Annotated in this window: 49 protein-coding genes; 37 read left to right on the forward strand and 12 right to left on the reverse strand. The window is 40.2% G+C overall.

From position 1 onward, the window contains the following. Positions 1–186: 186 nt before the first annotated feature. From C1E99_RS08825 to C1E99_RS08850, 7 genes are read right to left on the reverse strand one after another with little or no spacing between them, the layout of a single operon-like run. Positions 187–486 (reverse strand): DUF5960 family protein, encoded by a 300-nt coding sequence (locus C1E99_RS08825; RefSeq protein ID WP_105207315.1) that lies wholly within the window; start codon positions 484–486, stop codon positions 187–189. Beyond that, the gene (locus C1E99_RS08830) at positions 473–841 is read right to left on the reverse strand and encodes a hypothetical protein (protein ID WP_105207316.1); all 369 of its coding nucleotides are present in this window, start codon (positions 839–841) and stop codon (positions 473–475) included. The genes C1E99_RS08825 and C1E99_RS08830 overlap by 14 nt, the downstream gene beginning before the upstream one ends. 12 nt (positions 842–853) lie before the next feature. Then, positions 854–1,189: an imsC-like protein gene (locus tag C1E99_RS08835; protein ID WP_105207317.1), complete on the reverse strand. Its 336-nt coding sequence runs from the start codon at positions 1,187–1,189 to the stop codon at positions 854–856. Beyond that, entirely contained in the window at positions 1,186–2,601 is a 1,416-nt protein-coding gene (locus C1E99_RS08840) for a Y-family DNA polymerase (RefSeq protein WP_105207318.1), read from the reverse strand. Before C1E99_RS08840 ends, C1E99_RS08835 begins: the two co-directional genes overlap by 4 nt. 4 nt (positions 2,602–2,605) lie before the next feature. Then, positions 2,606–2,734, reverse strand: coding sequence for a hypothetical protein (locus tag C1E99_RS15415; protein ID WP_269088947.1), 129 nt, complete (start codon positions 2,732–2,734; stop codon positions 2,606–2,608). Continuing rightward, on the reverse strand, positions 2,724–2,951 hold the full coding sequence (locus C1E99_RS08845) for a hypothetical protein (protein ID WP_105207319.1): 228 nt from the start codon (positions 2,949–2,951) through the stop codon (positions 2,724–2,726). Before C1E99_RS08845 ends, C1E99_RS15415 begins: the two co-directional genes overlap by 11 nt. 2 nt (positions 2,952–2,953) lie before the next feature. Beyond that, positions 2,954–3,643, reverse strand: coding sequence for an XRE family transcriptional regulator (locus C1E99_RS08850; protein WP_105207320.1), 690 nt, complete (start codon positions 3,641–3,643; stop codon positions 2,954–2,956). Between the two features lie 288 nt (positions 3,644–3,931). On the opposite strand from C1E99_RS08850, the gene C1E99_RS08855 reads away from it, so the two are divergent. Both C1E99_RS08855 and C1E99_RS08860 read left to right on the forward strand, forming a co-directional pair. Beyond that, a complete protein-coding gene (locus C1E99_RS08855) occupies positions 3,932–5,755 on the forward strand; it encodes an ImmA/IrrE family metallo-endopeptidase (protein ID WP_105207321.1) in 1,824 nt (607 codons plus the stop codon). A gap of 333 nt (positions 5,756–6,088) precedes the next feature. After that, complete coding sequence (locus tag C1E99_RS08860) at positions 6,089–6,658, forward strand: hypothetical protein (RefSeq protein ID WP_105207322.1); 570 nt, start codon at positions 6,089–6,091, stop codon at positions 6,656–6,658. 38 nt (positions 6,659–6,696) lie between these two features. Here the strand turns inward: C1E99_RS08860 and C1E99_RS08865 are convergent, their stop codons facing one another. The 5 genes from C1E99_RS08865 to C1E99_RS15420 form a co-directional block, all read right to left on the reverse strand. Continuing rightward, positions 6,697–8,652, reverse strand: coding sequence for a DNA polymerase (locus C1E99_RS08865; RefSeq protein ID WP_105207323.1), 1,956 nt, complete (start codon positions 8,650–8,652; stop codon positions 6,697–6,699). A 234-nt stretch (positions 8,653–8,886) separates the two neighbouring features. Continuing rightward, complete coding sequence (locus tag C1E99_RS08870) at positions 8,887–9,435, reverse strand: DUF2815 family protein (protein ID WP_024052936.1); 549 nt, start codon at positions 9,433–9,435, stop codon at positions 8,887–8,889. Between the two features lie 4 nt (positions 9,436–9,439). Then, a complete protein-coding gene (locus tag C1E99_RS08875; RefSeq protein ID WP_105207324.1) occupies positions 9,440–10,561 on the reverse strand; it encodes a DUF2800 domain-containing protein in 1,122 nt (373 codons plus the stop codon). Further along, entirely contained in the window at positions 10,554–10,877 is a 324-nt protein-coding gene (locus tag C1E99_RS08880) for a hypothetical protein (protein ID WP_024411456.1), read from the reverse strand. Before C1E99_RS08880 ends, C1E99_RS08875 begins: the two co-directional genes overlap by 8 nt. After that, the gene (locus C1E99_RS15420; protein ID WP_256547040.1) at positions 10,852–10,986 is read right to left on the reverse strand and encodes a hypothetical protein; all 135 of its coding nucleotides are present in this window, start codon (positions 10,984–10,986) and stop codon (positions 10,852–10,854) included. Before C1E99_RS15420 ends, C1E99_RS08880 begins: the two co-directional genes overlap by 26 nt. Positions 10,987–11,274: 288 nt before the next feature. Here C1E99_RS15420 and C1E99_RS08885 point away from each other — a divergent pair, with 288 nt between their 5' ends. From C1E99_RS08885 to C1E99_RS09050, 35 genes are all read left to right on the forward strand, one after another. Beyond that, on the forward strand, positions 11,275–13,560 hold the full coding sequence (locus C1E99_RS08885) for a phage/plasmid primase, P4 family (protein WP_105207325.1): 2,286 nt from the start codon (positions 11,275–11,277) through the stop codon (positions 13,558–13,560). A 285-nt stretch (positions 13,561–13,845) separates the two neighbouring features. Next, positions 13,846–14,127 (forward strand): VRR-NUC domain-containing protein, encoded by a 282-nt coding sequence (locus C1E99_RS08890; RefSeq protein ID WP_058621803.1) that lies wholly within the window; start codon positions 13,846–13,848, stop codon positions 14,125–14,127. Then, positions 14,108–15,484 (forward strand): SNF2-related protein, encoded by a 1,377-nt coding sequence (locus C1E99_RS08895; RefSeq protein WP_105207326.1) that lies wholly within the window; start codon positions 14,108–14,110, stop codon positions 15,482–15,484. Before C1E99_RS08890 ends, C1E99_RS08895 begins: the two co-directional genes overlap by 20 nt. Beyond that, entirely contained in the window at positions 15,477–15,953 is a 477-nt protein-coding gene (locus C1E99_RS08900; RefSeq protein WP_105207327.1) for a hypothetical protein, read from the forward strand. Before C1E99_RS08895 ends, C1E99_RS08900 begins: the two co-directional genes overlap by 8 nt. A 194-nt stretch (positions 15,954–16,147) precedes the next feature. Further along, positions 16,148–16,330 (forward strand): DUF6900 domain-containing protein, encoded by a 183-nt coding sequence (locus tag C1E99_RS08905; RefSeq protein ID WP_068993600.1) that lies wholly within the window; start codon positions 16,148–16,150, stop codon positions 16,328–16,330. 44 nt (positions 16,331–16,374) lie between these two features. Further along, a complete protein-coding gene (gene metK, locus C1E99_RS08910) occupies positions 16,375–17,412 on the forward strand; it encodes a methionine adenosyltransferase (RefSeq protein ID WP_105207328.1) in 1,038 nt (345 codons plus the stop codon). 1 nt (position 17,413) lies between these two features. After that, positions 17,414–17,779, forward strand: coding sequence for an HNH endonuclease (locus C1E99_RS08915; protein ID WP_105207329.1), 366 nt, complete (start codon positions 17,414–17,416; stop codon positions 17,777–17,779). Between the two features lie 298 nt (positions 17,780–18,077). Continuing rightward, the gene (locus tag C1E99_RS08920; RefSeq protein ID WP_105135968.1) at positions 18,078–18,539 is read left to right on the forward strand and encodes a hypothetical protein; all 462 of its coding nucleotides are present in this window, start codon (positions 18,078–18,080) and stop codon (positions 18,537–18,539) included. Then, positions 18,511–19,764 carry a site-specific DNA-methyltransferase gene (locus tag C1E99_RS08925; RefSeq protein WP_105207330.1) on the forward strand — a complete coding sequence of 418 codons (1,254 nt, stop codon included), beginning with the start codon at positions 18,511–18,513 and terminating at the stop codon, positions 19,762–19,764. The genes C1E99_RS08920 and C1E99_RS08925 overlap by 29 nt, the downstream gene beginning before the upstream one ends. 96 nt (positions 19,765–19,860) lie before the next feature. Continuing rightward, a complete protein-coding gene (locus C1E99_RS08930; protein WP_105207331.1) occupies positions 19,861–20,109 on the forward strand; it encodes a hypothetical protein in 249 nt (82 codons plus the stop codon). A gap of 1 nt (position 20,110) precedes the next feature. Continuing rightward, positions 20,111–20,323 (forward strand): DUF4314 domain-containing protein, encoded by a 213-nt coding sequence (locus C1E99_RS08935; RefSeq protein WP_105207332.1) that lies wholly within the window; start codon positions 20,111–20,113, stop codon positions 20,321–20,323. Between the two features lie 13 nt (positions 20,324–20,336). Continuing rightward, on the forward strand, positions 20,337–20,555 hold the full coding sequence (locus tag C1E99_RS08940; protein ID WP_228381536.1) for a hypothetical protein: 219 nt from the start codon (positions 20,337–20,339) through the stop codon (positions 20,553–20,555). A gap of 50 nt (positions 20,556–20,605) precedes the next feature. Further along, positions 20,606–21,079: a phage terminase small subunit P27 family gene (locus C1E99_RS08945; RefSeq protein ID WP_105207333.1), complete on the forward strand. Its 474-nt coding sequence runs from the start codon at positions 20,606–20,608 to the stop codon at positions 21,077–21,079. Next, entirely contained in the window at positions 21,076–22,668 is a 1,593-nt protein-coding gene (locus C1E99_RS08950; RefSeq protein ID WP_105207334.1) for a terminase large subunit, read from the forward strand. Before C1E99_RS08945 ends, C1E99_RS08950 begins: the two co-directional genes overlap by 4 nt. 65 nt (positions 22,669–22,733) lie before the next feature. Then, a complete protein-coding gene (locus C1E99_RS08955; RefSeq protein WP_024392798.1) occupies positions 22,734–23,027 on the forward strand; it encodes a hypothetical protein in 294 nt (97 codons plus the stop codon). Beyond that, positions 23,020–23,358: a type II toxin-antitoxin system RelE/ParE family toxin gene (locus tag C1E99_RS08960; RefSeq protein ID WP_024411442.1), complete on the forward strand. Its 339-nt coding sequence runs from the start codon at positions 23,020–23,022 to the stop codon at positions 23,356–23,358. Before C1E99_RS08955 ends, C1E99_RS08960 begins: the two co-directional genes overlap by 8 nt. 323 nt (positions 23,359–23,681) lie before the next feature. After that, positions 23,682–24,965, forward strand: coding sequence for a phage portal protein (locus C1E99_RS08965; protein ID WP_105207335.1), 1,284 nt, complete (start codon positions 23,682–23,684; stop codon positions 24,963–24,965). Further along, on the forward strand, positions 24,958–25,653 hold the full coding sequence (locus tag C1E99_RS08970; protein ID WP_105207336.1) for a head maturation protease, ClpP-related: 696 nt from the start codon (positions 24,958–24,960) through the stop codon (positions 25,651–25,653). The genes C1E99_RS08965 and C1E99_RS08970 overlap by 8 nt, the downstream gene beginning before the upstream one ends. An 18-nt stretch (positions 25,654–25,671) precedes the next feature. After that, positions 25,672–26,877 carry a phage major capsid protein gene (locus C1E99_RS08975; protein WP_105207337.1) on the forward strand — a complete coding sequence of 402 codons (1,206 nt, stop codon included), beginning with the start codon at positions 25,672–25,674 and terminating at the stop codon, positions 26,875–26,877. Positions 26,878–26,879: 2 nt separating this feature from the next. Further along, the gene (locus C1E99_RS08980; RefSeq protein WP_105116723.1) at positions 26,880–27,137 is read left to right on the forward strand and encodes a head-tail connector protein; all 258 of its coding nucleotides are present in this window, start codon (positions 26,880–26,882) and stop codon (positions 27,135–27,137) included. Next, positions 27,137–27,475 (forward strand): head-tail adaptor protein, encoded by a 339-nt coding sequence (locus C1E99_RS08985; RefSeq protein ID WP_105207338.1) that lies wholly within the window; start codon positions 27,137–27,139, stop codon positions 27,473–27,475. Before C1E99_RS08980 ends, C1E99_RS08985 begins: the two co-directional genes overlap by 1 nt. Then, a complete protein-coding gene (locus C1E99_RS08990; RefSeq protein WP_105207339.1) occupies positions 27,468–27,836 on the forward strand; it encodes a hypothetical protein in 369 nt (122 codons plus the stop codon). The genes C1E99_RS08985 and C1E99_RS08990 overlap by 8 nt, the downstream gene beginning before the upstream one ends. Positions 27,837–27,842: 6 nt before the next feature. Continuing rightward, entirely contained in the window at positions 27,843–28,169 is a 327-nt protein-coding gene (locus C1E99_RS08995) for a hypothetical protein (RefSeq protein WP_105207340.1), read from the forward strand. Between the two features lies 1 nt (position 28,170). Next, a complete protein-coding gene (locus C1E99_RS09000) occupies positions 28,171–28,740 on the forward strand; it encodes a major tail protein (protein WP_105207341.1) in 570 nt (189 codons plus the stop codon). Between the two features lie 11 nt (positions 28,741–28,751). Next, complete coding sequence (locus tag C1E99_RS09005; protein ID WP_003054982.1) at positions 28,752–29,171, forward strand: hypothetical protein; 420 nt, start codon at positions 28,752–28,754, stop codon at positions 29,169–29,171. 182 nt (positions 29,172–29,353) lie between these two features. Further along, on the forward strand, positions 29,354–32,212 hold the full coding sequence (locus tag C1E99_RS09010) for a phage tail tape measure protein (protein WP_105207342.1): 2,859 nt from the start codon (positions 29,354–29,356) through the stop codon (positions 32,210–32,212). Then, entirely contained in the window at positions 32,209–32,931 is a 723-nt protein-coding gene (locus C1E99_RS09015; protein ID WP_014638107.1) for a phage tail protein, read from the forward strand. Before C1E99_RS09010 ends, C1E99_RS09015 begins: the two co-directional genes overlap by 4 nt. Position 32,932: 1 nt before the next feature. Further along, positions 32,933–37,480 (forward strand): phage tail spike protein, encoded by a 4,548-nt coding sequence (locus tag C1E99_RS09020; RefSeq protein ID WP_105207343.1) that lies wholly within the window; start codon positions 32,933–32,935, stop codon positions 37,478–37,480. Positions 37,481–37,492: 12 nt separating this feature from the next. Further along, on the forward strand, positions 37,493–37,699 hold the full coding sequence (locus C1E99_RS09025; RefSeq protein ID WP_002943561.1) for a hypothetical protein: 207 nt from the start codon (positions 37,493–37,495) through the stop codon (positions 37,697–37,699). A gap of 5 nt (positions 37,700–37,704) precedes the next feature. Beyond that, positions 37,705–38,073, forward strand: coding sequence for a hypothetical protein (locus tag C1E99_RS09030; protein WP_024407620.1), 369 nt, complete (start codon positions 37,705–37,707; stop codon positions 38,071–38,073). Further along, positions 38,051–38,446 (forward strand): phage holin family protein, encoded by a 396-nt coding sequence (locus tag C1E99_RS09035; RefSeq protein WP_002943563.1) that lies wholly within the window; start codon positions 38,051–38,053, stop codon positions 38,444–38,446. The genes C1E99_RS09030 and C1E99_RS09035 overlap by 23 nt, the downstream gene beginning before the upstream one ends. Positions 38,447–38,452: 6 nt before the next feature. Further along, a complete protein-coding gene (locus C1E99_RS09040; RefSeq protein WP_105207344.1) occupies positions 38,453–39,922 on the forward strand; it encodes an N-acetylmuramoyl-L-alanine amidase in 1,470 nt (489 codons plus the stop codon). Positions 39,923–40,028: 106 nt separating this feature from the next. Beyond that, a complete protein-coding gene (locus tag C1E99_RS14975; protein ID WP_014638102.1) occupies positions 40,029–40,190 on the forward strand; it encodes an SHOCT domain-containing protein in 162 nt (53 codons plus the stop codon). Between the two features lie 57 nt (positions 40,191–40,247). Beyond that, entirely contained in the window at positions 40,248–41,483 is a 1,236-nt protein-coding gene (locus C1E99_RS09045) for a recombinase family protein (RefSeq protein ID WP_014638101.1), read from the forward strand. After that, entirely contained in the window at positions 41,483–43,045 is a 1,563-nt protein-coding gene (locus C1E99_RS09050; RefSeq protein ID WP_105207345.1) for a recombinase family protein, read from the forward strand. Before C1E99_RS09045 ends, C1E99_RS09050 begins: the two co-directional genes overlap by 1 nt. Positions 43,046–43,489: the final 444 nt, after the last annotated feature.

Here is a 43,489-nt window from a genome sequence, read left to right on the forward strand (position 1 = left end):
AACAGTCAATGGGACGATGGGCTGTGACATAATAAATCCTCCAGTTATGTTTTTTATAACAGTATACAGGAGGAGGGAGTGATTAGATAGATACCTTGTTATTGGGCGGTTACGAAAAGTTTTATAAGTATCCTAATAAAAATCATAATTTTGTAAGTAAAATAGGAACAGTAAATCGAACTGCTCCTATTTTTCTGTTAAATACTTTGTAGTTTTCTTGTAAGAATAGCGGTAGATTAGCGGATTTTCATCTACGGTACTTACTTCAAATATGAAGAAGTGATCGCGATTATCTCTGGACTTTTCCTTATTGAGGACAAAGTAATTCTTATATGAAGTCGCCATTGTTTTGAGGATATCATCGGTCAGGAAGGTCAATGGAATATTCATGTTGGAGTAGCGGTAGAAGTCACGTTCAAATTCTTGGTAGCTCTCGCTGTAGTAGTCCATTTGCAGGTGATTACGCTGAAATTCAAGCTGATTCATAAAGCACCTCCTCAACAAGTTCAATACTAATAATGTCTTTCAATTTCAAATTGATGTGACCTGTTGTAGTTTTTATCAAAATATAATCCTTATTCAGACTTGGTATTGTTCCAGTATAAGAAACACGCTTGTTTTTTTCAACGACATGAATGCGCGTGTTCAGTTGCCCAGCATAAACTTGACTGAGGAGTAATAATTTCTTCTCCAGTGACAAATCTGACATATACGTTACTTTGTTTGCATCGTCAGTGAGTGCTGATGTATGCTCAGAAAGGAAAAATCCCATCCATTTTTGCATCTTAGTATCTTGGTACTCTCTTGCTGATTGAAATGGTAAGTATGAACGATCAATCATTTCAAATCCTTTCTATGCAGACGCAAGGATATTTTTATCAAATTGAATCGTAAAACCTTGAATTCCCCCACCTGTGTAATGTTCTTTAAAGTGATTGATTACCTCAGTATAGATCATCATAGATGAGCTTGTTGGCTTAATACTAAATGTAAATTCCAAAGGTAATCGGTTTTCTGATTTAGCATGTACTAGTCGTATCGATATTTCAGTTGTTTTAAGTTTTCTCTGGCGAAGTTTTGAAGATACTGTTTCAACGACTCCGTGTAATATCCTTTCAATCACCTCAATATCATTACATCCTTTACTATGGATTTCTGAAAATTGTACAGTATTTGTTTCTTGTTTCATTTTAATCCCTCCAATCCACCAGCGGAATGACCGCCGATAAGTTTGCTACGTTCAATATTTCTGGAACCTTCGGTTAGGACGGTTCCTTTTTGTATGGCCAAAAAGCCAAACTGTTCTCTGACAACATCAATTGCTGTCTGAAGTCTATTTTCTTTTTCAATTTGTTCTACATCGTCAAATAGTGATAGTAGAGTATAATTTTCATCTATGAAGCCACTATAAGATACACCGATTTGTCTCACTGCACCAGAGTTGTATTTCTTTCGGAATAATTCTAGTACATGACCAACCATTGTTTTTGGAAGATTTGCTGGGTCAATTTTTTTCTGAGCATTTATAGATTTTTTCATCTCAGTCCTAGAATAGCCAATATGAATAGAAACAACAGTTGCTTTCTTATGGGCTGAACGCAGTCGATTAGCAACTTGATCAGCCATTTCAGCCAATACGATTTCAATTTCTCTTTGGGTTCTATAATCTCTAGGAAGTACTTGTGAGTTACCCAATCCTCGTGATTTTGGTTTATAGGGTTCATGGACATTGCTCTCATCAACTCCATTGGCGTGAAACCAAAGTTGAACACCGACTTTACCGAATTCTTTTTTGAGAATATCAGGATTGAAATTGGCCAGTTCTTTGATTGAATGAATACCAAGTTTTTGTAAATGAATCTCAGTCTTACTGCCTATACCCCAAAAGTCGGTTAATTTTGGAATAGACCATACCTTGGTTTCTACATCTTGGTATGACCAGTTAGCCCTCATTGTAGCAGTTTTCTTAGCTTCATTATCTAGAGCTAATTTAGCTAGAAGAGGGTTGGAGTTGCTCATTCCCACAGTTGAGATAATACCTGTTTTACGGTAAATATCTCTCTGAATCATAGCGGAAACATTATCTAACTTATCTTTCCTTGACATTGACTTATCAGAAATAAAGTAAGAAAGTGAGCTAGTAAGGTCGATAAAACCTTCATCAATTGAATAGGGGAGAATGTCATCTGGAGCAGCATAGTCTTGAAAGATATGTTGAATCTCTAAATTCTTCTCAATATATCTGTCCATGCGAGGAGGAACAATGAGTGTACGCTTTGCCCAGTGTTCGATGAAAGATTTATACTTTGGTGTTACGTCTATCCCCTGTTTCCACGCATTCTGGTAGCTGAATTTACGAGTGTTTACGTCAAAAGGCAAGTCGTAAGAACGCCCTACGTTTGCTTTTCCGAAAACTTTCTTAAACATAGGAGAAGAAGCCAGTATTAATCCTGCTGAGTTACCCGCTCGGCTCATGACGCATAATGATGTGTAGAGCGGATGCAAACCTCTATCTACACACTCAACCGAAGCGTAAAAGGACTTCATATCGAGGAAGGCTATGTCACTTTGAGGTTCTATAGAGTAGTCGATATAGCCCATAGGGTTACCTCCTTTTGAGTTTTTCTAGCTCTTCGATAAGTTCATCGATGTAGTCTGTGATGTCGTATTCTAATTTGTCAGGGCTGAAGAAAATACGTTCTTCTTTGATGTAAATCATTTCTTTAACGTTCATTGGTATTCTCATCCTCCTCGGTCATAGCAATCAAAACAGAATCTTCTATCAAAAAAGCGTAAGGATAGATTTTTGCATCCTCATTTTGAGGAATAAGAATTTCATCGAATCCTTCATTCCCTAGTCGCTCTTCAAAGTTGTCCATATTGAATATTTCAACTTTACAATCAGGGTTGAAACCATACGTTCCAAGTTCTAAGATATCTTTTAATTTCATGACTATACTCCCTCGACAGGCATAAAGTGACCTACAACTAGACCGACAATTCTTGGTTTATCCTCATAAGGGATGAACTTCTCAGGATAGTCCTTATTCAAGGAAACCATTCTGAACCCATCTTCTTCACGGTAGAGCTTCTTGATATAGACAGAGTCATTCCAAGATAGTGCATAGACAGCTCCATCATAGTCAAAACCGTTGGAGCGAATAAGTGCGACTTCACCACTCTTATAGATAGGCTCCATAGAATCTCCCTCAATCCATGCTGCAATGTCGTAACCGTATTGTTCCTCATTGGAGTAGACTGTTTCAGTCTCAAACTCGTCAAAGAATCCTTCTCCAAGACCAGCTGAGAGCTGAACATCGGATAGCACCTGTACTGAGAAGAGGGGAGTGACGTTTGAGGTTTGTTGGGAAAGAAGAAGTTCCTCAACATATTCCTCTGCCTTTACTTGGTTGTCAGGAGATAACTGAAGATAGTTATTGACGATATTGTATTCAGATTCAAAATAAGTGACAGGGACATCTAGGATTTTGGCAAGAGCGGTGAGGTTTTTTTGATTAGGGATAGATTTACCAGATTCCCACTTACTATAAGAAGCTCTATTGATATCTAATATATTGGCAATTTCCGACTGATTTAAATTTTTTTCAATTCTTTTTTCTTTAAGACGAAATCCAGAAAACATGTTGCTCCACCTTTGTTGCTTTATTATGCAACAATTATATCAAAAATATCAAACTTTGCAACAAAAGAACATTCAGATGCAAAATCTGCTTATTATTCATCCATTCTATATTTAATATATATCGTTTGATCAAATCGTTTTTCTGGTTTTAGTAGTTCAATCATATCTAAAGTAACATTAGCACAAATTTTCTTGTAATAGAATAATGTACTGATTTTTTTAACAATTTTTGATATAATATTCTCAACATTATGTTGCATTATAAAGCAACGAAATTGAGGTTGTAAGATGCCAATTACAGAATATATTAAAAGAAAATTTATAAATCAAATTAAGTCAGATATTCATAGTAATATTTTATTGGATATTAAAGCTAAGATAGAAACCAGTGTTGAGAACTGGCAAGTGTTCTCAAAAGAACTTCCAAACATAAAATATATTAAAGTTACTCCGTTTCAAAAGGATTATCGAACTATTCGATTATTGGTTAATGTGACTTCAGAAACACATTTCGAATTTATTTGTAAAGAGAAGACAGAGGTAAGAGATATTCAAAGAAAACATACGATTGAATATTTGTTATTCTTTGATGATGAAGTCATAATGTCACTAGTAGAAATTGGTGAACTTCGAAAAGTAAAGTTTGATAGTGAAACACAGCTAGATTCAACGTTACTTCCCTATATGTATCAAACAAAGTACGAGGAAGAAGCAGAACAATTTTTGAATACCTTTTATAGTTCTGCATTGAAGCTACCGCAACCCATTGACCCTCTAATTGCGATAAATAGCCTTGGACTGACATTGCTGGAAAGCCCCTTAAGCCCTGATGGTAGCATTCGTGGTCAAAGTCATTTTAGGTCAGAACTAGCTAGGGTATATGACCATACTTACAATTCTTACAAAAGTTTAGTTGTTTCTGAAGGAACGGTGATTTATGATGCAAGTAAATTTGTGAAAGGGAATAAAAACCTAACACTCATTCATGAGGCTTATCACCATTATCGTCATAAACCACATATTGTTATGAAAGAATATCTACTCTCTCAAGATGATTATTTAACAGGAGAAGAGGACTTCAGGCAGGCTAGAAAATGGATAGAGGAACAAGGTAGAGTAATCCCACCACGAATTTTAATGCCAAAAAGTACTTTTTGTAGTAAAGCTGCTGAAATTATTGTTAAGTTGAGTACTAAGAAGAGACTGATTGGAATTCTCGACGTTTTTCAGAGTACAATTGAGGAATTGGCAGAATTTTTCAATGTATCCAAGCAGTCTGCTAGAATTAGGTTGATTGAATTAGGATTCAATGAAGCTAAAGGTGTTCTTGAATATGTTGATGGTAGATATATTAATAACTACGCATTTGCCCCCGAAAAAGTGGGAAAGAGTCAGACATTAACTATTTCTGAACAACAAATGTTTGATTTATATGTCTCCGATAGTAATTTTCGAGAATTGATTGATTCTAAATGTTATATCTATGTTGATGGACATGTGGTTATTAATAGTCCAGAAGTAGTATGGTACTTCATGCAACACCCTTTTATTTCATCAGCAGCTCTCGAGAAGCTCGATGAGTATGCGATAATATTTGATGTAAAGCGCAGGGAATATGAGGAAGTTGGGTTTGAAGAAGATTTTACTTTATATCTGCTACATCCTAGTTCTTATAAATTTGAGATTTCATACAAACATGGCATTGAATATTCTATTGATGAAAGAAAGCTTGAAGTTGAAACGGAGCAACGAAATCGTGAATTTACATTGTTTAAACAATTGCCAAATGACTTCACTGAAGCAATGAATAAAGTAAAAGATTATCAAGAAGAAACTTTTCCAAAGATTGCAGAAGCAGTAGATTCAAGTGAATCTACGATTAAACGACTGTTTAAAGGAACGGGTGGTAGTTTGCACCTCTTTGTATTGGTATTGGTGTATCTTGAGTTACCTGATTTTATAAATCAGTATCTGTTATCGCTCTCAAACTTTAAAATAAAAAATGGTGATAGAGAAGATATGGCTTACCAATACCTGCTTAACCATTTCCAAGGACAATCTGTAGCGGCCGCAAAACAATTTTTAACAAAAAGAGGAATTTCTACCAAATAATCGTGTCACAATGTTGATACGATTTTTATATTATCTGGGTGATATTTTATGTATTTTGAGAAGAATACTCCATAGTAGCAAGGTTTTGACCGTGTCAGAATCTTGCTATTTTCTTTTTTATTTTCCGTGAGATACTAGACTAAAAGTAATCTCATGTCATGATTTGCTACTGATCATAGCGAACCTCAAAGTTATGACTTGAGAGTGCATTGTCAGTCTGTGAGGTTAGCTGACCGATAACATAGAGGAAAGTAACTATGCGGTCAAGAATATTTTTTGCATGCCTTGATTTGTCATGTGTGCTTTCGGTATTAACTGGAAAGCCAATCAATCATGACAATCAACGTCAACTTTTTCAACTACTGCCAAGCTCAATCTTCATCAACTGGAGTACAACCAACTGAGGGTGAAGTACTAGCTCCCATGTTCGTACAGGATTATTACATGTCCTCACACCATTCTGGTTTGTTACGTGGTACGTTTCGTCAATGTCGAATTATGGGTATTCCAATATTAACTGCCTTTGTTCCAGTCGCAGAAGAGGAATATGAACAGATGGTCTGGTGGTATAATAACTCAGTTAATGATTATCTCAAAGATTTTCGTAAGCCAAGTAAAAATGCCCCTAATATTTCATCTTGGGAAGCATTCACAGAGAAACAAGATTTACCAGTTATCGATGATGGGATTGAGCTTTATCTATTCATGGATCAATTTGAGTTTTTGAAATCAAAACTTGCAGAATCAAACTTTCAAGCACCAGAAATTTTGGAAATGCTATTTGATGGTTATGAGTATAAGGAAATCTTTGAAAAACTAGGAGTACAGAAATCTGCAGGCTATAAAAAAGTCAATAATACTAAGAAAGAAGGGATTGAGCTTTACAAAGAATTAAATAAATAGCAGAATCGCCATCTCAATTGTGAGGTGGCGATTTTTTACTAATCTTTCTGATAGAATAAGCATTCGTATCCGTCGGCACGAAGGTTAATATCAGACAACCAATCTGGTGCAATCCCCATTAATGATGCAATCTCATCAAGTTTTTGTTCCCTTGAACATTCGATTATTACTTCATCGTGTACATGGCCTACAATTTTAAACTCTTTCAGTTGCTTCAAAGAGTAAGCAAGGATGTCACGGCTGATAGCTTGTACAATGTTTTCTACAAATTTTGGACCGTAACTTGCTAACCTCTCCCAACGTTTAGCTGTTCCAGTTCCCTCATAAGTGACGGACACTCCACCGAATTGGTTCTCTCCAATTCTTGGTTTGATATATGCTAATTTACGACCAGATGGGAGTGTAATGAATAGAATGCCGCTTCTTACTTCAAATTGAATACCGTGAGTAGATGTTGGAATTAGTTCCTTTACAGCAGTCTTAACCGCCCTGTCCACATCCCACCAGAAGAGAACGATATTCGGATTAGCTAGTCGCCAAGAGTTCACTAGTGGTTGGAGTTCTTCCTCCGATAGTCCCATATCAATGGCACCCATGGCTTTGAGTGCACCGACTGAACCACCATAGCCACAGGCCAACTCCGCAATTTTCCCTTTTTGCCTTAGTTCAGAATTTTGTCCGTGTTTTTCAACTGGTACTCCAAACATCTGAGAAGCGGACATGCAGTAGATGTCTTTCCCTTGTTCAAATACCTTACTACGCCATCTCTCCCCTGCCAAGTGGGACAAGACACGGGCTTCGATAGCTGAAAAGTCGCAAACAATGAATTTCTTTCCTTTGCTAGGGACAAAGGCTGTTCGGATAAGTTGAGATAAGGTATCTTGTGTGTCGTAAAGGAGTTCAGTAGCTTCTAAGTCACCGGTTCTGAAAAGATTTCTCGCTTCCTCAAGGTCAGGAAGGTGGTTCTGTGGTAAATTCTGAAGTTGTACCAAGCGACCAGCCCATCGCCCTGTTCGATTGGCTCCATAGAATTGAAACATCCCTCTAGCACGTCCATCCTTACAGACACAGTTCATCATTGCTTGGTATTTGGAGACGCTGGATTTGGCTGCTTGCTGACGAAGCTTAAGAACTTGAGCAGTTGTTTCATCAACCGTTTTGAGTAATTCTTTCACAGCTTTTTTGTCAAGTGAATCTGTAGTTATTCCATGTTCACGTAGCCAGCCAATCATCTGCAGAACAGAGTTGGGATTTTCAAGACCTGTTAAGGCTTTTAGTTCCTCTTGGATTTTAACTTTGCTCTCTGCATCAATTTTGATTGCGGCTTTTACAAAGTCAACATCTATGCCAATACCTCGGTCGTTGATAATCTGATCCTGATGATATTCTTCCCAAACAAAGTCAGGTACGGAGAAGTTTTTCAGTCGTTCCTTGATAGCTAATTCGACCTCAACATCACGTCTGTTGTAATCGATAAAGGTAGCCCACTTGTCAGGCGCGTGATGTGGAAAGTTGCGAACTCGTCCCCCATTGACTTTGGTTGGCTTACAAGGCACGCAGAAGTAGCGAATGAGGTCAGCCCCCTCTCCCATCTTTTGGTCTTTGAGTTTGAGGACTGTTCCAACTCCCTCAAGGGAGAGTGGGAGTCCTAAATAGGCGGACCAAATCATGCTACATCGCCATGAATTAGGCGAGAGAAATCCATCTAATATTAATTCAGGATGATGTTTCTTGAGCCAGTTGGATAGGCAAATTCGCTCAAATGAAGCGTTGAATGCCCATTTGATGACTCTTTCGTCTACTAAAGCTTCAAGAATATCTTGTGGTAACTTCTCTTTATTAAAGTCGTAAACAGTCACTGGTCCATTATCAACAGATACTGCAAACAAAAGGAGTTCAAAACTGTCATCTTCCGCATAGCGATAGACACCAGATTTTCGTAGGTCAATTTCGCAATAGGTTTCGATGTCTATACTAATCTCTTTAATTGGCATAGTTTGTCCTTTCTGAAAAAGGTGACAGAAGTACTGCCACCTAAAGTTCTATTTGTTTTTTCGACTGAGTGGTGTTTGGCTAAGTTTTTCTTTATTTTGCTTTGCCTTTCGTTCCATTTCATTTCGAATATCATCTCTAATGGTCATATACCCGAAGTATAGTCCGATAAGCACCCAGAGTCCCATAATAGTACAAGTTAAAATAGCATACATCATCAATCTAAATCTCCATTTCTAGTTCAAAAAGTCATCATCGTCTTCTGTCGCAAAATCATCCTCAGCACGAGTGCGTCCACCGAGGGGTTCACCATCACGCAATTTTTGCAAGTTATTCAAACCGCAAGCAATCCCTTTATTGCCATTGGAATTAAATGCGTAGAAGGTGATAGAAGCACGTCCGTAGATGCCTGAATACAATTCTGATGTATCAATGATTTCTTGACGATTGCCATCAACCACACCAGGTTTGTGTGGAGAGTTGGCATTCACAAAGTAAGCATTTTTGTATGCTTCATCATCAGGTCGTTCAAGATCACCGTCACGTAGGGGAGTTTTCAGAGTAGATAATGCAGGTACTGATTTACCGTTGCCTTTAAGTTTTGACTCACCTTCTTTGTATGCTTGCTCAATAGCAGCCTTGATTTTGTTAATGGTGACTGTATCATCTTTTGGGATGATGAGTGAGGCACTGTACTTGGGAGTGCTACCGTTAATTGACTTTGGCTCATTGGCATTTAAGTAGCTGAAGCGAGTGTTTGGTCCTGTAATTACTTTAGTTGTCATATAGTTAATCCTCTTTGAATTCATGTTTTGCTAGGTTCATCTCTTGACGGCTATCGTCAATTGGAACGAGTGTTGGTTTACCACTTGGTTTTATTATGAGACCACCAAGGAGGTCATTAAAAGTTTTCTTGCCAAGTAACTTAGTCATGGCAGTTATAGTGAGTAGTTTTTTCTCAAAAGGGTCAAAGCCTGCTTCCATCACAGCTTGACTCACGGCTGACTCATCTGAGAATTTACGAACAGAGCGACCTTCAACCAGTTTGTATCCTGGGATGTGATGTCCATCTGTTGCTTGATTTAATGCATAAGCTTTGATGTCGTTTGCCCATGAAATCAACAAGTCTAGCTTAGGTAAAATCTCTGCAATATCCTCGTTATCAAGAGTAGCTGGATTCGCAAACTCCATCTTGGCAAGAGCCAAATTATCCTCCGCACGTTTGCGACAGATATTCTTGAGTTTACAGAATTGGCAGTGTTTACCAGACTGCATATCCCCCTCACCCTTGAATGCAAGTTTAGCTTTTGGGGCGAGTTCATTTTCTGCCCATTCAAGCAACTCAGTCTTTTCTATCTCAAAGGTAGATATGTTATGTTTTCGTGGTTGAAAGATTGTCATGGTAACTTTATCGAAATCATAAAGTCCATCAAACATCTCAAGTGCTCCAAGTGCATAACACATCATTTGAGGGTTGTGGTCTGCATCAACTAGAACACCAAGCCCGTGCTTGTAGTCAATTACCTGAAGAAGTCCGTCCGCCACGATGAGGCAATCTCCAGTTCCAAATCCTTCAGGTACCCACTTAGAAAAGTCCAGTCGTTGTTCGACAAGAACTGTAGGGTCACGAGAGTAGCCTTTGGCTTTCTCAACTTGCTCCATGACATAGTTGCGGTATTCTTCTGCACAATCCTGCATTTCATCGTTATAAAATGTTAAATCCTCAGTCGGATCACGCGCATTCCTACCTAAAGCTTTCTCGACTAGATAAGCACATAACTCGTGAGCATCCGTACCTTCAAGGGCAAACTCAGAGTTTACATCTGGCATATCTTCTGTTAACCGAATGGAAGGTGGGCAGTTCAACCAACGATGTGATGCAGAAGCAGATAGAATGGCGTGGTTAGTCATTACCAATCCCTCCAGCTTCTTCAAGGACTGCCGCAAAGTGTTTAGGGTCAAGAGCTGATAGAGAAGAAGCACCGTATGCATTTAGAAGAGCACGAACCTCATTCTTAAAGCCATCTTTTGCCTTTGTTGCAAGGACTGCACGGACATCCTCCAATTGAATTTCCTTTTGTAGTTCATTTTTTGGTGGATTTGATTTAGGTACTGTTTCATCATCAGTAGATAGGAGTTTTTTGAACTCATCCACCAATCGAAGGTAGTACTTTGCAGTTTCTTCCATATCATGAATTAGTCTATTCAGTTCTTTCATTTTGCTCATTGTTTTCTTCCTCCATAATTTTCCGAGCGAGTAGTTTTGAGATGACGCTGATAGCGATGAGAGTATCAGCTACGTTTTCATCAGGTTTGATGTATGGTTCGTTTACCATATTTGGTCCTCCTATCTTACTAAGTAAGGTTTTGATTAATTTTTCCACTTTGTAAGAGATTTTTTTTAGCCATATCCCTTACACATTACTAAGTAGAACCAAGTGATGTTTTTCCGTTAGATTTGAAAAAATTTTGAGTATCAAAAAAGTTTCCTGTGCAATTTAATAGGAAACTTCTATTTTTTTGAATAATTTTTTCTGAGAGAGCGGAAAGATTTGTCAGATTCTTACTTAGTAAGTTAAGAAGATATATTTCTAAAAATACTGCAAAAATATGGAGGGTGCATAATGCAATTTACCTTATCTCATTCAGGACAGACTGGGGTTCAGACAACCACTGTCTACCCCAATCAAGTAGCTATTACTGATGAAATATCGCTACAAACTGTTGTGCAATTCGACCATGTGGCGGGGCTGTTTTTAAACAATACACGCTCAAATGCCAATTTCATCAAGTCAGATGTACTGGTCATGGATTTTGATAATGACCATTCTGAAAATCCAGAAGAGTGGATAGCTGTAGAGAGACTAAAAGAAATCTTTGCGGATTATAACTTTGCCTTGGTAACTAGTCGAAGTCATATGCAGGCTAAGGCAGGAAAAGCTCCAAGACCAAAATTTCATATTTATTTCCAAATCAATGAGGTAACTGATAAAGATATTTATGTAGCCATGAAGGAAGAACTCTGTAATCAATACAAGTTTTTTGATGATCATGCCAAGGATGCGGCAAGGTTTTTCTTTGGAAATCCCAATGCACAGGTTATATGGCATGATTCATGGCTAACTATTGATGAAGATTTGTTTCAAGCTGTGTCTATTGATGATGAGGAAGATTTCGATGCAGACTTCTATACTCCTACAAGTGGACCAATCCAGCAAGGGAGTCGTAATTCAACGATGTCTGTATTTGCAGCTAAGATCCTAAAACGCTTGGGAGTAACGAAAGAAGCAAGAGATGGCTTTGATGAACAGGCTCAGAAATGTGTACCGCCACTTGATAAAGCAGAGTTAGATACCATCTGGGGTAGTGCTGTGCGATTCTACAACAGAACAATAAAAACATCTAAAGGCTACGTAGATCCCGATGTATTCAATAGAGAAACATTAAAACCAGATGATTACTCGGATGTTGGGGAAGCGGGAGTTCTTGCAAGAGAGTATGCGAACAGGCTCGCTTATACCAATGCAACGGACTATCTTTACTATGATGGGACTCACTGGCGTGAGAACAAGCAGTTGGCATTAGGTGCAGTTGTACACTTTACCGATGAACAACTTGCTGAAGCGAATGCACTCCTGGAAACTGCAGAAAAACAACTTCAGTCTTCAGGTATTGATGAATTGACCATTAAGGCTGGTGGAAAGCGACTAGAAAATGCAGTCGAAACTCCACTTCAATTGAAATATTTAAAAGCCTACCTTGCTTCTAAAGAGTTCCATAAATTTGTTATGAAACATCGTGACTATAAGAATTTGATGGCTGTCTATAATACAGCTAAACCAATGCTTTCAGTAGAATTGTCAGAATTAGATAGTGATGACTTATTACTCAATACCCCAGTGGCTACCTATGATTTACGAAAAGGAATAAATGGGCAACAAGAACACAATCCTGAAGATTACATAACAAAAATAACCGCAGTCTCCCCTAGTGATCAGGGAATGGGATTATGGCAGGAAACTTTAGCCACCTTTTTCTGTAATGACCAAGAATTGATTGACTATGTTCAAGAAATTATTGGTATGGCAGCTATCGGTAAGGTCTATCAGGAACACATGATTATTGCCTATGGAGGCGGAGCGAACGGCAAGTCTACTTTTTGGAATACCATCGCTCGTGTGCTAGGGAGCTATTCAGGTAAATTATCTGCGGATGCCTTAACTATGTCAAACAAGCGTAATGTCAGTCCTGAGCTTGCTGAGCTTAAAGGGAAACGTCTGGTCATTGCTTCTGAAATGGCAGAAGGGATGCGACTCAATACTGCGGTTGTTAAGCAGATTACCTCAACAGATGAAATCCAAGCAGAGAAGAAGTACAAGGATCCATTCCACTTCGTGCCCTCACACACGCTGGTTCTTTACACTAACCATCTGCCTAAAGTAGGGGCGAACGATGATGGAACGTGGCGACGTCTGGTTGTCATTCCTTTTAACGCTAAAATCATAGGTCGCTCTGATATCAAAAACTTTGCGGATTATCTGTACGACAATGCAGCACCAGCCATCATGTCTTGGATTATAGAAGGTGCAGAAAAAGCCATCAAAGCGAACTTCAAAACAAAAGTACCAACTGCTGTATCAGCATCCGTCAAAGCCTACCGAGAAGCAAATGATTGGTTAGGACACTTCCTTAGTGACTGCTGTCAAGTTGGTGATCAGTTGACAGAAAAATCAGGAGAACTCTACAGTCAGTATCGAGCCTATTGCACCAAAAACATGGAGTATACACGCAGTACAACCGATTTTTATTCTGCACTTGAGCAGGCAGGGTTTAAACGAAAACGGACAAGTAAAGGTAACTTCATTCTTGGTTTGAAATTGGTAGAGGATGGCTATGATTTCTTAGATTAATGACCGACATTTTTAGCCAACTTACCTCCATAAGAGTGGTGCGGGACAAATTTAGGTGTGTAGGTCGTTGACTGATTGGTTGGAACTTATTTTGAAGTAGGTTTCAGATTAATGCTTAATACGACCAGCATGAGTGACATTTTTTGATTTTGTGTAGGTCTATTATGGTCTTTTCTAAAACTATCCTATAAGCAAAAATTACTATAAAAAAAAGCCTATAAGAGGAGTTTTGGAAATGACTGCACTAGACCTACACACTTCAATTTGACGAAAGGATTTAGAACGATGAGAGAAAAATACGTTGAGCAAGCTTTGGTGAAGTCTGTGAAAGCTAGAGGAGGCATTTGTCCTAAATGGGTATCGCCATCTTTTTCTGGTGTGCCAGACAGGTTGGTGTTTTTACCCAATGGCAAGTTTGGCTTGGTGGAAGTGAAGGCTCCTGACCAAAAGCCAAGGGAGTTACAAGTGTCAAGGCATAAACTGTTCGAGCGGTTAGGCTTTAAGGTTTACGTTATTGACCGCATTGAGATGATTGGAGAGGTGCTAGATGAAATTGACATTACATAACTATCAAGTAGTCGCCAAGGACTTTATCATTGGTCATCCTTATGCAGCAGTCATCCTAGACATGGGGATGGGAAAGACGGCTACAACTTTGTCTGCGGTGAATGAGCTGATGTTTGATAGATTTGAAGTCACTAAGGTTTTGGTTATTGCCCCACTTCGGGTCGCAAATACAGTATGGAGTGATGAGATTGAGCAATGGGCGGAGTTGCGTCACCTACGTTATTCGAAAATAGTTGGTACTCCCAAGCAACGAAAGGTAGCTCTTCAGAAAGATGCGGATATCTATATCGTCAATCGTGAAAACCTCCCTTGGCTGGTGGAACAATGTAGTCCCTATTTCAAGTGGAATATGGTAGTGATTGATGAATTGAGTTCTTTCAAGTCTTGGCAGTCCAAGCGTTTCAAAGCCTTCATGGCTATGCGACCTTACATGAAGCGAGTGGTTGGACTAACAGGAACACCGAGTTCTAATGGACTGATGGACTTGTTCGCAGAGTTCAAGGTCATTGATGGTGGGGAACGTCTTGGTCGATTCATCGGTGAGTTTCGTAGTCGCTACTTTGAAGAAGGTCGTCGCAATGGAAACATTGTCTATGAATACATCCCCATGGATTATGCGGAGTATCAAATTCAAGACAAGATTAGTGATATTACCATTTCCATGAAAGCCCTAGACTATCTGGATATGCCTGATTTGATTTCAACCAAGAAGCTGGTGCGTATGTCAGAAAAGGAAAAAGAAAAATACATTCAGTTTAAGAAAGAGTATGTATTGTCAGAGTTAGATGGACTAGAAGTAACTGCTGCCAATGCTGCAAGCCTAACGAACAAGTTAGTTCAGTTATCCAATGGAGCCGTATATTCTGATGATCATACAGTCGTGTCACTTCATGAACAGAAACTAGATGCCCTTGAAGATATCCTTGAATCCGCAAATGGAGAACCTATCTTAGTTGCCTATTGGTTCAAACATGACTTGGCTCGGATTATGAGTCGTTTAGAAAAACTCAAGCTAAAGAGTCAGGTGTTGAAAACAGAAGAAGATATTCGTGAATGGAACAAAGGAAATGTTCCAGTTGGCTTACTTCATCCAGCTGGAGCTGGTCATGGTTTGAACCTTCAAAAAGGCGGTCACCACTTGGTCTGGTTTGGTTTAACATGGTCTTTGGAATTATACCAACAAACAAATGCACGGCTTTGGCGACAGGGGCAAGAGTCTGAGACTGTTGTTATCCAACACATTGTGACTGAAGGAACGATTGATGAGGAAATCCTCAAAGCACTAGAAAACAAAGATGCACAACAAGAACGGCTGATTGCAGCTGTTAAAGCGCAAGTAGGAGGGGCAGATGGATAAGGCAGAGCACATTCTGACGCATTACAATGAACTTAAAAGTGACTTGGAGATGTTAAAGTATCGTTTGGATCATTTCAAACCAGTGACAGAAAATGAGGTTATTGGTTCGCTAGTTTTTGAGAAATCTGATGAACCTAGGGTTAAAAGTACACCTACCAATCGACGATCAGAGATGATTGCACTGAATTTTCGTGAGAAGATGATTCAGGAAAACGAGGAACAATTGGCAGATTTATCGCAACGGTATATCCGATTGGCTAATGACCTTGAGAATTTTGAGATGGCTTTAAAATTTCTAAAGGGAGATTTATATGATTTTGCTCAATCCATGCTTAAGACAGATAGTAATTGGGATAGCTTGATGAGAGAGTTTCATATTAGCCGAAGTACTGTTAGAAATTGGCGCCGTAAGGTCTTAGACCATGTTAGGGAAGTTTATCTGAAAATGGGATTTTCTTTGGAAAAGTAACCTCCCCCTGACCTCCCCCTGACCTACCAGTAACCTACCCCTGCACTAAGTGTGACCTAACATTGACCTCACTTTGTCAAAATTTGTGGTAGAATTGTAAGTGTCAAAAAAGATAAAAAATACCCAGTAATGACTGGATTTATCTCCTTTTTAGAGTTAATATGTACACAACAAAAGAAGAGGAGAACAATACCATGACAAAACGCCAACAAGAAAAACTCAATGCCCTTTTAACAGAGATCGCTAAAGAAGAACTTCTAGTTGAAACCTTAGAAAAACGTTGGAGTGACAACCTCGATTTCTACGATGTTTCGGTTTGGGGAATCAAAAGAGCATTGGAGAGAGCCTACGAAGCAGGTCGACAATCAGTAAAATAAACCAAAGCCTAGCCCAAGGGTTGGGCTTTTTGCGTGGAGGAATTATGATTATTTCTAGTGAACAAGTGTCAGTTGGACACCCAGATAAAATCTGTGATCAGATTTCAGATGCCATTTTGATGGAGTGTCTCAAATATGACAAATCAAGTCGAGTGGCAGTTGAAACCTTAATCAAGGATAACCAAGTTGTGGTAGCTGGTGAAATTTCAACTAGACATTACTTTAATCTCGAGAACATTGTACGTCAGGTTGTCGAGCCACTTGGTATGAAGAATGTTCGGGTAACTAACCTACTTGGACTCCAAAGTTGTGATATTTCCCAAGGTGTTGATAATGGTGGTGCTGGTGACCAAGGAATGATGTTCGGTTATGCGACAGATGAAACACCTGAGTACCTACCCCTTCCTTATGTTCTGGCCTCTCGAGTCCTTGAGAAACTGATGTCCCTTGGTCACCCCTTACTTGGCAAGGACGCTAAAGCTCAGGTTTCCTACGACTATGATAAGAAAAGAATTGATACATTTTTAGTTTCCATCCAACATACCGAAACGGCTGACCTTGCCAAAGTGAAACGAATTGTGACTGAAGCTATGATGTCAGTAGCACTTCGTTACCGTCAGAATCTAGATTTCAAAGTTCTAGTCAATCCGACCGGACGTTTTGTTCTTGGTGGCTCATTTGCGGATGCAGGAGTGACTGGACGTAAGATTGTGGCGGATACCTACGGTGGTTTCGCACATCATGGTGGCGGTGCCTTCTCTGGAAAAGACCCAAGCAAGGTTGACCGCTCCGCAGCATACATGGCACGAAAGATTGCTAAGGATATTGTACGAGAAGGGTATGCGAAACGATGTGAGGTACAATTAGCCTATGCCATTGGAGTTGCAGAACCAGTGTCGGTGTATGTAGAAACCTTTGGAACGAGTCGCTACACCACACAACAACTGGAAGGAATGATTTGTGAGCGGTACGATTTAACACCACAAGGTATCATTAAAGAACTTAATCTCTTGAATGTAGACTATACCAAAACATCTTGCTTTGGGCATTTCACAAAAGCCTATCTTCCTTGGGAGAAGTAAGATGCCACGAAGACCAAGCATACCTTGTAAACAAAATGGTTGTCCTAACCTAGTTCCTTATGGCCAGAAGTATTGTGACAACCATAAAGCAAACCACCAACTGGATTCCAAGTCAACCAAAGCTAAAGGCTATAATGCTAAGTGGAACAAAGTACGACTTCGTTACTTAAAAGTTCATCCACTCTGTGTTCAATGCAAAGCCAAAGGTCGACTGACCAAGGCAACTGTTGTTGACCATATCACACCCCACCGAGGTGACCAAGAACTCTTTTGGAATCAAGCCAACTGGCAAGCACTTTGTAAGTCTTGTCATAATAGAAAGACTAAGACGACTGACCGATATGTGGAGTATACGTATCGATTCTAGTCTTGGAGTTTCGTTACAAAAGTATCTCATTTTTCACCCATTGGGGGAGGGGGGATAAAATCTCTAAACCCTTGGGAGACTAAGACCGACGCCCCCTCAAACGTGCAATTTCGCAAAATTCGCAAGCGGGTACATTAAAATTGCTCAATTTTGACGTTCCTTCCCACCGTTATCACGTTTCTAATGTGGGGATGTAGCGTTCCCTAGTATGTAATTTTGGTAATAAAATAGTGAAAAAGGCTAGAAACAATGTAGAAAATAGTTGTTTTTAGTCCTTTTTTGCTGGAAAGGAAAACAAATGGACGAAAGTCAACGCAAACAAATCTGGAAAATGCGCGCAGAAGGTCTTGGCTATGGTTTCATCGGTAAGGCTACAGGTTTATCTAGAGATTCCGTTAAGAAATACTGTAAACGAAATCCAGCATTGCTTGGACATGGTGCTGCGACAAAGCAGATGGCAAAAGCCGACCAGAATGATGGTCTTCGTTGCCCTCAGTGTTATCAAGTACTTAAAACTCACAAAATAGGTAGACCAAAGAAGTTCTGTTCGGATAAGTGTCGTAAGGTTTGGTGGACCACTCATTCTGACGAACACGATAAATCAAAAACCTCATATGAAGATTTGACTTGTCAATATTGTGGCAGGTCATTTTTATCTTATGCCAATCCGAATAGAAAATATTGTAGCCATTCGTGTTACATTCAATCACGCTTTTATAAAGGAGAAATCAATGACAAGTCAACCAACAATGGAAATTAGAGAGATTCGATTGTCTGAATTACACCCAGCCTCTTACAATCCTCGAAAAAAACTTAAAAAGGGTGATAAGGAGTATGAAAAGATTAAGCAAAGCCTACTCAAGTTTGGCTACGTTGACCCCATCATTGTCAATAAAGATTTGACGGTTATTGGTGGCCATCAACGATTAACTGTATTGAAGGACTTAGACTATGAAACTGCCAAATGTGTCATTGTCGATTTATCCAAGGAAGATGAAAAGGCCTTAAACATTGCCCTTAATAAAATCACTGGTCAATGGGATGACCAGCTTTTGGCGGATTTGCTTTTGGATTTACAGGAGTCAGATTTCAATCTCGACCTGACTGGTTTTGAACCACCAGAAATTGATGACATCCTATCAAATGTCCATGATAAAGACCTATCAGATGATGACTTTGATGTAGAAGAGGAATTGAAGAAACCCACCTTTTCAAAACGAGGGGACATTTGGCAACTTGGTAAGCACCGAGTGATTTGTGGAGACTCAACTAAGGCAGAAACCTACGACCAACTGTTAGGTGATAAGAAAGTCAATCTTGTTGTGACAGACCCGCCGTATAATTGCGATGTTGAAAAGACGGCAGGTAAAATTCAAAATGATAATATGGGTGATTCTGAATTTTATCAGTTTCTTTTAGCTATGTTTACTCAAGTTGAGAACCACATGGAAGCCGACGCCTCAATCTACGTATTTCATGCGGATACGGAAGGATTGAACTTCCGTAAGGCATTTAAGGATGCTGGATTTTATTTGAGTGGGTGCTGCATTTGGAAGAAGAACTCATTAGTGCTTGGACGTAGTCCCTACCAGTGGCAACATGAACCATGTCTCTTTGGCTGGAAACAAAAAGGAAAACACCAGTGGTTCAGTGACCGTAAACAAACAACCATTTGGGAATATGACCGTCCTAAATCCAGTAAGGACCATCCAACGATGAAACCCATTCCGCTCATGGCCTATCCTATTCAAAATTCATCCATGCGTGGGACTATTGTTCTTGATCCATTCCTTGGTTCTGGCTCAACCCTAATGGCCGCAGACCAAACAGGTCGGTTTTGTTACGGCATTGAGCTAGATGAAAAGTTTGTGGATGTCATTGTCAAACGTTATATAGAGTCAATCGGAAATGAAAACGTGACGGTATTGCGTGATGGACAGACTTTGACCTTTGCTGAAGCGACTTCCATATTAGAAAACGAATAATTATCAAATATATCTTCAAAATATTCCATAAATGACTGGATATATGTCTCCTTTAGAGTTAATATGTACACAACAAAGGAAGAGGAGAACAAATCCATGACAACAACACTTGAAAAACTTTACGATATCTACCCAGCAACCGCAAGCATCATTCCTTACAAAGATTGGGTCATCGTTGCATCGAATGGATATAAAGGAACAGAAGTTGTGATTTACGAAACGGCTGATAGTCTTGAAGAGTTTGAAAACTTCGAACGCAGATTTGACCGCATTTACCAAGAAGCAGGAAGATTCGAAGACTTTGGACATGCAGTTAAGTGGGCATTTGAAAAGATTGGAGAATAACATGGACGCAAAAATGTTCAATAACCTAAAGACAATCTATCCGGTTGGTACAAAGGTTAGATTAGTAAAAATGGATGATCCACATCCAGTTCCTAAAGGAACACTTGGTACAGTTATTGGAGTGGATGACATTGGCTCACTCTTAGTTAAGTGGGAAAATGGCAGTTGCCTGAATGTTTTATATGGAATAGATATCGTGGAAAAGGTAAAGTAAGATGTGGGAAATAATGACTCGAACGGTTGGTGATAGGCATTACGTTTGTGAATTTCTCCGTGAAGATACAACAGACCCGAGAAATATAGACGGTGCTTGGATTAGAATTCTGACAATAAAACGTGATGGTGAATATATCTACCAATATAGATATGGGAATGAAATAGATAACATGGACGATATTGATAGAACAGTTTGTCAGGCTGTTCTTGATAACTTTAATGAACTTTAGGAAGGAACTCGAATTGAGTTCTTTTTTCTTACTCTAAAGGAGGTGAGATTGTGGCAATCAGGGGGCGAAAACCAAAGCCAATGAATATGAAAATACTTGAGGGAAATCCTGGTAAGCGACCACTTCCTACGAATGAAGTCAAACCCAAACAAAAAGCCCCACGTTGCCCACAGTGGCTTGAAGATGATGCAAAGAAGGAGTGGAAAAGGATGGGAAAAATTCTCGAACAAATGGGAATTTTAACCGAAATGGACATGACTGCATTTGCAGGATATTGTCAAGCTTACGCACGCTGGAAAGAGGCGGAAGAGTTTCTTTCCAAGCATGGCTCCATTATCAAAACTCCGAATGGCTATCTCCAACAAGTCCCTCAAGTCTCTATCAGCCAGACTAACCTCAAAATCATGCTTAAATTCTGTGAACAATTTGGTTTGACACCTTCAGCACGAAACCGATTAGCAACTATGGATGCGGAAGTTGGTACTGGTGATGAAATGGAAGATTTGTTAGGAGGAATTTTATGAGTTATCATTATGAACCAAGTCCCTTCATGCTTCCAACCTCACACTATGATAAGGCAAAGGCTGATAGGGCAGTAACATTTATCAATAACCTCTCCCATACCAAAGGCAAGTGGGCTAGAAAGCGATTTGATTTGTTGCCGTGGCAGGAACAGATTGTCCGTGACCTATTTGGAATTGTCAAGGAAGATGGTAATCGCCAATTCTTAACAGCCTATATAGAAATTCCAAAAAAGAATGGCAAGTCTGAGCTAGCAGCAGCTATCGCTCTTTATCTATTATATGCGGATAATGAAGCCAGTGCAGAAGTTTATGGTGCGGCTTGTGACCGAAATCAAGCGTCAATCGTATTTGATGTAGCCAAGCAAATGGTGCAAATGAGTCGCCCCTTGGAAAAGCGGTCTAAGATAATGGGAGCTACCAAGCGTATTGTAAATTATTCTAACGCTGGGTTTTACCAAGTTCTTTCTGCAGAGACTGGGACAAAACATGGACTAAACGTATCTGGCTTGGTCTTTGATGAAATCCATGCTCAGCCAAATCGACATTTGTATGATGTATTAACCAAGGGATCAGGAGACGCAAGGGAACAACCTCTCTTTTTTATTATCACAACAGCTGGAACGGATAGGACCTCCATCTGTTATGAATTGCATACTAAAGCATTGGATATTCTGAATGGTAGAAAGAAGGACATATCATTCTATCCAGTGGTTTATGGATTATCCGATGAAGATGATTGGAATGATGAAGCAAACTGGAGAAGAGCCAACCCTTCACTAGGGCATACTATTGGGATTGACCGTGTTAGAGAAGCCTACCAACAGGCACTTGACAATCCTGCTGAAGAAAATGTCTTTAAGCAGCTCCGTCTAAATATGTGGACAAGTTCAAGTGTTGCTTGGATTCCAGAACATGTTTATGCTAAGGGAAATGATCCTATTCAATATGAAAACCTCAAGGGTCGTAGTTGCTATGCAGGGCTAGACCTTTCTAGTACGTCCGATATAACAGCTTTTGTCTTGGTATTTCCTCCTAGATTTGAAGAGGAAAATTATATCGTACTGCCATACTTTTGGCTACCTGAGGATACACTGGAACTGAGATGTCGACGTGACCATGTTCTGTATGATGTTTGGGAGCGTCAGGGCTACATCAAAACTACGGAGGGAAATGTTGTTCACTATGGTTTTATCGAAAAATTTATAGAAGACTTATCGGAAATCTATCATATCAAGGAGATAGCCTATGACCGTTGGAATGCGACGCAGATGGTTCAGAATCTAGAAGGGATGGGCTTGACCATGGTGCCTTTTGGTCAGGGATACAAGGATATGAGTCCACCATCTAAGGAACTCTATAAACTTATGATGGAAGGCAAGATTCAACATGGTGGGCATCCTGTTCTGAAATGGATGGGACAAAACGTAGTCATGAGACAAGACCCTGCTGGTAATATCAAGCCAGATAAGGAAAAGTCAGTCGAGAAGATTGACGGTATTGTAGCACTCATAATGGGACTGGACCGTTGTATTCGTCATCAAACTGATGAAGGGAGTGTCTATGATGAACGTGGAATATTGAGTTTTTAGTTGAATTTAAAAGGTAAGCATGATAGAATGTATTTACAAATCATATTTACAATGAGGTAAGAACTATGGCAAGCACACAGCCCGTCAACTTTAGAGCAGATTCAACTTTTTATAAACAAACTAAAGAAATTTTAGCAGATGAAAAGCTGACTCTGTCTGATATCTTCAATGCTGCTCTTCGTAAAATTGCGACTGGAGCAGTTGATCCCAAAGAGTTCGTAAACAGTGATTTACAAGAGACGCAGTATCAAGTTGCTTTTGAAGACTTGAAAAAGGAAATTCTAATTGGCCATCAAGAAATTGAGCAAGGGAAACTAACATCTTTAGCTGATGTGAGAAAGGAATTTGGTCTTGAATAATCATAAACGATACCATGTTTCCCTTACGGATCAAGCCAAAAGGGACTTAGGAGGGATTCATGACTATATTTTACATAATTTCTATAGTCAACAATCTGCCGACAGCAAACTAGACCTTATCCTAACTGCACTTGAAACTCTAGAGACCTTTCCTGAAGCATGTCCTTTGGTGTCTAGTCGTGGTTACGGGGAATTGACAGATGATGGCAAACGGTACCGATATATGCCAATCGAGAATTATCTAGCTTTTTATTACATTGATAACCATGAGGTTTATGTTGCAAGGATTTTGAACTCTAAGCAAAATTGGGCTAAATTATTCAATAAATAACGGCCATTTTTCTATGCGAAAATTAAGGAAAAGGTATTCTCAGTGGTTATAAAAAATAATATTCCCATAAATAAATCTGATGACTGTTATTGTCTATTAGATATGGAACAGGCAACACCTACAGTTGTTGAACAATCAACATTGGATGATGTTACAACTTCGGTTTTTTCACGCCATATTGATGCTTTTAGAGAGTTGGCAAAATAGGAATGTTGACTATTGCACAGAACAGTAAATTGTAATGATGTTAGTTGAAATTTCATATCACAATTCAATGCATCTCCAAAGGGGAGGTGCTTTTTTCGTACTCAAAAGGAGGAACTATGGGACTACTAGATTTATTGGGACGTAAGCGGGCTAGAGATAAACCACGAAATAGTTATGAAGGTCAGGACTTTTCATATCTGTTTGGACGAACGACCAGTGGGGAGAATGTGGATGAGTTTAAAGCTATGCAGACAACAGCTGTTTATGCTTGTGTCCGCATCTTAGCTGAAGCAGTTGCTTCACTACCCATTCATGTTTATGAGAGAACGGCAACTGGAAAGGAGAAGAAGGTGGAACATCCCCTTTATTTTCTCTTACATGATGAACCTAACCCTGAGATGTCATCTTTTGTCTTTAGAGAAACCTTGATGACCCATCTATTGATATGGGGCAATGCCTATGTCCAGATTATCCGAGATAGGAGTGGACAGGTAATCAGTCTTTACCCACTCTTACCAGATAAGATGTCTGTTCATCGGGACGAAAGTGGAAAGCTCTATTACAAATACAAGCGTCAGTCAGAAGAAAATCCTAACTTTAAGGAAAAGGGAGATGCTATCTTGAGAGCAGAAGATGTTCTTCATGTACCTGGTCTTGGTTTTGATGGCTTGATCGGTTATTCTCCAATTGCCCTTGCAAAAAATGCCATCGGTATGACCTTGGCTACGGAAAACTATGGTGCATCATTCTTTAAAAATGGTGCAAATCCTGGTGGTGTTTTGGAACATCCAGGGATTCTCAAGGATCCCAAACGAGTGAGAGATTCATGGAATGCAGTCTACAATGGGGTAACCAATGCCCATAAAGTGGCAGTTCTTGAGGAAGGGATGAAATACACTCAAATAGGCATTCCACCTGAAGAAGCCCAGTTTCTCCAAACTAGAAAATTCCAAATTAATGAAATTGCAAGGCTCTACCGCATTCCACCTCATATGGTTGGTGACTTGGAGAAATCCTCATTTTCAAACATTGAGCAACAATCTCTAGAATTTGTTAAATATACCTTAGACCCCTGGGTAGTTCGTCTCGAACAGGCTTTCAAGAGGTCTCTTTTTTTACCCGAAGAAAAGAAATCCTACTTTGTGAAGTTTAATGTGGATGGTCTTCTTCGTGGTGATTATCAGAGTCGAATGAATGGTTATGCGATTGGGAGACAAAATGGCTGGCTGTCGACAAATGATATACGTGAACTTGAGGACTTGAATCTCCTTTCAGATGAGGAAGGAGGTAATCTCTACTTGATAAATGGAAACATGACGAAACTGAAGGATGCAGGTGGCTTTATGAAACAAGGACCAGTAGAACAAGAAACCCAATCTGAGGAGGAATTGGATGCATAAGTTTTGGAATTTTACAGAAGATGATAGTGGTCGAACACTTCGTATTGAAGGACAGATTGCTGATGAGACGTGGTTTGGCGATGAAGTCACGCCACAAGTATTTAAAAATGATTTACATGCAGGAAGTGGAGACCTCACCCTCTGGATTAATAGTCCAGGGGGTGATGTTTTTGCGGCGGCTCAAATCTATAACATGTTGATGGATTACAAAGGTGATGTCCATGTCGTAATTGATGGCTTAGCCGCAAGTGCTGCTAGTGTCATTGCCATGGCAGGTACAACGGTTTCTATGAGTCCAGTTGCCATGATGATGATTCACAATCCTTGGACAGTCGCACAAGGTGAAGCCAAGGATATGCAGAAGGTCATTGAAATGTTGGGAGAAATTAAGGAATCCATCATCAATGCCTATGAACTAAGAACAGGACTGTCAAGAACTAAGCTTTCGCATCTAATGGATTCGGAGTCGTGGTTCAATGCCAAAAAGGCTGTTGAACTAGGCTTTGCGGACAAGATTCTCTTTGACAAACAAGAGGAACAAGGAAAGGATATTGAGAGTTATTCTTTCAGTCGAAATGTTGCCCAACAAGATTTACTTGTCAAAATGCAGGCGAAACTTGAAGTCCAACAACCAAAGAAAACAATCCCTATCAATCAGTTGGAAAAACGATTGAATTTGCTCAAATAACGAAAGGAATATGAACTGATGTCTACATTACTTGAATTGAAAGAAAAACGTAACCTAGCTTGGCAACAAGCAAAAACCTTCCTTGATTCTGTTCGAACAGAAGATGGACTTGTATCTGAGGAAGATTCCAAACGCTATGATGATATGGAAGCAAAAATCAACCTCTATAATCAAGAAATTGCTCGGTTGGAGCGACAAGAAAAGATTGACCTTGAACTTGCTCAACCAACCTCACAGGCTCTAATTGGGCAGCCCACTACAGTTCTGAATGACAAGACTACTGAAGAGGAAAAGAAGGGTGTGGCTTCAGATAGCTATGCCAAGACATTTTGGACAAGTGTCCGTAAGCGTCACTTCTTTGATGTCAAAGATGTCCTTCGAGTTGGGGAAGATACCGAAGGTGGTCATCTTGTTCCTGATGAGTATGAGAAGAAACTGGTTCAAGGATTACAAGAAGAGAACTTCTTCCGCAGCCTTGCGACTGTTATCAAAACATCTAGTGGTGAGCGTAAGATTCCTGTTGTGACAGGACATGGTTCAGCATCATGGATGGATGAGAATGGTTTATATCCAGAAACAGAAGAAACCTTTGGTCAGGTGACACTCGACTCTCATAAGATTGGTACTGCCATTCGCATTTCAGAAGAGTTGCTAAACGATTCAGTCTTTGACCTTGAATCCTATATGACAGCTGAATTTGCTCGTCGAATTGGAACGGAAGAAGAAAAGGCATTCTTGATTGGGGATGGTTCTAAGAAACCGACAGGTATCTTTACTCAGGCAGAAGTTACAGGTCCAACGACTGCTACAAAGGATATTACCTTTGATGACATGATTGAATTGTATCATTCTCTACCAGCACCCTATCGTAAGAACGCAGTTTGGATTTTACATGATACGACTGTCAAAGCTATCCGTAAACTCAAAGATAATAATGGCAATTACATTTGGCAGCCATCCACTCAAGCTGGACAACCAGATTTGATTCTAAATCGTCCATACTATACATCAACCTTTGCCCCACTTCCTGAAGCAGGAAACAAGGCCATTGCATTTGGTGATTTCTCATATTATTGGATTGCGGATCGTCAAGGTCGTACCTTCAAACGTCTGAATGAACTCTATGCCAATAATGGACAGATTGGTTTTCTTGCTTCACAACGTGTTGATGGTAAGTTAGTCCTACCTGACGCCGTGAAGACATTAACCGTGAAGGCTAAGTAATTATGGTTAGTTTAGCAGAGGCAAAACAATATCTCAAAGTGGAACACGATGATGAGGATGGACTGATTGAGCAGTTGCTTGAAACCAGTCAAAAACTCTGTGAAGATATTTTGCGACAATCAATGTATTCAGATGTTCTAAAGACGGCAATCCTATATGGGGTTGCCTATCTTTATGAACACAGAGAAGATGCCAATCATAAGGAGTTGAAAGAAACACTTTATCACTTGTTGTTGGCCGAACGAAAGGATGTGTTCTGATGAAGATTGCACCTTTGAGGGAACGCTTGGTGTTTCATGTTCGACAGATTGTTCAAGATGAGATTGGCAATGAAACTTCGACATGGATACCTTTATTTGACCGGTGGTGCTCTTGTCGTCCTCTCACCTTGACTGAAAGGGATGGGAGTGTGACGAAACTGGAACAAGAGAAAGTCCAGTTCACCCTCAGGTATGAAAAGGCAATTCTTGCACTTCATTCCTTAACGACACACATTCAATTTCGAGGTCAAACTTATGGGATTGAGTCTATTGATGGAGATACAGTGCCACGACAACTGATTTACATAGTCGCCATTAAGGAGGAGAGATTTGACTAAAATTGGACTGGATGCACTAGAAACTGCCATCGCAAATGAGCTGGCGGAATTTGTAGAGGATACAACAGAGGTGATGCGTGAAGTTGTAGAGGAAGTCACCGAGGAATCCATCGTAACCTTGAAAGTAACGTCACCTAGAAAGAGTGGTTCCTATGCCAAAGGGTGGAAGAGTAAAGCAACGATTGATACCAGTACAGGTCTAACCAAGACTATTCATAATCGAACGCCAGGCCTGACGCACCTATTAGAAAATGGTCATGCCAAAATCTCTGGTGGGCGAGTTGAGGGAATTAAGCATATCGCACCCGTTGAGAAACAAGCGATACAATCCTTAGAAGAAAAGCTGAGAAAGCGAGTGTGATATGACATGTTACTGAGCGAATTGTACGCCATTCTCAAAGAATTACAGTTTCCTCTTGCCTACCATCATTTTGAGGAGGGGAGTCGTCCAAGACCACCGTATCTGGTTTATTTGGTGACTGATTCAGAAAATCATGGTGCAGACAATTGGACCTATCATAAGCAGAATAACCTGCTAGTGGAACTCTATACCACCAAGAAAGATTTGGCGACTGAACAAAAGGTGGAGTCATTATTGGACAGCCACCTTATTTACTTTGAAAAAGTAGATACCTATATCTCTTCTGAGAAACTCTATCAAATAACCTATTACATCACATTACATGGAGGATAATATGGCTGAAAAGAATAAGGTCACCTTTGGACTACAAGATGTCCATTGGGCAGAAGTTACAAGCGAAGGTTCTGATGGTACGTTGACATACGGCAATGTAGAACGACTTCGTGGTGCTGCAGAATTAACCCTTGAACCAACTGGCGATAAGGGTTCATATAAGGCAGACAATATCAATTTTTATACAACAGAGTCAAATGATGGCTATGAGGGAACACTAAAAGTTGCCCTTCTAACGCAGGAATTTTTGACTCGAGTCCTTGGAGAGCAGTTTGAGGCGACGACAAATACCATTTCAGAAATCGCAAACAGCGAAAAGAAAAATTTTGCGTTGATGTTCCGTTTCGAAGGGGATAAAAAAGAAACATTACACGTTTTGTATTATTGTTACGCATCTCGTCCGACTGTTGGTTCAAAAACCAAGTCTGGTTCAGATATCAATGAGGTAGAGTTGACCTTTACTGCCAGTCCTCGCCCACTTGATAAGGTTGTACGTCGACGAACAACAGAGGAAACGAGCGATGAGATTCGTGAAAACTGGTTCAAGGCAGTTTTTGAGCCTCGTAAGTAAGGGAGAAGGCAATGAGAGAAAGTATTACCATAGCAGGCACGACCTACGAGTTAGCAACCAATGCCTACACACCAATTGCTTATAAAGAGCAGTTTGGTAAGGACTATTTCCAAGACTTATTCTCGATGGTCAATAGTCAAGCAATCTTGGCAAAACTTGACCAGTTAGAAGATGGAGAGGAATTACAGGCCCATCATATTGATGTTTCTATTCTGTCTGACTTCGATATGACATTTTTCCATCGAATCTTTTGGGTTTTTGCGAAGTCAGCCAATCCACGAGTGAAACCATTTGTGGATTTTTATATGGAGATGGAAGAATTTCCAGTGCAGGAAGTAGCCCCTGTCTTGATGAATATGTTGAACCAAGGGATGTCAACCAGAAAAAAGCAGATGAAACAGAAACAGCGAGTGAAGAAATCTTCACAGTAGAGAGTTATTTCTCCTGTTGTAAGGAGACTGGTCTGACCATTGACGATTTAAAACATATCTCTATTGGGATGGCACTCGACTACCAAACGGACTATGTGGAGATGCGTACTCGAGAAACTACTCAAACACGCCCAGCAACTCAAGCTGATTTTGATAATTTCTGATGGTAGAAAGGAGGGACTATGGCTAGAAACATAAAGGGAATTACGATTGAAATTGGTGGCGATACTCAACCCTTACAAGATGCCTTAAAGGGTGTAAACAAACAAGCATCTGAAGCTACCAAAGAACTAAGACAAATTGATAAGGCTCTCAAGTTTGATACAGGCAATGTCACCCTCCTTACTCAAAAGCAGGAAGTCTTGGCAAAACAAGTCGAGACAACCAAAGAAAAATTGGCAACGCTCCGTCAAGCCCAATCACAGGTGGAAGCTCAATTTAAGGCTGGGGATATTGGGGCAGACCAGTACCGTGCCTTTCAACGTGAGGTGGAAACTACTCAAAGGTTGCTAACGTCCTATGAAACTAAGTTAGCTGATGTGTCATCAACACTTGAGAATCACGGTCGAGCTAGTAGTTCAGCGGCTCAACAATTAGATAAACTCCAAGTGGAGCAGGGGCAGTTAGCAAGTGAGATGAACAAGGTCATATCTCAATTTGAGTTACAAGAAAGTGCTTTGTCATCCAATAGTTCCGAAGCAGAACGCAATGCCATAACCCAACAAAAGATTGGAGCACAGTCAGAAATTGTTTCTAAACAGATTTCCAATCTCGAAAAGCAACTAGCCCTGACAAAGAGTGAATATGGTGAGAATTCCATTGAAGCCAATAAGATGGAAGCTGAGTTGAATCAAGCAAAGACCGCACTCAATAACCTGAACAACGAGATGGATGAGACTAAATCCTCTGCCGATGGTGCTCAGGATGGCATGAAAGCCATGTCTGACACCATTCGGGCTGAGGCACTTCAAGCGACCAGTGAGAAGCTAGCAGACATCTCTCAGAAAATCTTCGAAGTCGGAACAGAGTCCATGTCTGCGGCAGCTCAACTTCAAGCCAGCAATGCCCAATTCTCTACTGTATTTGGGGATATGGAGAATGCTGCTAAGGATGCCCTCAATAAGATTGGGGAAGAGATGGACATTGTTCCAGAGCGTCTTCAAGGCTCCTTCACTCAAATGGCTTCCTTTGCCAAAACCTCTGGAATGGATACGGCTCAGGCTTTGGATCTGACCACTCGTGCCACCAGAGCAGCGGCTGATGGGGCAGCATTTTACGACAAATCCATCGAAGAAGTCACCGAAAACCTACAGTCCTTCCTCAAAGGAAACTATGAAAATGATGCAGCTCTAGGTATTTCTGCGACAGAAACCACTCGTAATGCAGCGGCAAACAAGCTCTATGGAAAGTCCTTCAATGAACTATCAGAAGCTCAGAAGCAGTTAACCCTCCTTCAAATGGTAGAGGACGGCAATGAACTCTCGGGAGCCTTGGGGCAAGCTGCAAGGGAATCAGACGGACTGGAAAACGTTCTGGGTAACTTAAGACAGTCTGGAACTAATGCTCTAGCCGCAATCGGTCAACCGATTCTGGAGATGCTTATTCCAGTCTTTCAAAGTTTGGCAGACATTGTTAGTCAACTAGCGACTTGGTTTACCAACTTATCCAGTCCCATCAAGGAAGTCGTCATTATCTTCACAGGAATTTTAGCTGTGGTAGGGATGTTACTTCCTGTTTTCTTGGGCTTACAGGTTGCGGCAGCCGCTATGGGGACAACCGTTGTTGGAATGATAACGGCATTTTTGCCGATTGTGGGGATTATTGTTGGTATTGTAGCTGCCATTACCTTACTGATTGTTGGGTTAAAAGAACTCTGGACGAATCACGAAGGATTTCGAACGGTTGTGACGGAAATCTGGAATAGTATCTATGCCTTTCTGTCCATGATCATCCAGCAGATTTCTAGTTTTGTTATGTCCATCTGGGGAACGCTATCCACATGGTGGACTGAAAACCAGCAATTGTTTCTAAATGCTGCAACCACGGTATGGAATGCCATCACTACGGTTATTCAAACGGTGATGACTATTCTTGGACCGCTCATCCAAGCAAGTTGGGAGAATATCAAACTCATCATTACAGCCGCTTGGGAGATGATAAAGATTGTGGTCGATACTGCTATCAATGTGGTACTTGGTATCATCAAGGCAGTCATGCAGGTTATCACTGGTGATTGGACTGGCGCTTGGGAAACCATCAAACAGGTCTTGTCGATGGTATGGGAGGGCATTAAGTCCCTTATTTCCTTAGCTCTCAATTTCATCGCCCAGTACATCTCAACTGCTTGGACGGGTATCAAGAATACCATCTCAAATGTATTATCTGCCATTAGTTCTGCCATTTCATCTATCTGGTCAGCTATTCAGTTGACAATTTCCAGTGTCCTGTCTGCGATTGATTCAACAGTATCAACTATATGGAATGGTATCAGAAGTACCGTATCCAACATTCTGAATGGGATATCCAGTACAGTTTCATCTGTTTGGAACGGTGTGAAAAATACCATTTCAAGTGCCATCAATGGGGCAAAAGATGCCGTGAGTAATGCCATCAATGCCATTAAAAATCTCTTTAACTTCCAAATCAGATGGCCACATATTCCTCTTCCTCATTTTCGAGTGTCAGGTTCAGCCAATCCACTCGATTGGTTGAAGGGTGGAATCCCAAGAATCTCCATTGATTGGTATGCCAAAGGAGGAATTTTAACCAAACCAACCGCATTTGGTGTAAACGGTAATAGCCTAATGGTAGGTGGTGAGGCTGGAAAAGAAGCAGTCTTGCCTTTGAATGAACAAACGTTAGGCGCAATTGGTCGAGGAATCGCAAAGACCATGACAAGCAATCTACCAACCATTCATATTACCATTACTGGAAATACGGTAAGAGAAGAGACTGACCTTCACCGACTTGCGGAGATGGTTGGAGAGAAACTCGTTTATGAATTACAACGTCAGCAAGGATTGAGAGGAGTGAAACCATGATTAGACATAATGCATTAACCATTGGTGGAGTGTCCACGGCTAGTTTTCCTTTTAAGGTAATCGTGGAAGATAGCCCTTCTATCACAGTAAGTGAAAGTAAGACGCAATTGATCGAACACCAAGGTCTGTCAGGAGCGGTTATTCAAACCAATCCTCGCAGAAGTGTCATGGAACTGAGCTATACACTCTATCTTGTTAAACCTAGTGAAGAACAGTTATTTTCCTTTTTGAAGCTATTTTTGAAAGAAGAATTTTGGCTTGAGAACGCTAGTTTCAAGACCATACGCTTTTGGTGTTACAAGGTTCACCATACTCCAGTTCAAAAGGATAAGCTGGGGGTGTATGAGCTTAAGGTTACCTTTTCTTGTCACCCAACCAAGTGGTTCAAAACGACGACTTCGCAGGTGTTTAGAACCAGTGGTGTTATGCGATGTCAAGGTTCAGCCATCGCTTTTCCAAAGATTACCATAAGTGGCAACTCGACTAGTGAAACTAGCTTTACAATTGGGGAAGATGTCATCCGCTTGGAGCGATTACAAGAAACACTCATTATGGATAATAATCCTAGTCAGCCAAGTTTTAAGACACAAAGAGGTCAGCCTGTAAAATGGTCTGGTGATTTTCTTTCTATAGATGCAGGTAGGAATGACTCAGTTGGAGTTGTCTTAGGTGCGGGCATCACATCATTAACAATAGAAATGAATTGGGGGTGGGCATAGAGTGCTATCATTATTAGACAAAACGGTTCGAACGGCAAAATGGCATGGGAAACCACTCCCAGAGACTATAAAAGCAAGCGTTAAAGAAACCTTGAATGGGGATTTTGTCCTGAATTTTACCTATCCAATCACAGACAGCGGTCTATTTCGAGAGCTAAAAGAGGACTACCTTGTTCGTAGTCCAGTTCCAGTATTGGGACACCAGTTGTTTCGGATAAAGAAAGTCATTGAAGGAGACACCAGTCTTGAAGTTGTGGCCTATCACATATCAGATGACATCATGACTAGGTTGGTATCTCAATTTAGGTGTGAACAGGTTCCCTGTGCAACAGCTCTATCAAGCATGGTCATGGCAAGCAAGTCTCCACTGGGAGATTTTTCATTTACCAGTGACATTGTCAAGAACAGAACCTATACAACGGACAAGGAACAGACGCTGTACTCCAGCCTGATGGATGGTAAACATTCTATTCTTGGAACTTGGGAGGGTGAACTGGTTCGTGATAACCTTGCCCTAACTATAAAGGGTGAGCGGGGACAAGACCGTGGGGTAGTCATCTCTACTCACTACAATTTGAAGAAGTATCAACGAACCAAAGAAAGTACACAGATTATCACTCGTATCCATGCCACTTCAAGCTTTAAACAAGAGGGGCAGGATAGGGAAACTGTACTTCAAGTCACAGTAGACAGTCCGTTGATAAACTCCTATCCTTTCATCAATGAAGTAACCTATACCAATAATAATCTCAAAACTCGACAGGAGTTAATAGAGTGGGCTAGTAGCAAGTTTCGCTTAGAGGGAATTGATAAGCCAAAAGACGCCATCATCATTGAGGCATTTGAGTTAGATGGTCAAACTGTTCATCTAGGCGATACAGTGACTTTAAAAAGCAAGCTACACGGCATTGATGTGAGGAAGAAAGCCATCGCTTATGATTATGATCCTTTAGCTAAGAATTACCGCTCTATCACTTTTGATGATAAGGCAAGTATTGGCACAGGTAAAACTGGTGGGAGCATAACTACACTAGCAAATAATCTCATTGATGGGAATAAGCGGAGTGAGGATGTTGCCGTTGAAATTGCTCTTGAGAATGCCAATAAAGCCTTTGATGCAGAATTTGAGAAACGTCAAGTAGCCATTGATAACGCTATTGAACAGGCTCAAAGTCATGGGGAGGTTTATGCGGATCGATTAAAGGCCAGCATTGATAATGAACTTAGTTCTATTCACCAACAGATGCGGCAACATGAAGAGGAGCAGCAACGTACAACTCGTGATTTAATGGCAAAGGCTGGGGTAAATACCAACCTAGCAACAGAAGCCAAACAAAAGGCGGAACAGGCTCAAACTGGGGCAACTGAAGCTCTCAGAAGGGCAGAACAAGCCAAACTTGATGCCATTCAAGAAGCTAACCGATTGACTTCAACGGAGCGTAGCCAAACAGAGTTAAAGATTGCGACAGCAAAATCACAAGCTATCTCTGAAGCCAGTCGATTGGTTGATGTAGCAAAAGCTCTATTAGGTGGGCAGTTGGCAACTGTAAGTACCAATCTCTCACAAACCAAGGAGGATATAAAACTTCTTGCGAGTAAGCAACTGGTGGATAGTCTGACTGGTCGAGTAACGGGTGCAGAATCCATGATTCAAGTGCAAGCAGACCAAATTTCCCAGCGTGTAAAAACCAGCGATTTTAACCAAGCAAAACAGAGAATCGAAACTGCAGAGTCAACGATTACGCAATTGGGGAATCGCATAACAACTGAAATCAGTCAAGTGGATTCGAAAATTCCAACTAGCCTAGATGGCTTAAATTTGATGACTGGTACTCGTGATTGGTCGAATAAAGGAAATGCCTGGCATTTAGGAAACAACTGGTCTACCGAAACAGAGAATTTCAGAGGACTGGTTGTTCGTTCAACCCAAGCAGGGTTCAACGGAAGTCATCAAAATATTGTTGTGAAAGCTGGAGATGTCATTACTTTTAGCTTTTATGCCAAAGCGAATCAGCCACTTTCTTCCATCAAAGTTTCAGCGATTTGGACTGGTTCGAGTGTCTATCGTGCTCCAGTCGCAAGAGTGAGGGAATCGGACGATATTATATCTGTCACCAGTGACTGGAAACGCTACTGGAAAACAGTTCATGTCTTATCTGATGGCTCACTCCAATTTCGAACGGAGTACAATGCAAGCACAATCCCAAATGGGAATAAATTCTATGTTGCAGGATTGAAAGTCGCAAAGACCTCACTAGACACAGGTTATTCAGAAAATCCAGCAGATATAGCTGGTGAATTGACCACCCAACGGACACTCATCACTCAAACGGCTTCTGGTGTAGAGCAGGTTTCTACAAGATTAACCGAGGCGAGTGGAAAGATTTCTAGTAGTGAAACACAGATTCGACAATTAGTTTCGGATGTATCCTCAAAGGTCAGTCAGACGGATTTCAATAACTTGAAACGAACTGTTGAGGGACATACTACATCCATCCAACAGACGCAACAATCTATTTTGCTTAAGGCTGATAAGACAGTTCTTGAGGGGGTCAAAACAACCGCTGACAATGCCTTGGCTAAGGCCAATACAAACGCAAGTCAGATTACTCAAACAAAGGCAGATTTAAGGATTGCCAATGACTCCATTTCACAGAAAGTCGCAAAGACTGATTTTAATAGTTTGACTAGTCGAGTAACAAGTGCAGAAACCACTATCCGCACACAGGCTGGGCAAATAGAACAACGACTGACGAGTACGCAAGTTGAATCTGCCATTAACTCAAAAGGCTACCAAACTAAGTCTCAGGTTGATTCCAATATTGCGGGTCGTGGCTATCTTACGAGCAGTTCGTTACAACCCTATGCGACGACAACTAGTGTGCAGAATTTGGTCAAAACAACCTCTGATAGTTTTACCCAGCGAATCAGTCAAACGGAAAGCAGAATCCCTACCTCAGTTTCGCATCGCAACTTGATAGCTGGTACTTCGGATAGATGGAGTGCTTATCAGACGATAAATGCCAATAGCAACTGGGTAGCCTCATTAGGAAGAGTTCAGTTTGGAGATGGAAGTGGTATATATATTGGGTCCAAAGTGCATTTATATGTTCATATCTCAGCGGATGAGATTACATTTGACCCTGCGGTGGCGACTCGTTCTATTAAACTCCAAGGTCCAATTTTGGATAGTCAAAATGCTTGGACATGGACCAACTGGAATTTGTATCACCCTTTCTACAATAAGTGGAGCAGCAATCTGACGACGGGTAACAACTATCGATTAATTAAACTGACCGCCACAGTCACTCAAGAGATGTACCAACATTCAAAAGGGTTTGAACTTCAAGTTAGAATTGATGGAGTTAAAACAGGTAAGTTCCATGTGAGAGCTTTAATGGTATCAACTGGTGATATCTTTCCAGACTATTGGACACCGTCATTAGACGACTTTACGACAGTGTCTGCCTTTCATGAAGTGCGGGATACTGTAAGTAGTCACACTCGGACCATTGGAGATCACACCAATCAAATCAGTCAGGTTGTTCAAACGGCTAATGGGATTGTGACACGAGTTGGCAATCTAGAAACAAGTCGAGCGACAACTGCCACAGTAACTGCCATTCAAACGCAGGTTTCAACACTTGCAGGGGCGTGGTCGGTTCGAAATCTGACCAGTGCAGGAACAGTCCTGAGTCAGCTCAATCTCAATAAGGATGGCACTGTCAAGATTGATGGAAAACTCGTTCAAATAACAGGTACAACCTATATCCAAGATGGAGTGATTGCGAGCGGTAAGATTGCCAGTCTTGATGCAGGCAAGATTACGTCAGGCATCATCTCAGCAGCTCGGATTGGAGCAGAAGCTATTACTGCGGACAAGTTAAAGGTTGACCAGGCTTTCTTTACCAAGTTTATGGCTACAGAAGCCTATCTCAAGCAGTTGTTTGCCAAATCGGCCTTTATAACCCAAGTGCAGGCAGTAACCCTATCTGCAAACAAAATTTCTGGAGGTATTTTGTCAGCAATCAACGGAGCCATGAAAATCAATCTGTCACTTGGAAATATCAAGTTCTTTACAAACTCTCCATCCATTTCTCGTGAGGTTAGTGGTTATCCTCACCAGTGGGTTTCATTTGAAACAGGTACCTCAAACGGTAAGCCATGTGGTGTAACCATTATCGGTTCGAATCGATGGAACAACTGGAATGCCAATGACGGTGGCTTTGTAGGAATTCGAGCATGGAACGGTACGGATACCGACCAAATTGATGTGGTAGGTGATAAGGTACGTTTAGCTAGTGCTCCCTATACCAATCCAGATGGCTGGGAAATAGTAACATTGCCTAACCGACTGAGTATTGATGCCTATAAAGCTTCTGACCGACCAAGTTCAATTTTGAATATTGGAGATATCCGCATCTATCGAAATGGGACAACCTATGTCAGTCTAAAAGATGTACTTCAACAATTCAATCACAATTTTAAACACTTAGTAAACATCACAGGTCGAGGTGACGTCATCTTGACATGGGACACGATTAAATAAAGGAGTTCACAGATGAATCTAGAACAAATCAACCAATCATTAAAACTAACTATTCAGGAGCTTGTCACAAAGCTCTCTGATGAAATTACCGCTAAGAACCTCATTGCCATCCAATTGGTGGAAAGGGATGAGGAACTTAGCCTATTGCGTAAAGAAAAACAGGAATTGACTGAGTTGTTAGAAGTTCAGACAAAACCTGAAGAAGGGAAAGGAGAATAGTTGCTATGGCACTACTCAATATTGACAAAGTAACAGAACCATTTGATTTGGAAACAGCTCTCGCTTACATGCGTAAGAATGGAGAGTTCATCCGATGTAAGACAGCCGAGCAGGATTTTTACATGTATCTTGAAGAAGTAAGGCGACCTGCCATTAAAAATGGAAAGCGGCAGTTGGTTACAACAGAAACGGTTTGGGCCTTTAATCAGTGGGGTAGTACGACATTAACTCTGAACCTTTCTGATTTATTCCATGAATGTTTTTATCTGATGCGGTTTGATGAGAACGGTCAACCGGATTGGTCAGACCCTACCATTGTACAGGAAGGTTCAGTAGAAAGCGAGGTGACCGATGAAGGAACTGTTAACTCTTAATAAGATTTTATTTTCCATGATTGGAGGCTTGATTGGTAGTCTATTTGGAGAGTTGGATGGTATTCTATATGCCCTACTTGTCTTCATTATTATTGACTATCTAACAGGAATTTTTGCGGCGGTTGTAGAGAAACAATTGTCTAGTAGTATTGGTTTTCGTGGCATCTTTAAAAAGATAGCCATTTTATTTTTAGTTTCTATTGGTCATCTGATTGATACAGCTATTATCAAGCAGGGTGGAACAATTCGAACCATGGTTATATTCTTTTATCTCAGTAATGAGGGGTTAAGCATTCTAGAAAATACCGTTCGAATTGGTCTACCAATACCTGAGAAACTACAAGCAATTTTAAAACAAATCAACGAGAGGTGATAAGATATGGGAAAACATCTAGTCATTTGTGGTCATGGACAGGGGCGAACAGGCTATGATCCTGGAGCAGTGAATGCCAAACTAGGCATCACAGAAGCAGGAAAGGTTCGAGAATTAGCCAATTTAATGTCTAAGTACAGTGGGCAACAGATTGATTTTATTACCGAACAAAATGTTTATGATTATCGGAGTATTACTAGTATTGGTAAGGGATACGACTCAATTACTGAATTGCACTTCAATGCCTTTAATGGTAGTGCCAAAGGTACAGAAGTCTTGATTCAATCTTCTTTAGAAGCAGACAAGGAGGATATGGCTATCCTATCTCTCCTTTCACGATACTTTCAAAATCGTGGCATAAAGAAGGTAGATTGGCTCTATAATGCCAACCAAGCAGCGAGTCGTGGATATACCTATCGTTTGGTGGAGATTGCCTTTATCGATAATGAACAAGATATGGCGATTTTTGAAAACAAGAAAGAGGACATTGCGAAAGGTCTTGTGTCAGCAATAACAGGAGTTGAAGTCAAGACAATAGTTCCCTCGCCCCCCAGTTCAACTGTTGGGAGTTCAGGTACTCCTTCAAAATCAATCTATCTTGTTGGTGATAGTCTTAGGGTGTTGCCTCATGCGACTCATTATCAGACTGGTCAGAAAATTGCCAACTGGGTCAAAGGGCGCACCTACAAAATCCTCCAAGTGAAGAATGTTCACCAGTCCAACAGTAAGAGAGCTTATCTACTTGATGGAATCAAGTCATGGATGCTTGAGCAGGATGTAGAAGGAACAACTAAAGGCCATAGTGAGCAGACGTATCAAGCACAGAAAGGCGATACGTATTATGGAATCGCTCGGAAGTTTGTTTTAACAGTTGATGCTCTTCTTGCGATTAATGGCTTGAAGAAGACGGATATTTTAAGAGTTGGACAAACACTCAAGGTTAACGCTGCTTCAAGGACAACAACTGCTATTCCAACTAGCGTTGCAAGCCGTGTGGTTGCGTCAGCTTTATCTAAGGTCGGTCAAAAGGTGACCGTTCCATCTAATCCTTATGGTGGGCAGTGTGTTGCCTTGGTGGATAAGATTGTTCAAGAACTTACGGACAAGAATATGTCCTATACTAATGCCATTGATTGTTTGAAGAAAGCAAAATCAAATGGTTTCCAAGTAATCTACGATGCTTGGGGTGTAAATCCTAAAGCAGGTGATTTTTATGTCATTCAAACAGATGGTATGGTTTACGGGCATATTGGTGTCTGTGTGACGGATTCTGATGGAAAAAGTATTGATGGTGTGGAACAGAATATTGATGGATATTCTGACCATAATAATAACGGTATCAATGACCAATTAGAAATTGGTGGCGGTGGAATTACTCGTCGTGTGAAACGGCAATGGATGGCGAATGGCTCACTCTATGATTCTACTGGAACAGTTAAACTTGGAAAAGTTGTTGGTTGGTTTAGAATTTCATAATTTAGTTATAAGCCTGGTGGAAACATCAGGCTTTATTTTTTTGCCTTTTTTTCAATAAGTGCGGAAAAATTACTCCCAAACCTACCTAGTAAGGTAGGAGGATTATATGGACGTTCAAAAATTTAATAATGAGATGACCTACCAACTAACAATGATACAAGCAAAGATACTTTTAAAGAAAGGATCAATCACAATTGAGGAATTTGAACTTTTTAGACAATTGATGCTTGAAAAATATCAACCGTTTATAAGTCAATTATCGACCTAATAACTGGATAATTTTTTCTTTTAGAGTGATATATAGTAGCGAAAGGAGTGTATTAATTTGAGAACAGTTAGAAGAATACAACCCATAAAATCGCCCTGCAAGCCAAGATTTAAGGTTGCGGCCTATGCAAGGGTTTCTGATAGTCGTCTTCATCATTCACTGTCAACACAGATTAGCTACTATAACCGTTTGATACAAGCGCATCCTGATTGGGAATTGGTAGGGATTTATTATGATGAAGGCATAAGCGGTAAAGAACAAAGTAATCGACAAGGCTTTCTAAATCTTATAAAGGATTGTGAAGATGGAAAGATTGATAGGATAATCACTAAGTCAATCGCTCGTTTTGGTCGAAATACAGTTGAATTACTAACCACTGTTCGACAATTACGTTTGAAAAATATTGGTGTAACTTTTGAGAAAGAAAATATTGATAGTCTTAGCTCAGAAGGTGAATTGATGTTAACCCTCCTTGCCTCAGTAGCTCAAGAGGAGTCTCAAAACCTGAGTGAAAATATTAGATGGCGAATCCAAAAGAAGTTTGAAAAAGGGATTCCGCACACTCCACAGGATATGTATGGATACCGTTGGGATGGAGAACAATATCAGATTGAACCTAATGAGGCAAAGGTTATTCGAAAAGTCTTTAAATGGTATCTGGATGGAGATTCGGTACAGCAGATAGTTGATAAACTCAATCAGGAACAAGTCTTAACAAGGCTTGGTAATCCATTTACCGTAGCAAGCATCAGAGAATTCTTCAAGCAGGAAGCATACTTTGGTCGGCTTGTCTTACAGAAGACCTATCGTGAGGCATTCTCAAGGAATCCGAAAAGGAATAAAGGGCAACGCAATAAGTACATCATTGAAAATGCACACGAGCCAATTGTTACAAAAGAATATTTTGATTTAGTACTTCATGAGAAGGAGCGAAGAAATCAGTTAATGCATCAAGAAAGCCACTTAAATAAAGGTATCTTTCGTGACAAAATTTCATGTTCAGAATGCGGATGTTTGATGATTGTTAAAGTGGATTCAAAACAAGTTAATAAAACCGTACGATATTATTGTCGAACACGAAATCGATTCGGAGCATCATCATGTTCATGTAGGACGTTAGGGGAAAAGCGACTTTTGGCATCGTTTAAAAGCAAGTTAGGCATTGTCCCAGATAAAGAGTGGGTTGAAAATAATATTAAACACATCGAGTATGACTTTGGTTACCGTATCCTCAGGGTAACTCCAGTAAAAGGAAGGAAATATCTTATAGAAATTAGAGAGGGTCGATATTAGTGAAGAAAGTAATTACTATTCAGGCTACACCAAGTATTATTAGGTCAAGTTCAGATGATTTCTCTTTGAAGAAGCGTAGGGTTGCAGGTTATGCCAGGGTATCAACTGACCATGAGGATCAAGCAACAAGCTATGAGTCGCAGATGCGGTACTACTCTGAATACATTAATGGGAGGGATGATTGGGAATTTGTTAAAATGTACTCTGATGAAGGTATCAGTGGAACAAACACAAAATTAAGAACTGGTTTCAAAGCTATGGTGGAAGATGCACTTAATGGTAAAATCGATTTGATTATTACAAAATCTGTTAGTCGATTTGCGAGGAATACCGTAGACTCACTGACTACAGTTAGGCAGTTGAAAGAGGTAGGTGTAGAAATCTACTTTGAGAAAGAAAACATTTGGACACTAGATTCAAAAGGTGAGCTACTCATAACCATCATGTCTAGTTTGGCACAAGAAGAAAGTAGGAGCATATCCGAAAACGTAACTTGGGGCTTAAGGAAACAATTCGCAGAAGGGAAGGTTCATTTTCCTTATACCAATGTTTTAGGCTTTAAGGCAGGTGAAGATGGGGCAATTGTAGTTGATCAGGATGAAGCCAAAACTGTTAGATACATCTTTCAGCAAGCACTTATTGGAAAATCACCATATCATATCGCAAAGGATTTGACTGAACAAGGTATACCTTCTCCTAGCGGCAAATCTCAATGGAACGCAACCACAATCAAGCGAATGCTTAGAAATGAGAAGTATAAAGGGGATGCCTTACTACAGAAAACATTTACAATTGATTTTCTGACCAAAAAGAAGAACATCAACAGAGGTGAGTTACCTCAGTATTATGTGGAGAATAACCATGAAGCAATAGTAGATAGAGAGACCTTTGATGCAGTTCAACTAGTGCTCGATAATAAAGGCAGAAAGTCGAGCACGACAATCTTTAGTTCAAAACTGGTATGCGGAGATTGTGGTCATTTCTTTGGTAGCAAGGTATGGCATTCAACCTCCAAATACAGAAGGGTGATTTATCAATGTAACGAAAAATACAAAGGCATTAGTAAATGTTCTACCCCTCACGTTACTGAGGAAGAGGTGAAACAGTGGTTTGTCTCAGCAGTTAATCAAGTATTAGACAATAGGCTTGAAGTTATTGACAATCTATATGTATTACTATCCATTGGAAACCTTGAGGTAATTGACGAACAGATAAAGGTCCTTGAAACTGAAGCAGAAGTTGTCAGTCAGTTAGTTGCAAACCTAGTTTCAGAAAATGCCATCATCAGCCAAGACCAAGACAAGTACCTTAAAAAGTATAATCAACTGACTTCAAAGTATGAAGGTATAGTACAGGAAATTGAATCACTAGAACTACATAGGATGAAAAAATCCAAAAGGAATAAGGAATTGCAGGTTTTCATCAATGCACTAGAGAAACAGGAGGGACTACTATTAGAATTTGATGAATTCTTATGGGAAACAATGATTGAGCATGTTACTGTCTCTGGTGCGAAAGAGATATTCATAAAATTTAAAAACGGACAAATCGTAAGAGTTTAAAATTTTATTGAAAGTTGGTGATAGTAATGGTATAGTAGAGTATGTTCATACAGACCTTAGTAGACATTTGTTGTCTATTAAAGTGTGTATTAGTATATAACATATTAGGGTTAAACTTGGACATTGGTCTTCTATGTGATTTAATTCAGACTATTTTGGCATTTGCTAGTTTAGAAAGAGGTATATCTATGAAGATGTCTATTTCAAATTTGGTGGGTAACGGCGTGATTGGAGCGACCTTTGAATTGTTCCCTAAGTTATAGAACGTACCAAATTGCGCCAGGGGGTTCGAATCCTCCACGCTCCATATGTAGTCACTCTATTGAGTGACTCAGATTGCAGACAAACATCGTTTTGGTGTTTGTCTTTTTTACTGTTTTTAGGGAAAAATAGCTGTTTTGGTGCTTAAACCACCTCATCTGGACAAAATAAAAAGGCCTTCTT

The organism is Streptococcus suis, from assembly GCF_002964045.1.
GTDB lineage: Bacteria > Bacillota > Bacilli > Lactobacillales > Streptococcaceae > Streptococcus > Streptococcus suis_U.

What these genes read in the sequence shown, in the direction of transcription:
- C1E99_RS08825 (WP_105207315.1), bottom strand. Translation starts at nt 486, where the DNA reads ATGAATCAGCTTGAATTTCAGCGTAATCACCTGCAAATGGACTACTAC.
- C1E99_RS08830 (WP_105207316.1), bottom strand. Translation starts at nt 841, where the DNA reads ATGATTGATCGTTCATACTTACCATTTCAATCAGCAAGAGAGTACCAA.
- C1E99_RS08835 (WP_105207317.1), bottom strand. Translation starts at nt 1,189, where the DNA reads ATGAAACAAGAAACAAATACTGTACAATTTTCAGAAATCCATAGTAAA.
- C1E99_RS08840 (WP_105207318.1), bottom strand. Translation starts at nt 2,601, where the DNA reads ATGGGCTATATCGACTACTCTATAGAACCTCAAAGTGACATAGCCTTC.
- C1E99_RS15415 (WP_269088947.1), bottom strand. Translation starts at nt 2,734, where the DNA reads ATGAACGTTAAAGAAATGATTTACATCAAAGAAGAACGTATTTTCTTC.
- C1E99_RS08845 (WP_105207319.1), bottom strand. Translation starts at nt 2,951, where the DNA reads ATGAAATTAAAAGATATCTTAGAACTTGGAACGTATGGTTTCAACCCT.
- C1E99_RS08850 (WP_105207320.1), bottom strand. Translation starts at nt 3,643, where the DNA reads ATGTTTTCTGGATTTCGTCTTAAAGAAAAAAGAATTGAAAAAAATTTA.
- C1E99_RS08855 (WP_105207321.1), top strand. Translation starts at nt 3,932, where the DNA reads ATGCCAATTACAGAATATATTAAAAGAAAATTTATAAATCAAATTAAG.
- C1E99_RS08860 (WP_105207322.1), top strand. Translation starts at nt 6,089, where the DNA reads ATGACAATCAACGTCAACTTTTTCAACTACTGCCAAGCTCAATCTTCA.
- C1E99_RS08865 (WP_105207323.1), bottom strand. Translation starts at nt 8,652, where the DNA reads ATGCCAATTAAAGAGATTAGTATAGACATCGAAACCTATTGCGAAATT.
- C1E99_RS08870 (WP_024052936.1), bottom strand. Translation starts at nt 9,435, where the DNA reads ATGACAACTAAAGTAATTACAGGACCAAACACTCGCTTCAGCTACTTA.
- C1E99_RS08875 (WP_105207324.1), bottom strand. Translation starts at nt 10,561, where the DNA reads ATGACTAACCACGCCATTCTATCTGCTTCTGCATCACATCGTTGGTTG.
- C1E99_RS08880 (WP_024411456.1), bottom strand. Translation starts at nt 10,877, where the DNA reads ATGAGCAAAATGAAAGAACTGAATAGACTAATTCATGATATGGAAGAA.
- C1E99_RS15420 (WP_256547040.1), bottom strand. Translation starts at nt 10,986, where the DNA reads ATGGTAAACGAACCATACATCAAACCTGATGAAAACGTAGCTGATACT.
- C1E99_RS08885 (WP_105207325.1), top strand. Translation starts at nt 11,275, where the DNA reads ATGCAATTTACCTTATCTCATTCAGGACAGACTGGGGTTCAGACAACC.
- C1E99_RS08890 (WP_058621803.1), top strand. Translation starts at nt 13,846, where the DNA reads ATGAGAGAAAAATACGTTGAGCAAGCTTTGGTGAAGTCTGTGAAAGCT.
- C1E99_RS08895 (WP_105207326.1), top strand. Translation starts at nt 14,108, where the DNA reads ATGAAATTGACATTACATAACTATCAAGTAGTCGCCAAGGACTTTATC.
- C1E99_RS08900 (WP_105207327.1), top strand. Translation starts at nt 15,477, where the DNA reads ATGGATAAGGCAGAGCACATTCTGACGCATTACAATGAACTTAAAAGT.
- C1E99_RS08905 (WP_068993600.1), top strand. Translation starts at nt 16,148, where the DNA reads ATGACAAAACGCCAACAAGAAAAACTCAATGCCCTTTTAACAGAGATC.
- metK (WP_105207328.1), top strand. Translation starts at nt 16,375, where the DNA reads ATGATTATTTCTAGTGAACAAGTGTCAGTTGGACACCCAGATAAAATC.
- C1E99_RS08915 (WP_105207329.1), top strand. Translation starts at nt 17,414, where the DNA reads ATGCCACGAAGACCAAGCATACCTTGTAAACAAAATGGTTGTCCTAAC.
- C1E99_RS08920 (WP_105135968.1), top strand. Translation starts at nt 18,078, where the DNA reads ATGGACGAAAGTCAACGCAAACAAATCTGGAAAATGCGCGCAGAAGGT.
- C1E99_RS08925 (WP_105207330.1), top strand. Translation starts at nt 18,511, where the DNA reads ATGACAAGTCAACCAACAATGGAAATTAGAGAGATTCGATTGTCTGAA.
- C1E99_RS08930 (WP_105207331.1), top strand. Translation starts at nt 19,861, where the DNA reads ATGACAACAACACTTGAAAAACTTTACGATATCTACCCAGCAACCGCA.
- C1E99_RS08935 (WP_105207332.1), top strand. Translation starts at nt 20,111, where the DNA reads ATGGACGCAAAAATGTTCAATAACCTAAAGACAATCTATCCGGTTGGT.
- C1E99_RS08940 (WP_228381536.1), top strand. Translation starts at nt 20,337, where the DNA reads ATGACTCGAACGGTTGGTGATAGGCATTACGTTTGTGAATTTCTCCGT.
- C1E99_RS08950 (WP_105207334.1), top strand. Translation starts at nt 21,076, where the DNA reads ATGAGTTATCATTATGAACCAAGTCCCTTCATGCTTCCAACCTCACAC.
- C1E99_RS08955 (WP_024392798.1), top strand. Translation starts at nt 22,734, where the DNA reads ATGGCAAGCACACAGCCCGTCAACTTTAGAGCAGATTCAACTTTTTAT.
- C1E99_RS08965 (WP_105207335.1), top strand. Translation starts at nt 23,682, where the DNA reads ATGGGACTACTAGATTTATTGGGACGTAAGCGGGCTAGAGATAAACCA.
- C1E99_RS08970 (WP_105207336.1), top strand. Translation starts at nt 24,958, where the DNA reads ATGCATAAGTTTTGGAATTTTACAGAAGATGATAGTGGTCGAACACTT.
- C1E99_RS08975 (WP_105207337.1), top strand. Translation starts at nt 25,672, where the DNA reads ATGTCTACATTACTTGAATTGAAAGAAAAACGTAACCTAGCTTGGCAA.
- C1E99_RS08980 (WP_105116723.1), top strand. Translation starts at nt 26,880, where the DNA reads ATGGTTAGTTTAGCAGAGGCAAAACAATATCTCAAAGTGGAACACGAT.
- C1E99_RS08985 (WP_105207338.1), top strand. Translation starts at nt 27,137, where the DNA reads ATGAAGATTGCACCTTTGAGGGAACGCTTGGTGTTTCATGTTCGACAG.
- C1E99_RS08995 (WP_105207340.1), top strand. Translation starts at nt 27,843, where the DNA reads ATGTTACTGAGCGAATTGTACGCCATTCTCAAAGAATTACAGTTTCCT.
- C1E99_RS09000 (WP_105207341.1), top strand. Translation starts at nt 28,171, where the DNA reads ATGGCTGAAAAGAATAAGGTCACCTTTGGACTACAAGATGTCCATTGG.
- C1E99_RS09005 (WP_003054982.1), top strand. Translation starts at nt 28,752, where the DNA reads ATGAGAGAAAGTATTACCATAGCAGGCACGACCTACGAGTTAGCAACC.
- C1E99_RS09010 (WP_105207342.1), top strand. Translation starts at nt 29,354, where the DNA reads ATGGCTAGAAACATAAAGGGAATTACGATTGAAATTGGTGGCGATACT.
- C1E99_RS09015 (WP_014638107.1), top strand. Translation starts at nt 32,209, where the DNA reads ATGATTAGACATAATGCATTAACCATTGGTGGAGTGTCCACGGCTAGT.
- C1E99_RS09025 (WP_002943561.1), top strand. Translation starts at nt 37,493, where the DNA reads ATGAATCTAGAACAAATCAACCAATCATTAAAACTAACTATTCAGGAG.
- C1E99_RS09030 (WP_024407620.1), top strand. Translation starts at nt 37,705, where the DNA reads ATGGCACTACTCAATATTGACAAAGTAACAGAACCATTTGATTTGGAA.
- C1E99_RS09035 (WP_002943563.1), top strand. Translation starts at nt 38,051, where the DNA reads ATGAAGGAACTGTTAACTCTTAATAAGATTTTATTTTCCATGATTGGA.
- C1E99_RS09040 (WP_105207344.1), top strand. Translation starts at nt 38,453, where the DNA reads ATGGGAAAACATCTAGTCATTTGTGGTCATGGACAGGGGCGAACAGGC.
- C1E99_RS14975 (WP_014638102.1), top strand. Translation starts at nt 40,029, where the DNA reads ATGGACGTTCAAAAATTTAATAATGAGATGACCTACCAACTAACAATG.